Here is a 57,671-nt window from a genome sequence, read left to right as displayed (position 1 = left end):
CGGCTGGGCGATGGCCAGCAGATCGTCGGCTCCGATGCCGGCAACAGCCGCGTCGCCGTAGGCGACAGAATCGGGCTCGCCTTCGACGGCCAGAAATCGCATCTGTTCAACGAGACCGGCCGCGCCTGGCACGCGAGGGAGGCCTGAGATGGTTGACCGGCTGGCGATGTCCCCGACCGCGACGCTTGCTGTCGGCGTCAGAGCCGCTACCGCCGACATCTATGCGCCGCAATGGCGAAACTTCATTTTCGTTGCGCCATTCTTGTTCTTCTTCACCACGCTGCTGCTCTTCCCGCTGCTCTGGGGGATGTGGCTGAGTTTCCACAAGGCCGACACGTTTTCGTCCGGAAATTTTGTCGGTCTCGGCAATTACGCCAGGCTGTATCACGACAAGGTCTTCTTGCAATCGATCTGGAACACCTTCTACTTCGTGCTTCTGACGGTGCCGACCCTGGCGCTGATCGGCCTTTTCCTGGCGCTTTGCCTCAACCGCCGCACGCGCACTGCCGCGGTTTTGCGGACGCTGTTCTTTTCCTCGTCGGTGCTGTCGGTCACCATCGTCACGCTGATCTGGCGCATCGTCTTCATTCCGAATGTCGGGCTGCTGTCAACGATCTACGGATGGTTCGGCACAACCGCACCGGCCTTCATTTCCGACCCCAGCCTTGCGATGATCGGCATCGCCATTGCCACCATCTGGTGGTGCATCGGCCTGCCGATGATGCTCTTTCTCTCGGCGCTCCAGCAGATTCCACAGGATATTTACGAGGCGGCAGCGCTGGACAATGCCAATCGCTGGCAGACGCTACGCTCGATCACGCTGCCGTCGATCAAGCGGACCTTCATCCTGGTGATCATCATCCAGATCGTGCTGCAATTCCAGCTGTTCGGCCAAGCCTGGCTGATGACGCGCGGCGGTCCGAACAACCTGACCAAGCCGATCGTGCTCTACATCTACGATACCGCATTCCGTCGCTGGGATCTCGGCCTGGGCGCCGCGGCATCGGAAATCCTGTTCATCCTCATCCTGGTCGCGGCCATGGCCCAGTACCTGGTGACGCGCAGCAGGGGAGACCAGGCATGAGCGCCACGGCTTCCATCAAGGGCCGGGCATTTGGCGACCATTTGTTATTGGCCCTGGTCATCCTGCTTTCGATCGTCATGATCGCGCCGGTTCTGTGGGTCATCGGCCTGTCGCTTAAGGACAATACGGAGCTGATGGCCGATCCGAATTCGGTGTTTCACGCGCCCTATACGCTGAAGAACTACATCAACACCGTCGGCACCTCGTCGGTGTTCATCTGGGTGCGCAACAGCATCATCGTCTCGGGCGGATTGACGCTCGGCACGTTGATCCTGTCGTCGCTCGCCGGCTACGGCTTTGCACGGCTGAATTTCCCCGGCCGAGACGTGCTGTTCGTGATCGTGCTGTTCGGCCTGGCGGTTCCGGAACAGGCGGTGCTTGTCGCCCGCCACCAGATCTTCAGCATGCTGAAGTTCCACAACAACTATCAAGGGCTCATTCTGCCGGGCCTTTCGGCTCCGTTCGGCGTCTTCCTGATGACCCAGTATTTCAAGGCCATCCCGAAGGAGCTGGACGAAGCCGCCATGCTCGATAACGCCAGCCGGCTCAGGATTTTCTGGAAGGTGCTTCTGCCGCTCACGCTGCCTGCGCAGGCGACGCTCGGCATCTTCACCTTTCTCGGCGCGTGGAACGACTACTTCTGGCCGCTGATTTCGGCGACGAGGAAGGACATGTTCACGCTGACGGTCGGCATGGCCTCGACCCAGACCAATTTCGCCCAGTCCGAAGGCATCGGCTTCCTGATGGCGCAGGCGGTGTTCGCCGGTGCCCCGATCCTGATCGTCTACCTGTTCTTCCAGAAATACATCGTCACGGCGGTCTCCGGCGCTGCGGTGAGATAACGAAGATAGCCTGACGGCCGGGGGAATGCGCAGCGATTGAAGCACGAAAGCCAATCCAGGGTGGAGCGGCGGAAACTCAGTAGGAGGAACTGATATGAAACTGAAGAAAATACTGTTTGCCGCAGTCTCTGTGGGCGCAATGCTGCTCGCAGCTCCAAGCTTCGCGGCCACGGAACTGAGCGTGCAGCGCTTTTTCGGCGCCTGCGATGCTGATTTCGGCACCAACACCGATGCCACCAAGGCCGTTGGCGAATGCGGCATCATCACCTCGCTGATCAACAAGTTCAACGCCGACAATCCCGATGTCCACGTCAACGTCACCACCGTGGAATGGCCCGGCTATGATCAGCTGACCGCCCAGTTCGCTTCAGGCGACGCTCCGGACATCGCCACGATCCATGAATCCGTACTGTCGGATTATCAGTCGAAGGGCCTGTTGATGCCGCTCGACGATCTCTTGAAGTCGGTCGGCGTGACACCCGACGCTTTCACCGACGCGGCACGCAATGGCGCCACCAAAGACGGCAAGATCTATGGTCTGCCGATCGACAGCTGGACGATGCTCTATCACGTCAACATGGATCTTTTCAAACAAGCCGGCCTCGTCAATGCCGACGGCACGCCGATTTTTCCAAAGTCGCCCGAGGAACTGCTCGCCCAGGCCGAACAGTTCAAGCAGAAGACGGGCAAGCCTTATTTCGTCCAGAACCTGGCCAATGAGACTGCACTCTACACACGCAACCTCTACACCTATCTTTTCCAGCAGGATTCCGATTTCTTTGCCGATCCGAAGCATGTGAAATTGAATACGCCGGAAGCCAAGAAGGTCGTCGAGATGTACAAGGCGATCTTCGAGAAGGGCTACACCACCAAGGATCTCGACTATGGCGGCTCGATCAACGCCTTCCTTGCCGGCGAGGGTGGCGTCCATCTCAACGGTACGTGGGTGGTCGGCGATTACAACGCCCAGTCCGAGACCAAGGGGACGGCGCTCAACAAGGGCGGATATGCGGTCTATCCGTATCCGCAGCTGTTTGGCGGCGCCCATGCGCAATATGCCGACGGCCACACCTGGGCCGTTTCGCAGAAAGACCGCACGCCTGAACAGATCGCGGCTATCGGTAAATTCCTGAAATTCTTCGCCGACAACGACTTCGAATGGTCGCGCACCGGCCACTTGCCAGCCTACAAGGCCGTCATCACCTCGGACGCCTTCAAGGCACTGCCGCATCGCAACACAATCTCTGCGGTCGCTGATCTCGGCAAGCCGCTGCCGTCCGCCGTACAGCGTCAGTTTGCGATCCAGGACATTATTGGCGAAGAGATGAGTGCAGCAATCAGTGGCCAGAAGGACGTCGACACCGCCCTTGCCGACATGGAAAGCCGCGTCAACGAATTGCTCGCCAACATTTGACCACGGGTTTCGAAAGGCCCTCCCAAGGCCCCCCGCGGCTGGAAACGGCCGCGGGGTTTTGGTGAGGGAGTGGTTACTGTCCTCGACTTGCGAGAACTTGCCGGTGGCGACCGGCTCAAGCACACCAACCACGGCGCCGCAATTTCGGCAGCAGCCGACGCAAGCCCTGACTGGAGGGTTTCGTTAGAACGCCGCGGCCATGGGCATTGCGACTTTGTTAGGGATCTGGATGTCGATCTCCAATCTCGACGTCGTTTCGCCGTGATCCATGCTTACCTGCAGGAAATCCTGGTCGACCTGAACATGCCGGGCGATCACCGCCATGATCTCCTCGCGCAACACGGAGACGAGATCGGGCTGGTTGCGGCTTCGACGCTCGTAAGCCAACAGCAGTTGCAAGCGCTCGCGCGCCACGGGCGCGCTGCCGCGGCGCTTGAAGATATCGAGCAGGTTCATGCTGCCCTCCTTCCCAACAGCCGGTCGAGGAGGCCCCTCCGTTCGAAAGGCAGAATGACCGGCAGGTCCTCGCCCTCGAGTCTTCTTGCCGCGTCGATATAGGCGCGTGCGGCGGGGTTGGTGTTTTCGCTGAGCGTAACCGGCGCGCCCACATTGGATGCGCGCAGCACGTCCTGGCTCTCGGGAATTATTCCCAGCAGAGGCGTGGACAGGATCTCGAGAACGTCATCAATGCTGAGCATCTCGCCGCGGGCAGCGCGGGCAGCGTCGTAGCGCGTGACGAGGACGTGTTTGGCAATCGATTCACCTTGCTCGGCTTTCATCGTCCTGGAGTCGAGCAGGCCGATGATGCGATCGGAATCGCGGACCGAGCTCACTTCCGGGTTGGTAACGATTACCGCCTCGTCGGCAAAGCGCATGGCAAGTTGCGCGCCCCGCTCTATGCCGGCCGGGCTGTCGCAGAAGACGTAGTCGAAAACCGATCGCAGCTTGTCGATGACATCGGCGACTCCTTCCTCGGTGAGAGCATCCTTATCGCGCGTTTGCGAGGCCGGCAGCAGGAACAGCGTTTCGAGCCGCTTGTCACGGATCAGCGCCTGCGAGAGCTTGGCGGTTCCCTGAATGACGTTGACGATATCGAAAACAACGCGCCGCTCGGCGCCCATGATCAGATCGAGGTTGCGCAGCCCGACATCGAAGTCGACGAGGGCCACCCGCTTGCCGGTTTTCGCGACCGCGGCGCCGAGAGCGGCCGTCGAGGTCGTCTTGCCGACACCCCCTTTGCCGGATGTGACAACCACTACCTTGCCCATATTTGTGCCTCCAATGTTGTTAGTTGAGCGGTGCGACGCAAAGCGCGCCGTCCTCGAGAAAGGCCTGTACCGGCCTTCCTCGCGAGGAGGCGTCCATCTCCTCGGCGGTGCGGTACCAGCCGTCTACCGCCAGAAGTTCGGCTTCATTTTTCCGGCAAAAGATGCGAGCTGCGGAATTTCCCGTGGCGCCGGCGAACGCACGTCCACGCAACGTGCCGTAGACGTGGATCGATCCTCCGGCGATGATCTCGGATCCGGAACTGACGGAGCCGACAATGACCACGTCGCCATCGGGGTGAAAGATCGACTGGCCGGAGCGGATCGGTGCCTTGATCATCAATGAGTTCGGCGCCTGCGGCTCTTTCGTCTTGGCCTCAGCGGCGGCCTTCGGGTTCGGCTGCGCGTAAAGCGTATCAGCGGTGGCCTCCTTGGTGCCAATGAGGAGCGGCGGCAGATCGGCATCAAGAGCAACATTGCCATCGGCCTCGATCGCGTAAATGCGAATCCCGCGCTCCGCGAGTTGTGAGACCAGATCCCGCATCTCGCCCACCTCGGGCTTGAACATAGTCAGATCGAGCACAACCGGGCGGCCGGCAAAGAAGCCGGGAGAGTTTTCGGTCCAGTGATCGAGGCTTTGCAGCCATTCCCCTAGCGGGGCCTCAGGGGTGAGGGTGAAGGCTACAAACGAGCGCGCTCGAAAGCGTATGGACTTGTTTTGGATGGGAGCGACGCAGGTCACAGAGGCGAGTCCTTACTGATTGGTTAAGGCTAGCCCGGCATGGTTAACGAAAAGTTAATGGCGGCTGCCCGAGGCGTTGGCGGAGGCATTCTTTTTGCCTCCGATCGTCCCGCCGGCGCCCTGCTTCCGGTGCAAGACGAGGTCCTCCTCGGGGCTGCCTGGAGGCGCCTCCAGTTCACGAAGTCGGCCGACCGGTATAAGATTGCCGTGGACGCCGGGCTTATTAAGGAGTTATCGGTTTGACAAGCGTTGCCAGGGGGTCTGTCGCAGATCGCGGTCGCGCTACCTATGACCTTGGCGCGACCGCCATCTTTGCTTCCAAATCAGACCCGCGCTTTCACTATTGCCTGTATGTGCCTCCCGCGGTTGGAGAAGGGGCCAAAGTCGACCTGATGGTCGCTGTCCATGGCACCGGCCGCACCTCTTTTCTTGGATTCCGCGACGCGTTTTCCGAGTTCGGACGCTGGAACGGCTGCGCCGTGTTGTGTCCGCTGTTTCCGATCGGCGTTCTCGGGGACGATGCCCGCAGTGGGTACAAATATATGCTCGAGGGCAACATACGCTACGATCAGGTGCTGCTCGCCATGATTGAGGAGGTCAGCGCCAAATACAGTCAGGATTGGAGCCGCTTTGCCATGTTCGGATTTTCCGGCGGCGGGCATTTCACGCATCGTTTTGCTATCCTGCATCCCGACAGGCTCTGGGCGGCCTCAATCGGCGCGCCAGGCTCGGTGACCTTGCTCGATCCGACGCATGACTGGTGGGTGGGCATTCGCGATCTGCCGGAGAAGTTCGGCATCACCTTCGATGCCGCAGCGCTGGCAAAAGTGCCTTTCCAGATGATCATCGGCGACGCTGACCTGGAGACTTGGGAAATCACTCATGTCCAAGGCAGCACCCATTGGATGCCAGGCGCCAACGATGCCGGGCGAACACGGCCGGAACGCCTCAGGGCATTGTGTCGATCGTTCGAGGAGGCGGGTGCGCGCGTGCGTTTCGATTTGCTGCCAGGCGTATCTCATGAACGGGACGCGGTTCTCGATTCCGTCAAGGACTTCCTCGCCCAGCAACTCAAGGAACGACGGGACGCCTCACCATGAATCGTTGCGCTTCAGCTTGTGAAGAGATTACGGCAATCAAAACCCGACCGCGTCGATCGCATCCAACAGCGATCTGCTGGCCGTGCGCGACAACTAGAGCAACGCTTCGTAGCGATCGCCGATCTTGTCGACTGTGAAATCCACCGCCCTGTTTTTCAGCACGGCAGCAGGGATGGGGTGATCCAGCATTTCGGCCATCGCCTTCGCCAGGGCTGCGGCGTCACCGACCGGCACCAAGGTGCCGAAGCGGCCGTCACCGAGTATTTCGCGCGGGCCATGCGGGGCATCGGTGGAGATTACGGGGACACCTGCAGCCATGGCCTCGACCAACACGTTGCCAAAGCCTTCGCTGGTCGATGACAGAACGAACAGATCGGCTGCGGCATAGCAAGCTGCGGGGTCGTTGACGTAGCCGGCAAAGAGCACGCGCGCGCCGATGCCGGTCTCTTCGGCATAGGCGTGCAATTCGGCAGCCAGAGGACCTTCGCCGAAGATGACGAGCCGGGCAGGGCGGCCGGCGCGCAGGGCAGCGAAGGCCCGCAGCAAAGTCCGGTGGTCCTTGACCGGCACCAGGCGTCCGGCGGTGGCGATGACCGGGCCATCGCCCATCGCCGCCAACGCTGCCTGCCAGGCATAGGAATTCCTCTGCGGTGCTTCAGCCGGCGGCAGCGGGTTGTTGATGACGACGACCTTGGATTTGGGGAAGCCGCGGGCGATGATGTCACGGCCGACACCCGCCGAAACGGCGATGGCTTTGGTTGCACGCGCGCCAACCAGCGCGGAAAACCCGATCGCCAGTCTCGCGCCGAGGCCGCTGGCAGGCAGCGAGGCGGCGGCGTGGAAACTTGGAAAGAATTTTGCCCGGCTTCTGGCCAACATGAGTGACAGCGCCATCACCAGATTGGCGAATTCCGGGGCACTATAGACCGCATCAGGATCAAGGCGGCGGAACAAATTTGCGCTTCGCACGATGCCTTTCAGCGTCGCCGACTTGGCGTAACCCTCGCCGCGCAAGAGAAGGCCGAAGTCGATCAGATGCACGGCAGCGGAGCGCAGCGCGGCGTTGGGGCCTTGCGCGTTCCAGGTAAAAAGCGTGACCTCGTGGCCACGCGACGCCAGTTCATTTGCCATCAGGACGAAGACACGTTCGGCGCCGCCGCCCCTCAGGCTGGCGATGTGGAAAACGATGCGCTTCACCATGCCTTGCGTCAGGCTCGGCCGGCGGCAAGGCCTGATCGGTTCGGCGGCCGCCGCATGTCGCAGATGATGCCCATGCCGATGGCCAGCAGCATGCCCAGGGCAAAGCCTGCGAACGCTCCTGCGCCTGCCACCAGGGCAGTGCGCGGGGGCCATGAGCGCGCGGGCGGGGGCACCGCGGTCGAAATCACCTGTACGTTTGTCGTGTCGATCTGCTCGCGCTCGCTGATTTGGCGTGCACGTGACAGGAAACTCTCATAGACGGCTCTCTTCGAGGCGGCATCGCGTTCAAGTTCACGCAGGGCGACTTCGGACTCGCTGTCGGTGAAAACATTGCTCTTCAGATCGTTCATCCTGGCGTTGAGAGAAGCCAACGAGGCCCTGGCCTTGTCCAGGCTGGCCTTTGCCGTGCCGACGGTGCGGGAGAACTCGGCCCGGAGTTGCGAGTTGACGGTCTCGAGTTCCGTCCTGAGTCTGACAATCGTCGGGTGACGCGGGCCGAAGGTCATCGATTGTGAGTCGATCTGCTGCCGCAGGCTATTTGACCTGTCGCGCAGCGCTGCGAGCGCTTCCGAAACCGTGGGGTCGGGATTGGCCCCATTGATGCCGGAGGCAACCAGGGCGTCGTAGCTTGCCTGCGCGGCGATGACGCGCGATTGCGCATCGACGATTTCGCCATTGAGCTGCGTCATTGTCTGCGAACTGACAAGCTGGCCATTGCTGGAGGACAGATTGTGGCTACGCCTATAGCTCTCGACCTTCTCTTCGGCAGCCTGCACGTCGCTCTTGAGTTGGCCAAGCCGGCTGTCAAGGGCTGCCGCGGCACGGCTGGCGCCGGCAGCTTCTGCCTTGGCCAGTTCTTCCTGGAAGTTTTTGACTAGGGCCTGCGAGATCAGGATCGCCTTGGCGGTGGTTTCCGCAGATACCGAGAGGGTTGTGACGAACGATGTTGGGTCCGCGATGGCGTCTACCCGGTCCGCCAGGTTCTTCAAGGCGATAAGCCTCGGGTCGGGCTTCGCCACAGCGCCAGACGAGGATGTGCTCTGGTCCGGATCGAAGAATTCTGGATCGTGAGTCAGATTCAGTTCGTCCACCACACGGGAAAGCACGTTGCCCGAGGTCAGGATGCGCTGCTTGCTGCGCGTGCTGAGCAGCTGGCTATCGACCTGGCCCGGTTGCGAGTAGAGGTCGTTTTCCACAACCTGCAAATTGGAAGGGTTGATGAGGACCTCGGTCGTGACGGTGTAACGCTGCTTGCTCAGCAATGCATAGGCGCCGCCGACAATGCCGCCGATTACCGCCAGCATGAGCGCCAGGGCCAGGCCGGCCCGCAGCCAGACGAACAGGCGTCGAAAATCGAGCTCGAGGAAATCGCCGATCTTGTCCAGGGTCACCGTGGCGACAGGCTCCGGAGGTTGCGGCGTCACCGGTGCGGAGCTTAGCGCCGCGACTGGGCCATGCTGTTGCAGCAATGCCCTGCGCCGTGCATTGGCGATACGCTCGAATGCACTGTTGTTGGAAGCCATCGCGGAGATAGGGGGGGTGCCGGAACCGGCAGACATGGTGACAACCCTTGTTAAATCATTACGCTTGGCCTGCTCTACAGAAACATCGTTAACATCTTATTTTCCAAGTTGGCCCATTTTGCCGTTCACACGGTCCGCTTGGCGGATACTGAAGGGATTCGTTGCCCAGAATGCCGTTCGAATATCGCCACTGGGATGGGCCATGAGCTATCCCGCTGCCGCATCGGAACGATTGTTGTCCACCCAGGCGCGCCGTCAGAACGCGCTGTCGCTGCTGTTTTTCCTGTGCGCGGCGTTCGCGTTCCTGCTTCGCTTTACGGTATCACCGCAGGTGATGAACATGGTCGTCGACTATACGGCCCAGGGAGGCTCGTTCTACGAGAAGCTGCATTTCGGCACCTATGCGATCTTCCTGCTGCTTGCTGTCGTTCTTTTCAGCCGACCGTTTCTGCTGCAGGGCGACGAAATTGGAATATTCAAGGCGTTGGTCCGCTATTCGGTGCTGATGTTCGCGCTGGTGCCTTATCTGTTCGCTACCGGCCGCGCGGGCTCCTCCGGGTTCATCATCGATACCTATCTGGTGGCCGGCGCCGCAGGCCTGTTGATGCTGGCATTAAACGCGGAGTCGCGGCGGGCGCTGGGCGACGTCGTGCTTGGCATGGCTATCCTCAGCGCCGTGATCGGCACGATCGAGGCCGTGACTCAACATCGATTTCTGCCGTACGGTATCAACGAACTGCAGTTCAGGCCGATCGGCCTGGCAGCCCACCCGCTGTCACTGGGCGCGCTCTGCGCCACAGTCATCGGATTCGTACCGCTGACGCGCTGGCGCATATGGGTGCGGGTGGTGGCGATCTTCGTATTGGTCGTCGGTTGTGCTGCATCGGGCGCTCGCGCCGCACTGCTGCTCGCTGCCGGAGAAATCCTCATTCTACTGCTGTTCGTGCCTTGGCCGGGCCTGTCGCTCAAGTATGAGCGGCAGGCCAAATTTGTCGTGCTGATGTTCACCGTGACGGGTGGCGCGGTGCTCGTAGCGATGCTGTTTGCGGGCGGTCTGCTGAACCGGTTCAGCAACACCATCTTCGACCAAAACTTTATGGCCCGGGTGACGATCTACCAGGTGTTCGGACTTGTCAGCTGGAAAGACATCCTGTTCGGCATGAACGGCGACGAACTCCTGAAGATCGTCAACGAGAAGCTGCATCTCCCCTTCATCGAGAGCGCGCCGGTGGTCATCATCATGCTCTTCGGCCTGCCCATAGCAGTGCTCTTTACAGTGTTGATATTCTGGTTCATTTTTCGGCTGCTGCGCGGGGCGCCGCTGCCTGCCTGGATAGGCACCATGACTTTCTTGCTTGCCGCGCTGTCGAACAACGCGCTCTCTTCAAAGTCGCCGGAGATTGCGATTATGGTGGTGTTGCTGCTTGCCTTCAGAAAGCAGCCCTATCGGGGCCAGTTCGAAAGCATTCCTTCGGCCGCTGCGTCCCACCCAAACCCGGCTGGATCTCGTTAAGCCCGACCTCAGATCCGGTCAGCCGGCGCTGTCCACGACCTCGACACGTCCCGCGCGGTTGAGCGTGTGAATGCCCGCGCGGGCCCATGCCGGCCCCGGATCGATTGGGCGGGGCAGTTCGAAACGGATATCGAAATCATCAAGCCGATCCAGTCGCATTAACCCCAGGCCGCCACCATAGGCTCTTGAGCCGTTTTGCACCGGCAGCAGCAGCGAGCCCTCCTGGCGGATAAAGGCGCCGCCTGGCCGAGTGGCGGAGTGGTCGACCGCGACGGGATTGAGCGCGTGCCCAGCCCACGGCCCACGCAATGCCGGGGCGGAATAGACCGCCATCGTGTCAGACGCGCTACCGTGACCGAACCGCTCAGTCCCCAACAGCCAGAAGCGGCCGTCGGATTCGAGCAGCGTGGCGTCGTTGAAATCCCTGTTCGTCATCAGCACCGTATCGCGTACCCAGCGATCCGGAAACTGCACGGCACGGTAGAGCACCAGTTCGCGTGCCGTAGCGCTTTCCGGGATCATGAAAATCTCGCCGGAGCGAGCGAACACCTGCGGATATGACAGGTGGTGTGCTTCCTCCAGCACCACCTTCGGCACGCCGAAAGTGCCGTCGGTGCCGAGTTCGGCTACCGAAATCACGCCGCGGCCCGTGGCATAGGGAAATTCCTCGACAAACAGAAAATGGCGGCCGTCGCGCTCGAGAACGAACGGATCGGCGTAGAAGCGCTGCCCGTCATCGGCAAGCACGGTGAACGGCTTACCGTCGAGTCGTCCGGTCTCGGCGACGCCTGGACCGTCGATCAGCCGGTAAGCAACCTGCCAATAGAAGGGGCGCCGACCACGTCGCAGTTTTTGCACCGCGCGGTCGACCATTCCCCTGCCGAAAAAGGGCAGATAGTGCCTGATAAATCCGCCTTTCTGCAGGGGCGGCGCCGGGCTCTCAATAATCGGCGCAAGTTTGCCCGCGGAAAAGCCGGCGACACATTGGGCGATCAGGGAGATGGCGCCGGCGAGCAGGTCGTTGCTGGTCCGGGAGAGCCATAGCCGATCGCTGATCATCGGCCGCGCCCTGGCGACGGCAACGCCGTCGAGGCGCGAGGTGAGTTCGGGCAACCGCCCGCTCGCCAGCATCTCGGTCATGCCCGCGGCAAAGCTGCTGTGGCCGCAAAATTCGAGCGTCAGGACAGGCGTGCCCCGTCGTGCGGCGGTAGCGGTAAGATCGACTACAAGATCGACTGGGCCGGTGTCGCCGGATGGCAACGGCTCGGAACGGCTTGCCAGTGAGGGGCCGAAGCGCCGGCCCTCGAGCGCCAGCACATTATCCATTCCGCGCGCATTGGGTTCAGGCGTCGGCGCGCGGCTACTCGAAACCGCATGTCCAGCCGCACTCAACCGCGCCAGAAGCTCATTTTCCCAGCGCCGGGATGCGTCGGCGTGGCCGATGATTAAAATATTAGTCAATCCAATATATTCTTTTTCAAGACTACTACCGTAGACTACTTGTCAGCCCAACCTTTCACAAGAGTTAAGCCGGGAGAACGCGGCCTTGGTTGTTAATCATATATTAAGAATTGAGATCACGAAGGCGCTTCTCGACGCTATTATAGCTCGTGCGGGCAATAGTCGGCATATCCCGAAGGCTGCAGGCGACCAGGATCAGCGATGAACGTCCTTTCACGTCCAAAACTGCCATCGAGGCAGAAACTGCTGATCGTGTTCGGCACGAGGCCGGAGGCACTCAAATGCTTTCCAGTGGCGCGTGCCGCCCTTGCTCATCCAGGCTTCATCACCGAAATATGCATAACCGCCCAGCATCGCGAAATGGTCGACCAGGTTGTCGAGCTGACCGGCCTGCCTGTGCATCACGATCTCAACATCATGCAACCCGGCCAGTCGCTGTTCGACGTGACCTCGCGCGTGCTCCTGGGAATGGCCGAGGTGCTGGACAAGGCCAAGCCCGATATCGTCATGGTGCAGGGCGACACCACCACGGCGATGGCCGCGGCTCTGGCTGCCTTCTACAAGCGTATCCCGGTCGCTCATGTCGAAGCAGGATTGCGAAGCCACAACATCAGCTCGCCGTTTCCTGAAGAACTGAACCGCAAGATTGCCGGCGACATCGCCACCTGGCATTTTGCGCCGACCGTTCAGGCGCGCGACAACCTCATCGCCGAAGGAAAAGCCGAAAGCACCATCTTTGTGACCGGTAACACGGTGATCGATACACTGTTGCATTTTTCAAGCGCGATCGATGCCGACAGGCTGATGAACGCGAAGCTCGCTGCCCGCTTCCCTTTCCTCGACCCTTCCAAGAAGATGATCCTCGTCACCGGCCATCGCCGCGAGAATTTCGACGGCGGCATCCAGCGCATCTGTACCGCGTTGAAGGGATTGGCGGCGCGCGGAGACGTGCAGATCGTCTACCCTGTCCATCCAAACCCCAATGTGCGCTCAGTGGTCAACGCAGAGCTGGAAGGCGTGCCGAACATCCACCTGGTCGAGCCGCAGGACTATCTGCCGTTCCTGTACCTGCAGAAGCAGAGCTATCTGGTGCTTACCGATAGCGGTGGCGTGCAGGAAGAAGCGCCTTCACTCGGCAAGCCGGTGCTGGTAATGCGCGAAAATACCGAGCGACCCGAGGGGATCGTGGCCGGCACCGCCCGTCTTGTCGGCACCGATGTCGAGAAAATCCTGTTCAACGCCAATCGCCTGCTCGACGATCAGGCTGCCTATCGCGGCATGGCGGAACGACACAACCCATATGGCGATGGCCGGGCCAGTAACCGGATTGTTGAGGAACTGCTGCATCATGGCTGAAATCAAAACCGTTTCCGTAATCGGCATGGGCTATATCGGCCTGCCGACCTGCGCCATTTTCGCCAGCCGCGGGCTCAATGTCATTGGCGTCGATGTCAACGGAGCGGTGGTCGAGAAGGTCAACCGCGGCGAAATCCACATCGTCGAGCCGGACCTTGACGGTCTGATCCAGAAGGTCGTGGCGAACGGCAAGCTCATGGCCTACAGCACGCCGCAGCCGGCGGACGCCTATATCATCGCCGTGCCGACCCCGATGACCCACGACCATAAGCCGGACGTCACCTACGTGCTCGCGGCGGCACGAAGCATCGCCCCAGTGCTGAAGCGGGGAGACCTTGTGGTATTGGAGTCGACATCGCCGGTCGGAACCACGCGGATCATGACCGGGCTGCTTGCCGAATTGCGGCCCGATCTCAAATTTCCTGTCCAGCATGGCGAAGACGCCGATGTGCTGGTCGCCTATTCGCCGGAGCGCGTGCTGCCGGGAAAGGTGCTGACCGAGCTGATCAACAATGATCGCTCGATCGGTGGATTGTCCCGCAAATCGTCGGAACGGACCGCGGCACTCTATTCGACCTTCGTCACCGGCGACCTGTTCATGACAACGGCCGAAAGTGCTGAGCTGGTGAAACTGACGGAGAACGCATTCCGCGACGTCAACATCGCCTTTGCCAACGAGCTTGCCGCAGTGTGTCAGGATCTGTCGCTCAATGTATGGGAAGTGATCGATCTCGCCAATCGGCACCCTCGCGTGAACATCCTCCAGCCGAGCCCGGGCGTTGGCGGTCACTGCATTGCGGTCGATCCATATTTTATCATCGATGCCGCACCCAACAGCACGCGGCTGATGGCTTCGGCACGCCGGATCAATTCCGAGCGGCCCATGTCGGTGGTCAGGGATATCGAGGCCTTGCTCGATCCCTCCCGCAAACAGACGATCGCCTGTCTTGGCCTCAGCTTCAAAGCCAACATCGACGATTTGCGCGAGAGCCCGGCCGTCGAAGTGGTGAAGCTTCTGTCCGATATCCCCAATGTGAAGATCATTGCGGCTGAACCCAACACAAATGCGCTGCCGCACGAGCTCGAGGGCAGGGGCATCGTGTTCACCGATGCACTTTCGGCCATCGACAAATCCGATATCGTCGTCCTCCTGGTCGACCATCGGCAATTCAATCTGGTCGACCCCGAAGCGCTCAAGGACAAGAAGCTCGTCGATACGAGGGGCCTGTGGACGTGGCGCAAGGCGCGCAAGCCGGACGCCCGCATCGAAGGCAAGAAACCAGAGATCGCACAAGTGCCGCTTGCAAGGGAGCAGGCCGCATGAACGCGCACGCCCCGGCATGGGCGCAGCATTCCCTGTTGGCGTCACGGCGCCGGGAGTTCCTTGGCGCACCTATCCATGCGCTGACCATGGCAGAGACGCTGGCCATCGCCGAAGAGGCGATGACCCTGCGGCGGCCGCTGCACCATGTGGTCGTGAATGTCGCCAAGCTGGTGACCATGCGCCAGAATGCCGAACTGCGCGACGACGTGGCCGGGGCGGACGTCGTCAATGTCGATGGCATTGGCGTGCTTTGGGGTGCGCGTTTGTGCGGCGTCGCGCTGCCCGAGCGCGTGGCGGGCGTCGACATCATGATCAATCTGCTGAGCCTCTGCGCGATGCGTGGATTCAGGCCGTATCTGCTGGGGGCCGAACAGCACGTTCTCGATGCGGTCGTAGCGAGACTTGCCAATGACCATCCGAGCCTCAGCATAGCGGGGACGCGCAACGGCTATTTCAAGCCGGAGGACGAGGCCGGGATCGTCGCGGCGATCAACGCCTCGGATGCCGACTGCCTGTTGGTGGCCATGCCGACACCGCGCAAGGAACGCTTTCTCAAACGCTACCGCGATGAACTCGCCCCAAGCTTCGTGATGGGCGTGGGCGGCAGTTTCGACGTCTATGGCGGCAAGGTTGCCCGTGCGCCGAGGCTGATACAAGCGGCCGGCCTGGAGTGGCTGTTCCGCGTCGTCCAGGAGCCGCGACGCTTGTGGCGCCGCTACTACGATACCAACACTGCCTATGCCGGGCTGCTCTGTCGGGAGTTGTGGGAGCGTCGCTGGCGCCGAAACGCCGGTTTATAGATTCGCGTTCCCTCACAAAACAGGCGTCGGCCCTGAACTTCGCCTTACGCGATCCGCAGCCGCGCCCGCAGCTGGGCGACGAATTGCGTCGCTGCTACAGGATGGAACAACGAGGTCAACCCGAAGAAGACCGCAGCGCCGGCGGTGCCGCCGGCGACAAGCGAGAAGATCGCCGGCACGTCGCCGGCCACCATGCTGGCAAGCTTGGCGGCCACCCCCGTGCTGAGCGAGATGATTACCGAGACACCGATGTCGCGCCACGGCACCGGCACCGGCGTGAGCCGCTCGCTGATGACAATGCAGGTTATGGAGCCCACCATCGAGCCGCCCGCCAATGCCAAAGCGGCGCCGATCTCGGCCATCGGGGGGATCAACAGCAGGGACAATGCGATTGTTGCCACCGAGCCGAAGAGGTTGGCGATGATCAGCAGCCACGGCCGCTTGTGCGCGTGCACCACGACGCCATAGACGAAGCTGGTGAGGTTGGCGCACAGCACGCTGAAGGCAATGATCGGAAACAGCAGGCCGAAGCGGCCGTGATATTGCGAGGGCAGCATGAGCTCAGTGATATCGCCGCTGAGCGCAACCAGCATCGCTGCAATAGGCAGACAAAGCCGCATCATCAAGGCCATCAACTGCGACAGCAACCGACCCGATGCCGCGGGCCCGTCCTCGTCGAAGCGGCTGACCACCTCGGGAAAGGCGCCCATGTTGATGGCGTTGGCGACCATATCGATCGGTTGGCGGGCTAACGCATAGGCTGCGGCGAAGATCGCCACGGCGCTGGCATCGTAATAGAACTTGAGGAACAGACGCTCCGCGCTGTTGAGCCCGAACCCAACCAGCGCCATGATGATCAGCGGCACACCGAGCGCAAAGAAGTCTCTGTGGGTGAAACGCGGCGGACCGGTAACGACGCGTCGGGATGCCATGATCCCCGCCACGATGCCGGCAATCAAGGCGCCGAGGCTCGAACCGAGCGACACCGTCAGAAAGCTGTCCTGAAAGACAAGGATAGCGCCGATCGGTAACGCGAGTTGCAGCAGGGCACGCAGGGCTTCTAGCATCGAATAGACCGAATGGCGCTGCTGCATCTGCAGCACCGTCAAGGCGAAGCGGCTGATGGACCCGGCGACCAGATAGCCGCAGACCGCGATCGCGAACTCGACCCAGCGTTCAGGCACGATCACCGCCGACGCGCCTACCGATATGACCAGCGCCAGGGCCGTGGTCGCAAGCAACACCTGCCCCGCCAGCATCAGGCTGCCGCGGCTGACCTCGCCCTTGCCGCCAAGCCTGAGCAAGGCGATGCGCAGCCAGTTGGTGACGGCAATGTCGGTCATTTCACCGACGGTCACCACCAGGGTGAGCAGGCCATACTCGGTCTGGTCGATTAAACGCGTGACGACGACCAGCAGGAGCAGCGCCGAAATTCGCGTCAGCAGGATCGCCGGAGCATAAATGAGCGTGGAACGGAGCAGCAAGGGCGTGTCCCTGGAAAACTCACCTTCGACTAGCCGCCGACTGGCGGAAAATCCAGCGCGATGACGGCGAAGGGTGAACAGATTCAGTTTGAACTAAAAGATTTGCCGTAAACCTTATTGGGAACGTTTGCTTTGCAGTTACCCGGTCTGTGTTATTTAGGGTACCATCATGTTGCAGCGCCTCATATCCGATCGAAAAATACATGTCCTGGTCGCGACGCCGTCGGGCGTTTCGGGGCAGGGCGGCATCGACCGCATCATGGGGGCGCTGAAGCAGGAGTTCGAACGGCAAGAAATCGCCGACATCGATGTGTGCTTCCTTGCCAGCCGTGGCCCGGGGCATGTCGGACTTTCGATCTTCTATATGCTCGGCTTTTGCTTACGGATGCTTAAAGCGCGTGTGGCTGGACGTGCAGATGTCATTCACATCAACATCTCAGTTTCCGGCAGCACCTACCGCAAGATGGTGATCGCCGCCTGGGCACGGCTGCTGTCGATACCCTATGTCCTGCATTTGCACGGGGCGCAGTATCAGACATTCTGGAAAGCCGACCGCGGTTTCATAAGCCGCCGTATCAAAGCTTTGTTCGAGCATGCCGATCGGGTGATCGTTTTGGGTCGGCTTTGGCGCGATTTCGTCGCCAGCCGGGCGCCGGGCGCAGCCGGCAATATCGTGATCGTGCCCAATGCGACCGAAGTCCCGTCGCTGGCGCATGTCGGCGGCGGCGACCATGTGCATATCCTGTTCCTCGGCCGCATCGGCGACCGCAAGGGCGTACCGCAATTGCTCGAGGCACTGCACTGCATGAGCCCTGTCAAGAATTGGCGCGCCACGATTGCCGGCGATGGCGAGGTCGAGGCGGCGCGGACAAAGTCAGCCGCGCTGGGGATTGCAGACCGGATCGCCTTTCCAGGCTGGGTGGGACCTGACGATGTCGCATCGCTGATCTCTTCGGCCGATATTCTGGTTCTTCCCTCCTTCGCCGAAAATCTGCCGATGTCGGTGATCGAAGGCATGGCAGCCGGTTTGGCGGTGGTGGCGACCCCGGTTGGCGCGGTCGAAGACATAATCACCGACGGGCAATCCGGGCTGCTGGTGCCGCCAGGCGATGTTACAGCGTTGACCGACGCGTTGAGCTGCCTCGTGGAGGACCCGGCACTGAGGGCAAGGCTTGGTGCCAGTGCCATGGCCGTGCATCGGGAACGGCTTGAGCTCGCCCCGTTTGTCGGCGCAATCTGCGATGTCTGGCGGTCGGCCGCGTCAAGCCGTCAACCGGTCAAGCGTTGAGGCCGATGATCGCGGCGGCGCTTCGAGCCTGAATTCGCGGTGGAATATCTCCAAATTCAACAGCGCCCATATCAGCTTTTCGTGGTCGGCGGCGCCCGTGGTGTGTTCGGAGACGATTTGATCAAGCTGTTTCGGACTCAGATAGCTGCGAATGACGGAGTGAGGCGAGCAAAGATGGTCATGCACGTAGTTCCTCATCGATCCGCGAAACCACTCGGCGACCGGTACCTTGAACCCCACCTTGCGGCGGCTGAGAATTTCCTCCGGGAGGATATTGGCCATGCTGTCGCGCAGGATCTGCTTGCTGTGCAACCAACCCAGCCTGTAGCGATCGGGCAATTTGCTGACGAACGAAACCAGGTCGCGATCGAGGAACGGCATTCTTCCTTCAATTGAACCCGCCATCATCATGTGGTCGCCTCGTTCCAGGAGATTGTCAGGCAGCCACGACGTCTGATCAAAAAACAGCACGCGGCGAAGATGGGAGGCCGCAGCGCTTGACGAGAACGGAAAGTCGTTGTGCTCATAACGGCGACTTGCGGACGCACCGATCAGGCAAGCGCGCTGCTGCGCGGAAACGGCTCCAAACCAGGAGACCATCCGGGCGGCAAAGTCCCTTTCGCCCGCGGTGCGGGCAAACGTATCGACCTTGGCCGACGCGCCCGGCATCGCGCGTACCACAGGGGAAAGGACGTTATCGTGCAGCGAGGCTGGGACAAGCGACTGGTAGATCCCGGCCAGTGATTCCGCGCGATGCTTGGGATAGCCGCCGAGAATCTCGTCGGCTCCTTCGCCGGTGAGCACCATCTTGACCTCTTGCGAGGCTCGCTCCGACATCAGGTAAATTGGAATATCGCTGCTTTGCGAAACAGGTGCCCCGCGTTGGCGAACCATCGCCGGCAGGTGATCCATCAGATCGCCTGGCTGGATTACAAGTTCGCAATGATCGGTCTTGAAATGATCGGCAACGCGTCGGGCGAATGCAAATTCGCTATAGGCTGCGTCGTCGAACCCGACAGAAAACGTGCGAATGGGCGTGGCGCTGTGCCTAGCCATCAGCGCGACGATAGCCGAGGAGTCGAGCCCTCCGGAGAGAAAGGCCCCAAAAGGTGCATCGCTGCGCATCCTAATCTCGACGGAATGGTCGAGCAGTTCCAGAAATCGCCGCTTTGCGGTTTTTCCGTCGATCCGCTCGGTCAGGGCCGCCTGGTCCGGAGGCGTATAGTAGCGCGTTTCCTTGACTACCCCTTGCGACCAGACAGCATAGCTTCCGGGATTGAGTTTGCGGATCTGTTTGAAAAGCGTGCGCGGTCCCGGCACATAACGCCAGTTCAGATACTCGTGCACGGCATCCAGATCGAGTTCCTGAGCATCTTGCTGCGATGACAGCAATGCGTTGATCTCCGAGGCAAACAGCAGCAATTTTTCGCTTTGCATGAGGTAAAGCGGCTTTTCCCCGAAGGGATCCCGGGCGAGGATCAATTCCTGCCTCTGAGCATCCCAGAGTGCAAAGGCGAACATGCCGCTCAGCCGGTCGAACATTGACAAGCGCCACTGATCGTAGGCTCGGAGCAGCACCTCGGTATCGGAGCGTGTTCGAAAATGATGGCCAAGGCCGATCAGTTCCTGGCGTAGCTCGATGTAGTTATATATCTCGCCGTTGAAAATTATTTTGAGACGACCGTCCTCAATCTGCATCGGCTGATTCGACTCGGGCGCTAGGTCAATGATCGCCAGGCGGCGATGGACCAATGCCAATTGTTGCTCGCCGGTATTCAGGTCCAATATCTCGGTGCCTTCGGCATCGGGACCGCGATGCCGCAATGCGTTTGACATTCTGGCGGCCCGCTCTTGTGGATTTTTAGCCCTTCGACCGATCCATCCGGCAATTCCACACATTGTTTCCCCCTAGGCGCGCATTCCTCACTCCAGTACAACAAATGTGTTAAACACTTCGTGCCGACACAACCCAACCGGGAGAAAGCTGCCACGGGCCATCCTCGATGGAGCCTGGCGGTCAGGGGTTGCCACCGGTTGTTCGCTGGTGAGGGCGAGTGATGGCACCTATGGCAGGCCCAATGCCTGCAGCATCTCCGGGTCGGGAACCGGGGGACCATCGGGCGGGATGAGGCTCATCCCATAGGGATTGGTGAACTCCCAGACAGACCATGGGATCGCGAAGCGTTCGGCCTCTTGGCGCACTGCCTTGAGATAGCGCGAACGGTCGGCCTCAAAGGCCCCCATGCGCCCGTCCGCGGACATGAGGATAGCGCCGAATTCGCCCATGAAGAGCCGCCGGCTGGGGATGCCATGGCCTTCAGCCCAGTCGACAGCCTGGCGAAAGCTCGCGTCCAGTTGGCTCTGGCCCCAGTTCTGCTCGAAATACCTCGCGATTGCTTGGCGCGCGGTGGCCATGTTCATGACCTGCTCGACCCTGCTCAAGCCGGCAGCCTCCATCCGCGCTCTAAGGGTTTCGGTCACCACTTCGGGTGTACTGCTGTCGGCCGGCCAGGGAAGTCCCGAAGCAAAGCTGATTGTGTCATCGGGCCGCTGGTGGGTGAAGCTGTGCGGCTCATACATATGGAAGCTGTAATAGAGGTTTGGGTCATCAAAGCCGGGGCTGAGGTTGACCAATCCGGCAATGCTGCCGCCGCAGGCGCCGGTTGCAACGATGGTAAGTTCACTGCTGACCGCTCGAATGTCGTGGACGGTCCCTGCCATGATCCGCTGCCAGTCATCGCTGCCGCTCGCATCGCAAGGGTAGTATGCGGGCTCGTTGTAAGGTTCGAGGGCGACTTTGTCGGTGCCTATCTTGACCAGCATGGCGGCGACCGCCACAACCATTTGACGATAGCGGGCAACGCCCTCGCTGTCGGCGCCGCCATAGATCATCTCCATGCTGTAGTCGGGAACCTGAGTGACGCCATGCAGGTCGAAAACCACCTTGAGGCCGGTCGACGTGATCCGCTCGACGGCGGCGGCAAGTATGTCCAGCGCCTGTTGCCGCTTGGCGCCCTCGCTGGCAAGCAGCGGGCCGGGATCGACGCTCAGCCGGACGAAGTCGAAGCCCATCGATCGGATGTGGGCAAACACCTCCCCGGACGGCCAGTCGGCGAGCGGCCTGCTTCCCGCAAGCCACTCCTTTTCGCTGCGATAGGGCGGCCAAACGTAGGTTCCGTCTTTTTCCACCGGCGACCAGTTGAGCCACTGATGCACGCCAATGCCGCGCTTGAGAGGGATGGGCGCTGCGTCGGCCGCCACAAGCAAGGCGAGCACCCAGGCAACAACACACGCCGCTTTCCGCATCGCTCTCTCCGTATGGTCGCCGGAGATATTAACCGCAACGAACAGGAAAGAAGATTGCCGGCCCGCAGCTTTTCGACGGCATGGTATACAAGGACCGAAACGTTGACGGGGCGTGCATGAGAATCGGCTGGTACATCAACCGATTGCGCAGCATGGGACCGGCCGAGGTGCTGCACAGGCTGGGCGAGCAACGTCGAAGGATCGCGTCGCGCCGCCGCGATGATGGGTGGGAGCGCTATCCATCGCCGCGGTTGCACCCAGTGCTGCCCGGATTTCGCTATGCTGCGTTGGCGGCGACCGACGCCCAACGGCAAGCCATAGCAGCGGCCGCGCAAGAGATGCTTCAGGGCCGGTTTTCTGCACTCGGGCGGACATGGCCAAAGCGTGAGCCCGAACTGTTGTTTCCTGCCGAGCTTTGGCGTCTTGATCCGGTGACCGGCAGGCTTTGGCCTGGCCCCGAGGCTCATACTTTCGACATCGATTTTCGCCATGGCGGCGACCTTGGCGATATAAAATATGTCTGGGAGATCAACCGGCTGCAGCAATTGCCGCCACTGGCTGCACACCTGCTCCTCGGCGAGGACAATCGATCCCGGAGTGCCATCGAGGCGGCAATCGGCAGTTGGCACTCCGCCAATCCACCGTTCCGAGGCATCGGCTGGGCGTCCGGCATCGAAGTAGCGCTGCGGGCCATCAGCCTGATCGTCACCCTGGACCTCGTCGGCGACCAGCTTGACCCAGCGACGCTGCGGAAAGCTGGTGAGATACTCGCGGCAAGCGCCTATTGGCTGCCGCGGTTTCCGTCGCGATATTCCTCCGCCAACAACCATCTCGTCGCAGAGTTGGCCGGCGAATATCTGGCCGGCCTGGCGCTCGGGGCCGGATCCGAAATCGCCCGCGGCGCCCTCCTGAATGAGACGCACAAGCAGATACTTGCCGATGGCGCAGGTGCCGAGCAAACACCGACCTATGCAGCCTTCAGCGCCGAACTCATCTTGCTGTGCGCCGCCGCGGCACGCCAGGCGGGAACGCCGTTTCCCTCGGCTGTCGAAGCGCGTCTGGGCGCCTTCGCTAATTTCGTCGGCTGGCTGCCACAGAAAGCCGCCCGCTTCGGCGACGACGATGAGGGCCACGTGCTGAAGCTGGGGGATGAGCCGAACTATATCCGATCCGTCGCGTCCGCCATCCAAGGCTTACTGGGGACGCCGGGCAACGCGCCGGAGCCCGACGACTTTCGTTCGCTTTTCTTTGGTGCGCCGTCGGGTCCGGCGCCCGCGGTGCAGGGCTTGCAGACATTCCCGCAAGGCGGGCTCTCAGTCTGGCGCGGAGCAATGAATGGCCGCAATGTCGAACTGACGTTCGACCATGGACCGCTCGGATATCTCTCGATAGCGGCGCACGGCCATGCCGACGCGCTGTCGCTCACCCTGTGCATCGACGGTGAGCCGGTGCTGGTCGATCCAGGCACCTGGCTCTACGGTTCGGGAGGCGCATGGCGCGACTGGTTCCGCTCCACACCAGCGCACAACACGCTGAACATCGAGGGCAAGAGCCAAAGTACCATCGCTGGAAATTTCAACTGGTCGCACAAGGCAGTCGCAGCGCTGGTGGAGAGCGAGCCGGGACCGCACTGGAGGCTGAGCGCCCGGCATGATGGCTATAGAAGCCGCTTCGGCGTCGTGCATCAGCGCACTTTGGCGCGCCAGGTCGATGGCATCCTCATCACCGACCAACTGCTCGGCGGCGGGCGTCAGTCCGAGATCGTCTTCCAGCTGGCCGTCGGCCTCCATGCCGACCGGCACGAAGATACGGTCACGGTATTGCGCGGCGGCGAGGCGCTGTTGGCCATCCGCTTTCCTGACGCTGCGCTCGACGTCGGCGCCGGCGGTGACATGCCGGGGCAAGGCGGTTGGGTTTCACTGCGCTTTGGCACCAGGCAGCAGGCCGAACGCCTCGCCTGGCACGGTGAAGTGGGCGAAGCCGGAATCCATATCCATCTTGCCCCAATTCACCCGCCACAACGGCAAAAACCGGCGCCAACGTAGAGTTGCCGGGCGAGTTCCAGCCGTATTCGACATTAATTACGTTTGGACATTTAGCGGTTTCGTTACCGTTGATCTGCTAGTCTCGCACCATCCAGCCTGCTTTGCCCGCTGCGTCTGCAACAGCCACTGGTTGCAGGCGGCGTGGCGAGTTTGGCGGGAGTTTTGTGCTTTGCTATTCGCCAGATCGCCTTCGTACGACCCCAGACTGCCTTCTTACGACCAGGAGCCGCTGCAACGATGTTTTCCGAATTTGTCAGAGCGATTGTGGAAAAGCTTTCGAACGTCAATCTGACCACGCTCGGCCTGCTTCTCCTCACCGCACTGGGCAGCGCGGTGATCGCCTACTGGCGAACTGCCGAACATAAGTCCCTCAGGGATTTTTTCGACTTCGCCTTTCCCCAGGAAGTCATCCTGCACCCGTCGGCGCGAGCTGACGCCCTGTTCTGGATCACGAAACGGGCGATGATGCCTTTCCTGCTTATTCCTGCCGGCGTCACCTTCGTCGTCGCGGTGGGCTATGGCACACGCGAGGCAATTGGCTGGCTCCTTAACATCCACGCGCCGCTTCTCGGCGGCCCGGCGGGACCAGTGACGATCGTCATCTTCACCGCAACCATGCTGGTCGCCTATGATATCTCATACTACCTCTACCACGTCGCCCAGCACCGTTTCCCGTTCCTGTGGGAATTGCACAAGGTACATCATTCGGCCGAGGTGATGGTGGGGATCACCAAGGACCGGGTTCATCCGCTGGACGATCTGATGAACCGCATGTGGGATGGCGTCATTCCGGGCATCTGCTTCGGTATCTGGAGCCTGATCGCACTCGACCCGGTAGAGGTCGCTATCTTCGGCATCAACGTCTACATCATCCGTAACATCCTGATGATGGACTTTGTTCGTCATACGCATCTCAAGATCTCGTTCGGCCCGTTGAACAACATCATCCTGTGTCCGCACTGGCACCAGGTGCATCACAGCATCGACCCTCGTCATTATGACAAGAATTTCGGCCTGCTTTTTTCGTTCTGGGATCGTCTGTTCGGAACGCAATTTGTCCCGGAACCGGATGAAGACCTGAAATTTGGCCTGATCGATCGCGATGTGCGCGATTATCAGTCGCTCTTTGGGCTCTACATCCTGCCGCTCAAGAAGATGGCAAGGCATGTCATGCGACTGTTTCACAGGCGGCCCAATGTAGTCGCGCAGCCACAGGACAGTTCTCCTTCATGAACACTGTTGTTTCCATCGACGTCCTAGGCGCGGAGCGCCTGGAAATCGTCCGTTCGGCGGATCGTCTGGCTGCGGTCGAAGCCGCTTGGATGGACCTTTGGCATCGTACCGACGGGCTGATCTTTCAAAGCCATGCCTGGATTTCGGCATGGTGGAGTACCGTACAACGCCGTGGCCAGCGCGCGTTGCGGATCGGCCTGGTCTGGAAGGGCGAGAAACTCGTTGCTGTCGTTCCGCTGGCGATCGGCAGGCGCAGGGGGCTGCGGTTTCTCGAATGGGCGGCCGGCAGCTATACCGACTATGGGGATATTCTCGTTGCCCCGGAATGCTCGTTGTCGGCGCTGCAGGAGCTATGGACCCAACTCTGCGATGCAGGTGGCTTCGATCTTGCCTTGATCAGTCGTCTCTCGCCGGATGCGGCGGCCCGCAAAATTTTCACGCCGGGAGCTTTCGGCGGCATCAGGCTTCGTCACTTTCACCGAACGGAAGTCAGCTATCGCGTTGCCGGACAATGGGAAAGCGGAGCGGCATGGTTCGCGGACCAGTCGAAAAAGACGCGCCAGAACTATCGGCGCGGCATCAAAGCGCTGGAAGAAACCGGAGAGGTGAGATTTCGCCTGCTTGCCCCCGACGAGCCGCTGCAACCGGTACTGGAGCGCCTCGCGGCCTTGAAGCGGAAATGGCTGACCGAGCGCATGCGTGAGTCAGACCTGTTCGAAGAGGGCGTGCCGGTACTCGCCGCGCTCGTCGATGCGTTGGCGCGCGCCGGCGTGCTGCATATCTTCGTCCTCGAATGCAATGGCGTGATGGTCGCGGTGTCGATCAACTTCGTCCAGCACGACGTAATGATGGCCTTCGTGACGACATTCGATCCGGATTTCGCCCGGGCGTCGCCGGGTGTGATCCTGTTGATGGATTACGTGCAGTGGTCGATCGATCACGGCTTGAGCATGGTCGATTTCCTCTGTGGAGCAGAGTCGTTCAAACACAAATTCTCGACGCAGGCGGTTACGTTGGAATCCGTCATCGGGACGCGCACGGCACAGGGTGCGCTTGCATCTCTTGCCGATCGTGTCCTCCAGACCGTCAGGCAAATGCGCGAGCGGTCATCGGCACCACCAAAGGGACGCGATACGCCCCCTCCGGCCGAAGCAGCCCTGGACTAGAACAGTTCTTCACGGAAACGCCGAACAGCTCCATCCTTTTTGACGCAATTGCGGACGAAAACCGTTCACACTTTTTCTCGAATTGCTCTAGCGGCCCGCTGGCAAAAAAAGCTCAAATGAAGCGCGGTATCGGTCCGTTTTGCGGCGTGGTGCGGTCGCCGAGGTCGAGGAAGATTTCGTCGATGTAGCACCATCCCCAGCCTTCCGGCGGATCGTAGCCTTCGATGACAGGATGGCCGGTTGCCCGAAAATGCTTGGTGGCATGACGGTTGGGCGAGTCGTCGCAGCAGCCAACGTGACCGCATGTGCGGCAGAGCCGCAGATGCACCCACTGCGAACCGCTCTTCAGGCATTCCTCGCAGCCGAGCGCGCTCGGCGTCACGTCGCGAATGTCCCCGGCGTGCCTGCATTCGTCTGCCATCATATGCTCCTGACCAGTTGTGGCGCCACGGCTAGGCTGCCGTTTCGCCCGAGATATGCATGCAGCGCCGCAACCACCTGGGCGCCTTCGCCGACGGCAGCGGCGACGCGCTTGATCGAGCCGGAGCGCACGTCGCCGATGGCGAACACGCCGCCGCGGTTCGTCTCCAGAGCACCACGTTCCTGGCCAATGTCAGGCCCGGTGCGAACGAAGCCCTTCGCGTCCAACGCCACGCCGCATTGCGCCAGCCAGTCGGTGTTCGGATCGGCGCCGATGAACAGGAAGAGGTGGCGGATCGGACGTGTTGTCTCGGTGTCGCGGTTGCGCCAGCGCACTTTGCCAAGATTGCCGTCGGCGCCTTCCAGCGCCGTGATCTGCGTCTCAGCCAGCACTTCGATGTTCGGCTGTGCCCTGACGCGCTCCACCAGATAGCGCGACATGCTCGCATCCAGGCTGCTGCCGCGCGCCAGCAGCCATACCTTCTTCACATGCGCCGCCAAATAGACAGCAGCCTGTCCAGCCGAATTGCCGGCGCCGACCAGGGCTACCTCTTGCCCGGCGCAAAGCCGCGCTTCGATCGGCGAAGCCCAGTAATGCACGGAGGTTCCCTCGAATTGCGCCAGGTTTGCCATGTCGAGGCGGCGATAGCGCGCTCCGCTGGCGATCACCACCGACCGTGCCCGCACGGTCTCCCCGCCGCCGACGGCGAGCGTGTAGTGGGCACCGGACCTGTCGCTTGCGCTGCCCAGCAGCTTCGCCTCGTCCGGTATCACCATCTCGACGCCGAATTTCTGCGCCTGGTTGTAAGCGCGCGCCATCAGCGCCATTCCCGAAATGCCGGTCGGAAAACCGAGGTAGTTCTCGATGCGCGAGGAGGCACCCGCCTGTCCGCCGAAGGCACGGCAATCGAGCACGATCGTCGACAACCCTTCGGAAGCCGCGTAGACGGCCGCGGCGAGGCCGGCCGGTCCGGCGCCGACAATGGCCACGTCGTACAGCTTGCCGGCGTCGATCGGCCTCACCAGGCCGATGCAGCGGGCAAGCTCGTTCTCTCCGGGGTTGAGCAGCAGCTTGCCGTTTGGACAAAGCACGATCGGCAAATGGTGGATATCGACATGGAAGCGTTCGATCAGGGTCCTGGCGCAGGGATCGGCAGCCGAATCGAGAACGCGATGCGGCTGACCGCTGCGAGCCAGAAAACCTTGCAGCCGCAATACGTCGCCGCTGTCGACCGGTCCGACAATGATCGGGCCGGCTGTGCCGCTCTCGAGCAGGCCGACACGGCGCAGGATCAGCGCCCGCATGATGCGCTCGCCGAGGTTTGCTTCCTGCACCATCAGGTCCCTCAGCCTTTGCGAGGGGATGACGAGCGCCTCGACCGGCTCGATCGCCTCCACATCCACCAGTGAGGGCCGGGCTGAAAGCTGCGCCAACTCGCCGACGAAATTGCCTGCACCGTGCGTGACGATTGTTTCGCGCCGGCCGAAGCTGCCGCCCTGAAGGATATCCACCTTGCCGGACAGGACAACGATCAGACCGGGCGCCAGCTCGCCGGCTGTGACGATCTGTTCGCCTGCGGCATAGGACACGGATTCGCCGAAACGGCCGATGCGGTCCAGGTCCGCCTCAGCCAGCACTGGAAACATCTGATCGCGACGGGCAATGGAGATCGGATTGGCGGGTTGAGACATGGTTCGAACCTATCGCCGGTTTCCGACAGTTTGAAGCGGTTTTTTGCGGCTTGCGGCCGGTAGGAACCTAGCCCGCCTGTCGGTAAACGCTGTGCCCTTCGCTTCACAGTTAACTGACGGGGGCCGTGCGACGGTGTCGTCGTGACGTGCCTCACAATCCGTTGCATCTCCTTGATTTGTTTGATTTGCGCATCCCGGCAAACCCGGCGCATGCTGCTTCAACCGGCATCTGCCTAAGCCGGCCAGGCCCGGCGGGCCGTCCTGTGTCAAACTCTCGGCCGCCGGGCTTCTGGACAGCAGAAAACGACCTGTGTCCGAGCGCTCCGCAAACTCGCCTGCGGCCTGTTGTTCGGCGAGTGCTCAGGCAGCTACCTGAAGCACAATCTTGCCGCGCGTGTGCTGCTTCTCGAGCTGTTCCTCGGCCCTGGCGACTTCCTCAAGAGGATAGATTGCCTGCACGAATGGCCTGACCTTCCCGGCGTCGATGAGGCGGCTGATCTCGGCAAGCTGCGCCGCGTTAGGCTTGGTCAAATAGGAAACGCCGCGAGCCCAATGCAGGCGGGCCTTCTCCGCCGACGGTTCGGAAAGCGTTGAGACGAGCGTCCCGCCGGGTTTGAGCACGTCCCACGAGCGGTCCTGTGTTTCACCCGCTACCAGGTCGAAGACGAGGTCGACGTCCTCGACAACCTCCTCGAAGCGCTGGTTCTTGTAGTCGACCGCCTGGTCGGCGCCAAGCGCGCGGATGAAATCGAAATCCTGCGCGGACACGGTCGTCGCGACAAACGCGTCCGCGTCCTTTGCGAACTGCACCGCCAGATGACCGACGCCGCCGGCGCCGCCATGGATAAGGACCCGCTGCCCGGATTTGAGGCCGCCGTGATCGAAAAGGCCTTGCCACGCGGTAAGGCCCGCAAGTGGCACCGCGGCGGCTTCGGCGTGGCTTAAGCGTTGCGGCTTCGCCGCCGCCTCCGTTGCCTTGACGACGACATATTCGGCGTTGCCGCCGCGGTCGTTGCCGAGCATGGCATATAGCGGATCGCCCTTCTTCAGCGTATGGGCTCGCGTGCCGCACAGTTCCACCACGCCGGACACGTCGCGGCCGAGCGTGACGGGCAGATCCGCGCCCGAGGAGCCCTCGCGAACCTTGTAGTCGACGGGATTGACGCTTGCCGCGTAGACCTTGAGCGTGACCTCGTCGTCATGCGGCTGAGGCAACGGAACCGCGTCCAGCGAAAGAACCTCCGGTCCACCAAATTCGTGGATACGGACGGCCTTCATAGTAATCATGGCTCGCTCCTCGTCGGGTTGAGTCCAATTCGCCTCTGAACTGTTTCGCCGGCAGACCCGGCGTCTATCAAGCCGGCGGTTCGGTCGTGGCAAAGGCCGGCCGGTGGCGCGCCGTCAGTGTATCGTTTGCGAATGCTCGCCGCCGGGTTGCGAGATGCCGCTCAGCGCTTCACCTGCTGTCGCGGTCTCGCTGTTGGTGGCGAGGTCACCCAGCGAAACGATGCCGACCAGGCGCTTGTCACGGTTTAGCACTGGCAAGCGGCGCACTTTCAGGTCAGCCATGTTGCGCAGAACATCCTCCGCGTCTTCGTCTTCGAAGCAATACCTGACCTCGGTGCTCATCACTTCCCGTACCTTGGCGTCAGGTGTCTTGCCTTGGGCGACGCCGCGGATTGCGATGTCGCGATCGGTTACCATGCCGACAAGCCGATCGTTCTCGCCCACCGGCATCGCGCCGGCGTCGAGGCGACCCATCATTTCTGCCGCATCGCGCAGGGTTTGCTGCGGACTGGCGATGTCGACGTCCTTTGTCATGCAGTTGCCAACTTTCATTTTAACCTCCGTTGGTTGCAGGGCCCGCCGCCGAATTTCGTGATGGAAGGGTGAATGAGCGCCAGCGCAAAACGTTCCATGGCAAGACCCGTTTCGAGCGCTCCGCCAAATCACCCTTGCCATCCTCCACTCCGACCGCCTTCAGGCGGTCGGCCCGGGAAAGGTCGGCTCCGAAGGAATTTCGGAAGGCGTGCCAGGAGGAACTCCAAGTGGCTCCTGGTCCGGCGTCGGAATTGGATCCGGCGAGGGCGGGGGTACGCCTGGAGGTTCTCCCGGCGGAGTCTCCGGCGGGGCAGGCGGCCGGGCCGGCTCCGGATTGGGATTGTCCGGCAGTGGATTCGGGTTGTTCGGATCGGGGTTGTTCATCGATCACTCCCCTGACATCTGTGGCCTGATCTCCGCCAGAGCGGAGTGCGGCAGCGGCGAGCGGGCTCTCTTGTCCTAAACCGAGGGGAAGCAAAAGCGTTCCCTCACCTGGTGCCAAGCGGGGCCAATCTATCGGGCGGTTCCCAGGCTGGCATACATTCCGTTGGTGCGGAATTGCGTCGGGTTGATGCCGTAGAGGCGGCGGAAGACCTTGGAAAAATAATTGGCATCCTCGAAGCCGCACATGATGGCGACCTCCTTGACCGGCAGGAAATCGGCCTTCGTCAGCAACTTCGCCGCGCGCTGCAGTCGCTGCTGCAGCACGAATTCGGCGGGCGGAAGTCCCTCGCTCTCGGCGAAGCAGCGCGAGAAATGCGCGCGGCTCAGGCCGCTGATCTCGGCGAGATCGGCAACGCGGAGCGGCCTGTCGAGATTGGCCCTGATGTGGTCGATGACCGGCTGCATGGCGCTCTTGTCGTCGGTGACGGCATGCGAGCCGAAGACATCGTCGTAGAGCGCCATGGCGGCTTCATAGGCGACGGCCGAGGCGGCTCCCGGCGAGACCGCGCCGGTGATCAGGCGCACACTGCAATCCGCGAGATGATCGATCGTCGAGGGCTGCAGCCGCAGCACCGGACCGACGGCGGCAAGGATCGACTTGTGGATGCGCAGTGCCTCCTCGCCGTTCATCGATATCCAGAAGAACTCCCAGCGTTCGCCCTTAGCCAGCCAGTAACGGTGGTTGTGCGGCACGAGAACCAGCAAAGTGTCGCCCTTTTGCAGGCGGTAGTTCCGGTTCTCGTAGCGCAATCGGCCGGTGCCGCTGATCGTATGCTGGAGCACGGTAAACGGCGTCTGGCCGCGCTTGCGCCCATCCCAGTCGTAGACCTCGTTCTCGCGTACTTCATAGCCGGTGCTTGTCGGCATTGTGTGTAGACGCTGGCGCCCGCGCGGCAGCGATACCGTCCTGCCCGCCGGCCCGATGTCGATCAAGTTCCGCAGCACAAAATTACCCCTAAAAGCATAATCCTTCTCTGGTCGCGTGCCGAATAAGGCGCATAATCCCTCGAGAAAAGCAAAAGAAACTGCGGTCAACGAGCGGATGGGAGGAAGTGCCGGATTCCAGCCTGCATAATGTGGCAGGCGGGCCAGGCCTCTTTTCGCCGCCTTTGCCCTAGCGTTCGATCAGGTCGAGGTGAAGCTGATGAGTTTCAAGATCGCTATCATCGGTGCGGGAAGCGTCGGGTTCACCAAGAAGCTCTTCACCGACATTTTGTGCGTTCCTGAATTCAGGGATGTCGAATTCGCATTGACCGATCTCAGCGAACGCAACCTCCAGATGATCAAGTCGATCCTCGACAGGGTCGTCGAATTCAACAAGCTGCCGACCAAGGTTACGGCAACGACCGACCGCCGTGCCGCCCTCGAGGGTGCCCGCTACATTATCAGCTGCGTTCGCGTCGGCGGTCTCGAAGCCTATGCGGACGACATCCGCATTCCCTTGAAGTATGGCATCGACCAGTGCGTCGGCGACACGATCTGCGCCGGCGGCATCCTCTATGGCCAGCGCAACATTCCGGTAATCCTCGATTTCTGCAAGGATATCCTCGAAGTCGCCGAGCCCGGGGCGAAATTCCTGAACTACGCCAATCCGATGGCCATGAACACCTGGGCGGCGATCGAATATGGCAAGGTCGATACCGTCGGCCTTTGCCACGGCGTCCAGCATGGCGCCGACCAGATCGCCGAAGTGCTCGGCGCCAAGTCGCGCACCGAGCTCGACTACATCTGCTCCGGCATCAATCATCAGACCTGGTTTATCGACCTGCGTCTCAACGGCCGCAAGATCGGTAAGGACGAACTGGTTGCCGCCTTCGAGGCGCATCCGGTCTATTCGCAGCAGGAAAAGCTGCGCATCGATGTCCTGAAGCGCTTCGGCGTCTATTCGACCGAAAGCAACGGCCATCTTTCCGAATACCTGCCCTGGTATCGCAAGCGGCCGGACGAAATCACCCGCTGGATCGACATGTCCGACTGGATCCACGGCGAGACCGGCGGCTACCTTCGTTATTCGACCGAAACACGCAACTGGTTCGAAACGGAGTTCCCGCAATTTCTGGAATCCGCCGCCAGGCCGATAGACCCCGCCAAGCGCTCCAACGAGCATGCCAGCCACATTCTCGAGGCGCTGGAGACGAACCGCGTTTATCGCGGCCATTTCAACGTCAAGAACAACGGCATCGTCACCAACCTGCCGCAGGACGCCATCATCGAGTCGCCCGGCTTCGTCGATCGCTTCGGCATCAACATGGCTGCAGGCATCACCCTGCCGGAGGCCTGCGCCGCCACTTGCACTTCCTCGATCAACGTCCAGCGCATGTCGGTTCATGCGGCGATCTCCGGCGATATCGATCTGCTGAAGCTCGCCGTCCTGCACGATCCGCTGGTCGGCGCGGTTTCGACGCCGGAAGAGGTTTGGCAAATGGTGGACGAAATGGTCGTCGCCCAGGCCCGCTGGCTGCCTCAATATGCCGATGCGGTGCCGGCCGCGAAGGAGCGGCTTTCGAAATCCAGGATCAAGACCCGTGAATGGGCCGGAGCGGCACGGCGCGACGTCCGTTCGATCGAGGAACTACGTGCGGAAAAAACGGCTCTCAAGCAGGCCGTCTGAATTTCGCCAGGACGGATCGCGGCAAGCTTTCGGGAGGAATTTTCGGCACCGAACCCGGAAGTACATTCGTTCGAGGAGAAATGGAGCGGCGTCAACGCGCTCCTGAACAACAGGGAGGAGAGACGATGAGGAATTTCCGAAACATTGGCATTCTCGCCGGGCTGGCGCTTAGCGTCTCGGCCTCGGCCCTGAACGCGTATGCATCCGAGCCGACCGTGCCGCCGGTGCCCGCGCAATTTCCGGCCGAGGGAAAGATCAAGTACGTCGCGCGCGACTCCATCTTGGAGTTCAAGGCACTTCCGGAATACCACGAACCCGATTGGGTCACCGACAAATACGTCAAGGCAGGCAAGCTGCCGCCGGTCAAGGACCGGTTACCGAAGGAGCCGCTGGTCTTCAAGACCGGCAATATGCCGGACGGCGTCGGTGTCTACGGTGATACGATGCGTCATGTCATCGGCGGCCGGCCGGAGGGCTGGAACTATGGCGCCGGCCAGACGCAGGGCTGGGGCGGCATCGACATCGGCCTTTCCGAATGCCTGACGCGCACCGCGCCGCTGTTCCAGGTCGAGGCCAAGGACACGGAGCCGCTGCCGAACCTCGCCAGGAGCTGGGACTGGTCCAAGGACGGCCACACGCTGACGATGCATCTGGTCGAGGGCGCGAAATGGTCGGACGGCGTTCCGTTCAACGCCGACGATGTGATGTTCTACTGGGACGACGAGGTGATCGACCCTAATGTGTCGCCGCTGAACGGTGCCACGCAGGAGACCTTCGGCGTCGGCACGACGCTGAAGAAAATCGACGACTACACCGTCGAGTGGACGTTCAAGGACGCCTTTCCGAAACAATACCTTTACGCCATGGCTTACGGCACCTTCTGTCCGGGCCCGTCGCATATCCTCAAGCCGCAGCATCCGAAATATTCGAAGAACACCTACGAGCAGTTCAAGAACGCCTTCCCGCCGGAATATATGAACATGCCGGTGATGGGTGCCTGGGTGCCGGTGGCATACCGCCCCGACGACATCATCGTCATGCGTCGCAATCCGTACTATTGGAAGGTCGACGAGAAGGGCAACCAGCTGCCGTATCTCAATGAACTGCACTACAAATTGTCGACCTGGGCCGACCGCGACGTTCAGGCGGTCTCCGGGGCGGGAGACTTCTCCAATCTGGAGCAGCCGGAGAACTTCGTCGCCTCGCTGAAGCGCGCAGCGCAAAAGGACGCGCCGGCACGGCTTGCCTTCGGCCCGCGGCTGATCGGCTATAATCTTCGCATGAATTTCTCAGCCAATGGCTGGGGCAACCCCGACGAGCGCGGACAGGCGATACGCGAGCTGAACCGCAACGAGGATTTCCGCAAGGGCGTCACCATGGCGCTCGACCGCAAGGCGCTCGGCGACTCGCTGGTCAAGGGTCCGTTCACTGCCATCTATCCCGGCGGCTTCTCCTCGGGCACGAGCTTCTACGACCGGAAGTCGACGGTCTACTACCCCTTCGATCTCGAAGGCGCCAAGGCGGAACTCGCCAAGGCAGGCCTAAAGGACACGGACGGCGACGGCTTCGTCAATTTTCCTGCCGGCACCGCCGGCGGCAAGAATGTCGAGATCGTGATGCTCGTCAACAACGATTACACCACCGACAAGAGCCTCGCGGAGGGCGTCGTCGGTCAGATGGAGAAATTAGGTATTCGCGTTGTCCTGAACGGGTTGAACGGTACCCAGCGCGATCAGGCCAATTACTCCGGGCGCTTCGACTGGCTGATAAGGCGCAACGAAACGGAACTCACCTCGGTCGTGCAGAACACCGAGCAACTGGCGCCGGTCGGCCCACGCACCAGCTGGAACCACCGCGCTCCGGAAAACGGCCAGGTAGATCTGATGCCGTTCGAGAAGGACCTTGTCGATATCGTCAACAAGTTCGTCTCGGCGCAGGACAATGACCAGAGGGCCAGCCTGATGAAGCAGTTCCAGAAGATCTCGACGGAACATGTCTATACCGTCGGGCTCACCGAATATCCCGGCGCGCTGATCATCAACAAACGTTTCTCCAATATCCCGCAGGGAACGCCAATCTTCATGTTCAACTGGGCCGAGGACTCGATCGTCCGCGAGCGAGTCTGGGTGGCCGCCGACAAGCAGCAGAAATATGAGCTGTTTCCCGAACAGCTTCCCGGAAAGCCCGGGGACAAGGGTCCGACGAACTGAGTTTCCTCCCCTGACTTGAAAATTCCCGGCCGCGCTGCTGGCGCGGCCGGGACAAAGCCAGCGGTGAGGGATAACTGAGAATCTGAGCGAGGAGCAAACGGTCGATGCTGCGATTTCTGCTTATGCGCATAGCATCCGCAATACCGGTTCTCGCCATTTTGAGCGTGGTTACCTTCGCGATCATCCAGGCACCGCCGGGTAACTATGCCGACTATATCCGCTTGCAGCTCATCAACCAGGGTGGAGCCTCCTTTGCCGAGGCCGATGCTCAGGCGAAGGCTTACAGCGTGGAGCACGGCCTCGATAAGCCGGTTCCGCTCCAATACCTGAACTGGATCGGCGGCATCATCACCCGCGGCGATTTCGGCCACAGCCTGTATTACAACAAGCCCGTCGCCGACGTGGTAGGCGAGCGGCTGCCGCGCACGCTGCTGCTTGCGCTTGTCTGCCACCTCTTGGCTTCGGTGCTGGGCATCGGCTTTGGTATCTGGGCGGCGACCAGGCAGTACAGCTGGATCGACAGTACGCTGTCAGCGATTTCCTTCCTCGGAATGACGGTACCGCGCTTCCTGATGGCGCTGATCATCGTCTATCTGCTGGTCTTCCAGTTTAACGTCTCCGAGATCGGCAGCTTCTTTTCGCCGCAATTTGGCGGGGCGCCGTGGTCCTGGGCAAAGTTCGTCGATCTCGTCCGGCATGTCTGGCCGGTTGTCGCCATCGCGACCTTCGGCGGGCTCGCCTACAACATGCGGGTGATGCGCGGCAATCTGCTCGACACGCTGAACGCGCAATATGTCGAGACCGCTCGCGCCAAGGGCCTCAGCGGCGGTGCGGTCGTCATGCGCCATGCAGTGCCCAATGCGCTGCATCCGCTGGTCATGTATCAGGGCGTGGTGCTGCCCTATATGCTGACCGGCGAGATCGAGACGGCGATCATCTTTGCCCTGCCGACCGTTGGCCCGGCGATCGTTGGCTCGATGGCGGTTGGCGACGTCTATGTCACGGCGACCTTCATGATGGTGCTGTCGGCGACGCTGATCGTTGGCAACATCATCGCCGACATGCTGCTCGTTATGCTCGACCCGCGTGTGCGCCAATATGCAGGGTCCTGAGATGCTTGCCTTCGAGCCCTCGCTGCCGCCGCTTGCCGAGGAATCGGCCAAGATCAAGCCGCGCGGCAATGAGAGCTACATCGCGCTCGTCTGGCGCCGCCTGAAACGGTCCTGGACCGGCATGGCCGGGCTCATCCTGGTCGCATTTCTGGTGCTGCTGGCGGTGTTTGCCGACTTCTTCGCACCGATGGATCCCAAGGTGACCGATGTCGGCTTTGCCCCGCCGCAGATGATGAGCTTCCATGACAAGGATGGCAACTTTGTCTTCCAGCCGCGCGTCTATGCCCTGGCGGATTCGGAAGACCTCGACCCGGTTACCTTCCAACCCGTCGTCGGGCCGGACTACGACCATCCGCGGTTGCTCGGCTTCTTCGTCAAGGGCGCGGAGTACAAACTGCTCGGCCTGCTTCCCGCGAACCGGCACTTCTTCGGCTCGACCGACGGCCAGCCGGTGCATTTCCTTGGCACCGACAAATTCGGCCGCGATGTGCTGGCTCGTGCAATCTATGGTTCGCGCATCTCGTTGATGATCGCATTGACCGTGGTCTTCATCGTCACCGTGATCGGTACGACAGTCGGCATGGTGTCGGGCTATTTCGGCGGCACATTCGATGTCTGGGTCCAGCGCTTCGTCGAACTGGTGCTCGCATTTCCGCAATTGCCGCTTTATCTGGCGCTGACGTCGCTTGTTCCGGTGACGGCGCCGACGAATGTCTTCCTGGCCTTCGTCATCGTCGTCATGTCGGCGCTCGGCTGGGCGCAGATGTCGCGCGAGGTGCGCGGCAAGACCCTGGCACTGGCGCGGATCGACTACGTTCGTGCGGCGATGGCGGTCGGCGCCACAGATGGCCGCATCATCATGCAGCACATTTTCCCAAACGTGATGAGCCACGTCATCGTTGCCGTCACGTTGGCGATCCCCAGCGTCGTCCTGCTCGAATCCTTCCTCGGTTTTCTCGGCTTCGCGGTGAAACCGCCGCTGATCTCCTGGGGCCTGATGCTGCAGGACACCGCGACCTATTCGGTCATCGGCACCTATCCCTGGATCCTCTCGCCGGTCGGCTTCGTGCTTATCACCGTCTTCGCGTTCAACGCGCTTGGCGATGGATTGCGCGATGCGGTCGATCCGTATTGAGCGTGACATGATGCAACACGCGCTCGTCAAATCCTTCGCACCGCCTGTCCGGCTCGACCATGACGGCCGTTCGGAAAAACCGGTCATCGATGCCCGCAACATCGCCGTCGATTTCAAGGTCGAACACGGCATGGTCGAAGCCGTCAAGGACATCTCCTTCCAGCTCTATCGCGGCGAGACGATCGCCATTGTCGGCGAGTCGGGATCGGGCAAGTCGGTGACGGCGCGCACCGTCATGGGACTGTTGTCGAAACGCGCGGTCGTGTCGCCGAAATCGACCGTCGAATACAACGGGGCGAAAATCCTGAAATATTCCGAGCGTGCGCGGCGCAAACTGCGCGGCGACCGCATCTCGATGATCTTTCAGGAGCCGATGAGTTCGCTCAACCCGATCTACACGATCGGCAGCCAGATCGTCGAAGCGATACGGGTGCATCGCAAGATGAGCCGCAGGCGGGCCGAAGCAAGAGCGCTCGAACTGCTGCAGCAGGTGCAGATTCCTGAACCCCAGGCGCGGCTGAAGCAATATCCGCACCAGCTTTCCGGCGGCCAGCGCCAGCGTGTGATGATCGCCATGGCGCTGGCCAACGATCCCGATGTGCTGATCGCCGATGAGCCGACGACGGCGCTCGACGTCACGGTTCAGGCGCAGATCCTCAATCTCATCCGAAACCTGCAGAAGAAACTGCGCATGGCGGTGATCCTGATCACGCACGACCTGACCGTGGTGCGGCAGTTCTCCGACTATGTCTACGTCATGCAGCATGGGGAGATGCGCGAACACAATGTGACGGAGAGGCTGTTCGCCAATCCGCAGCATCCGTACACCTGTCACCTGCTTGCCTCCGAGCCGCGCGGCCAGGCAAATCCGTTGCCGGAAGGCGCCGACGTCATTCTTGAAGCCAAGGATGTGCGCGTCTCCTTCATGCTGCGGCATGGCACCTTCATGAGGCCGGACCTGCGCGAACTCGTCGCCGTCGACAGCCTCAGCCTGACCCTTCGGCGGCACGAGACGCTGGGTCTCGTGGGCGAATCCGGATCGGGCAAGACCACCTTCGGCGAGGCGTTGCTCAGGCTCAACACCACGGACAGCGGCGAGATCTATTTCGATGGCCAGCCGATCCATGGCTGTTCACGTTCGCAGATGCGGCCGTTGCGGTCGCGCATGCAGGTCGTCTTCCAGGATCCGTTCTCGTCGCTCAACCCACGCATGACGATCGGCCAGATCATCGAGGAAGGGCTGGTCGTCAACCGAATCGGCGCCACCAGGAACGATCGGATCGAGCGGGTGCGCGAGGCGCTGATCAGCGCCGGCATGCCCGGCGATATCCTGTCGCGCTTCCCGCACGAGTTTTCCGGCGGCCAGCGCCAGCGTATTGCGATTGCCCGCGCCGTCGCGCTCGAACCGGAATTCATCGTACTCGACGAGCCGACATCGGCGCTGGATCTCTCGGTCCAGGCGCAGATCATCGAATTGCTGCGCAAGCTGCAGCGCGAACGGGGCCTGAGCTACATCTTCATCTCGCACGACCTCAAGGTCGTTCGGGCGCTGTGCCACCGCGTCATCGTCATGCAGCACGGCAAGATCGTCGAAGAGGGGCCGGTCGACGAAGTCCTGTCCCATCCCAAAACCGCTTACACCGAACGGCTGGTCAAGGCCGCTTTCGAGGTAGCCTGATTGCTTAAGCCGGAGGTCGTTGTGGCAAGAAATCCCAAGGTCGCTTTCATCGGAGCTGGCTCGACGGTGTTCATGAGGAACATCGTCGGCGACATATTGCAGCGTCCGGCCTTATCCGGCGCGACGATCGCGCTGATGGACATCAATCCGCAACGGCTCGAGGAAAGCGCAATCGTGGTTGGCAAGCTGATCTCGACGCTCGGCGTGAAGGCCAAAGCCGAAACCTATTCGGACCAGCGCAAGGCGCTGGCGGGCGCCGACTTCGTCGTCGTCGCCTTCCAGATCGGCGGCTACGAGCCCTGCACCATCACCGACTTCGAAGTTCCGAAGAAATACGGTCTGCGCCAGACCATCGCCGATACGCTCGGTGTCGGCGGCATCATGCGCGGCTTGAGAACCGTGCCGCATCTCTGGAAGATCTGCGAGGACATGCTCGCAATCTGCCCGCAGGCGATCATGCTGCAATATGTCAACCCGATGGCGATAAACACCTGGGCGATCGCAGAGAAATACCCTGAAATCAAGCAGGTGGGCCTCTGCCACTCGGTGCAAGGCACGGCGATGGAACTGGCGCATGACCTCGACATTCCCTACGAGGAGATTCGCTACCGCTCGGCCGGCATCAATCACATGGCCTTCTACCTGAAGTTCGAGCATCGCCAGCCGGATGGCTCCTATCGCAACCTCTACCCGGATCTGCTGCGCGCCTACAGCGAAGGGCGGGCGCCGAAGCCGGGATGGAACCCGCGCTGCCCGAACAGAGTGCGCTATGAGATGCTGAAACGCCTCGGCTACTTCGTCACCGAGAGCTCCGAACATTTCGCGGAATACACGCCCTATTTCATCAAGGACGGGCGCGACGACCTGATCGAGAAATTCGGTATCCCGCTCGACGAATACCCGAAGCGCTGCATCGAGCAGATCGAACGCTGGAAGGGACAAGCGGAAGCCTATCGCTCGGCTGACAAGATCGAAGTGGAGCAGTCGAAGGAATATGCGTCCTCGATCATGAACTCGGTCTGGACCGGCGAGCCGTCGGTGATCTACGGCAACGTCCGCAACAATGGCTGCATCACGTCATTGCCATATAATTGCGCGGCCGAGGTGCCATGCCTCGTCGACGCCTCCGGCATTCAACCCACGTTCATTGGTGACCTGCCGGTGCAGCTCACCGCGCTGATCCGCACCAATATCAACGTCCAGGAGCTGACGGTCCAGGCGCTGATGACCGAGAATCGCGAGCACATCTATCACGCGGCGATGATGGACCCGCATACGGCGGCTGAGCTCGACCTCGACCAGATATGGTCGCTGGTCGATGATTTGCTGGTTGCGCATGGCGATTGGCTGCCGGCCTGGGCGCGTGGAGCGCGCAGCGTTCGGGCGGCCTGAGTATCGGATACAGCTCGCGAGCAACCGTCGGCTGATAGGAAGTCATCGACGGCGCGCGGTTCTGGTGACGCGAGGCTAGTAGTCAGCGATACGCGTTCAGTTCATGCGAACTTCCGGTTCGGCAAGCAGTGGAATCTCCAGGCCACGCCGCAAGCCGGTCGCCACGACCGACACCCTAAATTTTCCGGCGAGTGCCTTGTCGAAGATGGCGCCGACGATGATGTCGGCATCGTTGTCGACCTCCTCGCGGATGCGGGTTGCGGCCTCGTCGACTTCGAACAGCGTCATGTCCATGCCGCCCGATATCGAGACAAGGACGCCTTTGGCGCCCATCATCGAAGCTTCGTCGAGCAGCGGGTTGGCGATTGCCGCTTCCGCCGCCTTCTTGGCACGGCCTTCTCCGGCGGCCTCGCCGGTCCCCATCATGGCGCGGCCCATGTCGCGCATCACCGACTTTACATCCGCGAAGTCGAGATTGATCAGGCCTTCCTTGACGATCAGATCGGTGATGCAGCCGACACCCGCATAAAGAACCCGGTCGGCCATGGCGAAGGCGTCGGCGAACGTGGTTCTGGCGTCGGCGATCCTGAACAGGTTCTGGTTGGGAATGACGATGACGGTATCGGCGCTTTCGCGCAGGCGCTCGATGCCCTCATCGGCAGCGTACATGCGGCGCCTGCCTTCGAAGACAAATGGCTTGGTAACGACGGCGACGGTCAGTATCCCGGCTGCCCGTGCTGCCTGCGCTATGACAGGCGCGGCACCGGTGCCGGTTCCGCCTCCCATGCCGGCGGTCACGAAGCACATATGCGTTCCAGCAAGGTGATCCATGATCTCGTCGATGGATTCCACGGCCGCGGCACGGCCGACCTCGGGCAGGGACCCGGCGCCGAGACCTTCGGTGATATGAGCGCCCAACTGGATCAGCCTCGTTGCCTTTGACATGGCAAGGGCCTGGGCATCGGTGTTGGCGACGATGAATTCCGCGCCCTGCAGGCCTTCGGCGATCATGTTGTTGACGGCGTTGCCGCCGCCGCCGCCGACCCCGACGACGGTGATCTTGGGCCTCATCTCCGAGATTACCGGCCTCGTCGCGGTGTTCATTGCCGTTCTCCCTGGATACGCCGAGTGGTCGCTGGAAGCTTGTTCCGGGCGCACTGCGAAAACTTTGAACCGGGCAGTGCGAATCAGGACAGCCCAGAATGCAGGGAATCAGAGCGCGGAGCGGGCTGCAAGTGCGCGATGTGCCTCATAGGCGACTTGCGCCTGAAAGTTCACGCAATGCGCCTTGATACAGTGCAGATCGTTGCGCGGCCGCCGCACGCTACCGGTTCGGCGCGAGGCACTGCGCGACATGGTCGGCAATCGCCAGGCAGGAGGTCAGGCCGGGGCTTTCGATGCCGAACAGGTTGACCAGGCCATCCACGCCGTGCACCGCCACGTCCTGAATGACGAAGTCGGCATTGGCCTCACCGGGACCGGACAGTTTTGGCCGGATGCCGCTGTAAGCGGGCTGCAGGCTGTCATCGGCCAGCTCCGGCCAGTATTTGCGGATCTCGCTGTAGAAGCGCTCGCCACGAGCCGGGTCGACGCGATAGTCGAGTTGATCGGTCCATTCGACGTCCGGCCCGAAGCGGGTGACGCCGTCGAGATCGAGCGTCAGATGAACACCGAGCCCGCCGGGTTCGGGTACCGGATAGACCAATCTTGAGAACGGCGCCCGGCCGATCACCGAAAAATAATTGCCCTTGGCATAATGGAGCTTTGGCACGAATTGCTGATTGAGCCCTTCTAGCGAACCTGCAAGTGCTGCGGCGCCAAGCCCGGCGGCATTGACGAAACGCGGAGTGGCGATTTCGAAGCGCTCGCCGCCGGCAGCGTCCACCGTCTCGAGCACGACGCGGCCCGCTTCGATGCGGCCGGAGGCGATGCGCGTGTTGAGACTAAGTGCCGCCCCGTGCGCTTCGGCATCAGCCAACAAGGCGAGCATCAGGGCATGGCTGTCGATGATCCCGGTGGCGGGCGACAGTAACGCTGCCGTACACCTAAGGCTGGGCTCCAGCGCATGCGCCTCGGCTTCGCGCAACGGCATCAGGTCGCCGGCGCCGCAAGCGCGTGCATTGGCCCGGATTGAGGCGAGCACCGGCTCCTGTTCGGCATTTGTGGCAACGATGAGCTTGCCGCAGCGCGCGTGCGGGATCGCCCGCTCCTCGCAATAGCGATAGAGTCTTTCCCGGCCGGCCACGCAGAACCGGGCCTTCAGCGATCCAACCGGATAGTGGAGGCCGGCATGGATGACCTCGGAATTGCGCGAGCTTGTCCCGGTGCCGATGGCGTTCTCGGCTTCCAGGACCAGCGTATCGATGCCGCGCTGCGCCATCTCTCGCGCGATCGCCAGGCCAACAACGCCGGCGCCGGCGACAATGCAGTCGACATGGTCCACGGTTAGGTCAAGCCGAAGTTCTGCATGCGTCCACCCATCCGCTGGCCCTGTCGAAAGCGCTTGACACTATACCGTTCGAGAAAGATGCATCAAAGGCATAACGCACGGGGACCTTCTGAGCCGGACCGGCGGCAGGACTGTTTCGCGTGCAGCACAGGAGCCGTCATGGACGCACGACCGAATTCACCCGAAGCCCGCGACATAAGCTTTCACATGCATGGCTATACGAATGCGCGCAAGCATCAGGAGTCGGGGCCGCTCGTCATCGAGAAGGGCGACGGCATCTATGTCGAGGACCTTGCCGGCAACCGCTATATCGAGGCGATGGCGGGGCTCTGGAGCGTCGCGGTCGGTTTTTCGGAGAAGCGGCTGGTCGATGCGGCAGTACGGCAAATGTCGAAGCTGCCTTACTATCACGATTTCGGCTCCAAATCGCATTCGCCGCTGATCGATCTCGCCGAGAGACTGGTGCAGATGGCGCCGGTGCCGATGAGCAAGGCGTATTTCACCAATTCCGGTTCCGAGGCCAACGATACGGCCATGAAGATGATCTGGTACCGGTCGAATGCGCTCGACCAGCCGGCGCGCAAGAAGATCATCAGCCGCAAGAAGGGCTATCACGGCGTCACCATCGCCTCGGCAAGCCTGACCGGACTGCCCAACAACCACACTTCCTTTGACCTGCCGATTGCCAATGTGCTGCACACCTCGACGCCGCACCATTGGCGCGAGGCGCTGTCGGGTGAAAGCGAAGAGCAGTTTTCGACGCGGCTCGCCGACGACCTGGAAAAGCTGATCCTGGCCGAAGGACCGGAAACCATCGCCGCCTTTTTCGGCGAACCGATCATGGGCGCCGGCGGCGTCATCGTTCCGCCGGCCGGCTACTGGGAGAAGATACAGGCGGTGCTGTCGAGATACGACATCCTGCTCATCGCCGACGAGGTGATCTGCGGCTTTGGCCGAACAGGTGAGATGTTCGGCTCGCAGACCCTCGGCATCAGGCCCGACATCATGGTGTTGTCGAAACAGATCTCTTCGTCCTACCTGCCGATCTCAGCCCTGCTGATCAACGACAAGGTATTCGAGCCGCTCGCCGACGAAAGCAACCGTATCGGCACCTTCGGCCACGGTTTCACCGGCGGCGGCCATCCGGTTGCGGCAGCGGTCGCGCTCGAGAACCTGAAGCTGATCGAGGAGCGCGACCTTGTCGGCAACGCGCGCGCCGTCGGGGCGCACATGCAGAAGCGGCTGCGCGATCTCGCTTCGCACCCGCTTGTCGGCGAGGTGCGCGGCATCGGCCTGATTTCGGCGGTCGAACTGGTCGGCGACAAGGCGAACAAGGCGCCGTGGGGCACGGTTGGTGCCTTGGGCGGACTCGTCAACGGCTTCATGCAGCGGAACGGCGTCATCTCGCGCAATATGGGCGATGCGCTGGCTTTCTGCCCGCCGCTGATCATCACCGAGCCGCAGGTCGACCAGGTGATCGACGCGTTTGAACGGTCGCTCGAGGCCGCCGCCAAGCAGGTCCGATCGCAGAGCTGATCGTGCTATTTAGCGACGCCGACCGCATCCGGCACAACGACCAGCTTGCCGACGAAATCCTTGGCGATGAAATCGGCCTGGGCGCGATGGAAATCGGAGAGCTTGTAGACGCCGCCGACCAGCGGGCGGATCTTCTTCTCCTCGATGTAGCGCACGATGCGGCGGAAATCCGCGCGTGTGCCCTGGCTCGAGCCATGCAGTTGCAGCTGTTTCAGATACATGGTGCGCAGATCGAGCTGCACGACCGGGCCGGCAATTGCGCCGGCCGTCGTATAGCGGCCTTCCGGCCTGAGGATGCGCAGCAGGTCGTTGAAGATCGCGCCGCCGACGAGGTCGGCCACCACGTCGATCGGCCGGCCGCCGGTCGCCTCGTTGACGGCGGCCGGCAGATCGGCAACGCCGCGGGTGATCACCGCCTCGGCGCCGATGTCACGCACGGCCTGTTCCTTGCCCTTGCCGGCAACGGCATAGGGAATGGCGCCGCGCGCCCGCGCCAGCTGCACGATGCCGGAGCCGACGCCGCCTGAGGCGCCGGTGACCAGCACCCGCTCGCCGGCTTTCAATGCGGCGCGTTCCAGCATCTGTTCACCGGTGAGATAGGCGCAGCAGAAGGTGGCGAGTTCGACGTCGCTCAGATCGGTACTGACGACGTGCGCGTTCTCGGCCGGCACTGTCTGGTACTCGGCATAGCCGCCGTCGCGGCCGTGGCCCATATAGTCGATGTCGGCGAGTGAATCGTCGTCGCGATTGTAGATGGAGAAATCGACCATCACCCGCTCGCCGATGCGGGCCGGCGACACGCCGTCGCCGACGGCAACGATGTTGCCGACCGTGTCGGTGCCCTGGATGCGCGGGAAGGTCAGTGTGTTGCCTTGACGACGCCAGGTCGAGACGGCGGCTGCATCCTCCTCAGTGCCATAGGCGCCCTGGCGCACCCAGACATCGGTGTTGTTCATGCCGCAAGCGGTGACCTTGACCAGCACCTCGCCCGGAGCGGGCGAGGGCACTTTGACGTCGGTGCGGTAGACGAGCTTTTCCGGTCCGCCGTGCCCGATCAGCTGCACGGCGGCCATGGTGGCGGGGAGGGTCTTGGTCATGGCATTCATGTCGGTTCTTCAGATGTTGGCAAACACGCTCTTCACCGCGTCGGCCGTCTTGGAGACGACGATGTCGGCCTCTTGCCGTGTCAGGCAGAGCGGCGGCGCGAAACCGAGAATGTCGCCCTGCGGCATGGCGCGGCCGATGACGCCGCTTGCCGCAAGGGTGGTCGCGACCTGCGGTCCGATCTTTTGCGAGGCGTCGAAGAACACGCGGTCGTCCCGGTCGGCGACGAACTCGATCGCCGCCAGCATACCGTCGCCGCGCACCTCGCCGACGTTTTTGTGGCCGCCGACGGCCTTCGTCAGCTCGGCGCGGAAATAGGCGCCGGTCTCGCCGGCGTTCCGCACCAGGTCCATCTCGTCGATCAGTTCCAGATTGGCGACACCGGCGGCAACGCAGATCGGATGCGCCGAATAGGTCCAGCCATGGCCGAGCGAGCCGAGCTTGTCGGAGCCTTGGACGAGCACCTGCCACACCTTGTCGGAGACGATGACGCCGGAGAGCGGCGCATAGGCCGAGGTCAGGCCCTTGGCGATGGTGATCAGGTCGGGCTTGATGCCGTAATGGTCGGAGCCGAACATGGTACCAAGCCGGCCAAAGCCGGTGACGACCTCGTCGGCGACCAGCAGCACGTCGTATTTCTTCAGCACCGCCTGGATCTTCTCCCAGTAGCCGGCCGGCGGCGGCACGATGCCGCCGGTGCCGAGGATCGGCTCGCCGATGAAGGCGGCGACCGTTTCCGGCCCTTCGGCGAGGATCATCTCCTCGAGCTTGTCGGCGCAGTATTGCGAAAACTGCTCCTCGCTCAGCGAGCGGTCGGCGCGGCGGAAATAGTAGGGCGCCTCGGTGTGCAGGACCGGCGCACGCGGCAGGTCGAAGGCGTTGTGGAACAGGTCGAGGCCGGTCAGCGATCCGGTCATGATGCCGGAGCCGTGATAACCGCGCCAGCGCGAGATGATCTTCTTCTTCTCGGACCGGCCGAGCACGTTGTTGTAGTACCAGATCAGCTTGATGTTGGTTTCATTCGCGTCTGAACCGGAGAGCCCGAAATAGACCCTCGACATGCCTTGCGGCGCGCGGTCGATGATCATCTTGGACAGCGTGATCGACGCCTCGGTGCCGTGCCCGACATAGGCATGGTAATAAGCGAGATTCTTGGCCTGCGCGGCGATGGCGTCGGCGATCTTCTGGCGGCCATAACCGACATTGACGCAGTAGAGCCCGGCGAAGGCATCGATGCTTTTGCGCCCGTTGTTGTCCCAGATGGTGACGCCTTCGCCGCCGGCGATCACACGGGTTGGGCTCTCGCCACGCGCGTGGGTGCCCATATGGGTCGAGGGATGGAAGAAGTGATCGCGGTCCCAGGCGGCGAGTTCGTTTGACCGGTCGAGCATTTTTCTACTCCTGAAGGAAATTGTCGGTGCGGCTCACGCCACGTCGAGGCAGAGATATTTGAGATCGGTAAAGGCTTCGAGCCCATGACGCGAGCCCTCGCGGCCGATGCCGGACTGCTTGACGCCGCCGAAAGGGATCGGCGCGCCGGTGATCTTGACGCGGTTGATGGCGACCATGCCATAGTCGAGCGCCCGGCCCATGCGCAATTGCCTACCGCCGTTTTCGGTGACGACATAGGCGACGAGGCCGTACTCGGTGGCATTGGCGCGGGCGACGACTTCCTCTTCGCTGTCGAAGGGCGTCACGGCAGCAACCGGACCGAAGGTTTCCTCGCGCATGATCAGGGCGCCGTCTCTCACGTCGGCAAGCAGGGTCGGCTGGTAGAACAGCGGCCCGGCGGAATGGCGCTTGCCGCCGGTCAGGCAGCGCGCGCCTTTGGCGAGCGCATCGGCCACCTGCTCCTCGACCTTCTTGACGGCGCGTTCGTGCATCAAGGGTCCGATTTCGGTGTCGTCAGCCAGGCCATTGCCGGTCCGCAATGCCTCGACGCGTTTGGCGAAAGCAGCGCAGAACCGATCGTAGAGCGGACGCTGGACATAGATGCGGTTGGCGGCGAGGCAGTCCTGGCCGGAGGTCGCGAATTTCGCGTCGACCGCAATGGCGACAGCCTTGTCGAGATCGGCGTCGGCGAAGACGATCAGCGGCGCATGACCGCCGAGTTCCATCACCAGACGCTTCATCGTCGGCGCACTCTGTGCGGCGATCAGCCTGCCGATCTCGGTCGAGCCGGTGAAGCTCATGGCGCGAACGCGCCGGTCTTCGCACATCCGCCCAACGATAGTCGAAGCCCTGCCGGTGAGGACGTTGAAAACGCCAGCCGGCAGGCCGGCGCGTTCGCCAAGCTCGGCCAGCGCCAGTGCCGACAGCGGCGTTTCCGAGGAAGGATGCGCGACGATGGTGCAACCGGCGGCAATGGCGGCAGCCGCCTTGCGGGTCAGCATGGCCGCTGGAAAATTCCACGGCGTGACGACGCCGACGACGCCGAGCGGCTCGCGCCGCACCATCATCTCGGTATCAGGCAGATGGCTGGTGACGCTTTCGGCGTTGAGACGTTTGGCCTCCTCGGCATACCATTCGACAAAAGAGGCGGCATAGTCGATCTCGCCGAGCGATTCCTTCAGCGGCTTGCCTTGTTCGAGCGTCATCAGCAGAGCCAGGTCATTTTTGGCGGCGACGATCAGATCGAACCATTTTCGCAAGATTTTCGACCTTTCCTGCGGCAGCAATGCGCGCCAAGCAGGAAAGGCGCGCGATGCCGCATCGATCGCCAATGTCGTCTGCCGGGCATCGAGCGCGGCAACAAAAGCGACGGTCGATCCGGTGGCCGGATCGGTCACCTCGAAACTCTCCGCGGTCTCGCTCGCCGTCCAGTGGCCAGCGACATAGGCGAGTTCGCGCAGCAGCCGTCGGTCGGCGAGGCGATCGAGTGCTTCATGGCGCTGCGAGCGGGCAAAATGTGCGGACATCATCGGGCTCCCGGTTCGGGTGATGCCGCAAGACTATCTCTGCCGCGTAAACAGAGAGGCTGTTTGCGTGCCCGCACGTAGGGAGATTGTCTCTATTGCCCTGCCCAGCCAGACGATCTCTCCGGCATCAGGAAGATGCCGGCAACAGATCCGCCACTGGCAGCACACTCTCCTCCTTTACCGTCTTGGTGACGATGTAGGTGAAATAGCGATCGATGCCGATCTCGCGTTCGAGCAGGGTGTCGACCAGCCGCTGATAGGCGTCGATGTCGCGCGCCATCACCTTCAGCAGGTAATCGACGCCGCCGCCGACAGACCAGCAGGCGACGATCTCGGGGATGTCGCGGATGACGCGCTCGAAACGGTCGAAATCGGCCTGGCGGTGGCTAGCCAGCGTCACCTCCATCAGCACGGTAGCGACCGGCGAGATGGCGCGCATGGCGATCCTGGCATGGTAGCCCGAGACGATGCCGGCCTTTTCCAGCTTGCGCAGCCGCATCCAGCACGGCGTCGGCGACAGGCCGACTTTCTCGGCCAGCGCCAGCTTGGTGATGCGCCCGTCGCGCTGGATGGCGTCGAGGATCTTGAGATCGATCGGATCGAGTTTCGCTGCAGCCATGATCACCCACTTCCAGTGCCCGACACCATGACGGCGCATTATTTCGATTGTCAATTGCACTGATTTCGATCTCTAATAAGTCATGACATTTTGGCGACCAGATCCCGCTCTTATCCGGCGGCCGGCGTATCAATCGCTCGCCGACCAGTTCGCGCGGGCCATCCATGACGGGCGTCTGGCCACTGGCGCGCGCCTGCCGACGCACCGGCAACTGGCCGACGATCTGAAACTTTCCGTGCAGACAGTCAGCCGCGCCTACGAGGAATTGATCCGCCGCGGGCTGGTTTCCGGCGAGGTCGGCCGCGGCAGCTTCGTGCAGACGCAGCGCCGCGAGCCGGAGCCGCCCTATCTGCCGGAGCGGCTGGGCGAGGTCATCGACCTCTCCATCCTGAAGCCGGTCTGCGAACCGATGCATCTGGAGCGGCTGAGGCAGGCACTGGGCTGGCTCGCGGAAAACCTGCCGTCGAGCTCGGCGCTGTCGTTCAGGCCGAACATGGTGTTCCCGCGCCACCGCGCGGTGGGTGTCGAGTGGCTACGGCTCTGCGGCCTCGACGCGTCGCCGCAGAACATCAGCCTGACCAACGGCGCCACCGCCGGTATGACGGTAGCGCTGATGAGCGTGGCGCCGCCCGGTTCGACCGTTGCCACGGAAGCGATCGGCCATCACACGCTGATCCCGTTGGCGCGCTATCTCGGCTTCAATCTCGAGGGTCTGCCCATCGACGACAATGGGCTGATGCCGGAAGCGCTCGACGCGGCCTGCCGGCTGTCCGACATCCGCGCCGTGTTCGTGCAGCCCTCGGTGATCAACCCCACGGCAACGCTGATGAATGCCGCCCGGCGCGAGCAGATCGCGGCGGTCGCGCGCAGGCACGACATCGCCATCATCGAGAACGATGTGCTCGGCCCGCTGGTCGAGGACCGGCCGCCGCCGGTCGCGGCGTTTGCCCCCGAGCGCACGCTCTATGTCACCTCCTTCACCAAGATCGTGGTGCCCGGCCTGCGCATCGGCTATCTCGCGGCACCCGATCGTTATGTCGCCGCGGTTGCCAACCGCCACCTGGTCTCGAACTGGATGGCGACTCCGATGGTGGCCGAGATCGCCAGCAAATGGGTGACCGACGGCACCGCGATGGAACTCGTTCGATGGCAGCGCCTGGCTTTGCGGCGGCGTCTGGACATCGCCGCCGAGGTGCTTGCCGGAGTGGATTATCGCGCTCATCGCGACGGGCTTCACGTCTGGCTGCGGCTGCCCGAGGATCGCGGCGAGGAAAGCTTTGTGTCCCAGGCGCGCCTGCAGGGCGTGGCGATTGCACCCGGCACGTCGTTTCGCATTTCGCAAATGCCTTGGCATCCAGCTGTCCGGATTTCGCTGGGCTCGACCACGGAGGGGGAACTGCGTGCCGGTCTCGGCGTTGTCACAAAGCTTCTGCTCGGCGATCCCGAGCATCTCCTGCTTGCCATCTAGGCAACAAATGACGAGGAATTGTGCGGAGTTCGAAATATTGTCATGATATTATTTTCCTGATTGACATGATTTGCCGCGATCCGCATCGTTAAAGGCATAGCTTCTCCAGCACGGGAAATTCATTGTCGGCGCCCATCATCAAGATCAACGGCATTTCGAAAAGCTTCGGCACCTTTAAGGTGCTGGACGGCCTCTCGATGCAAGTCATGCCCGGCGAGAAGCTGGCGCTGATCGGCCCATCGGGTTCGGGCAAGACGACGATCCTGCGCATCCTGATGACGCTTGAGCGCATCGACAGCGGCCACATCCAGGTCGATGGCGAACAGCTGTACCACATGGAGCGTAACGGCCGGCTGCTGACGGCCGATGAACGGCATTTGGCAAAGATGCGCCAGAAGATCGGCATGGTCTTCCAACTGTTCAATCTGTTTCCGCACAAATGCGTCATCGACAATGTGACGCTGGCACCGATGCTGACCAAAGGCGTGCCGCGGGGCGCCGCCGAAAAGCGGGCGATGGAACTGCTAGACATGGTCGGCATGGTCGACAAGGCTGAAGCGATGCCGGCGCAGCTTTCCGGCGGACAGAAGCAGCGCGTCGCGATTGCCCGGGCGCTGGCGCTGTCGCCGAAGATCATGCTGTTCGACGAGGTCACCTCGGCGCTCGACCCGGAGCTCGTCGACGAGGTGCTCAACGTTATGCGCAAGCTCGCCGCCGAGACCGACATGACCATGCTGCTGGTCACCCACGAGATGGGTTTCGCCCATGACTTCGCCGACCGGGTGCTGTTCTTCGATCGCGGCAGAATAGTCGAGGAAGGCAAGCCCGACGAGATTTTCCGCCATCCCAAACAGGAGCGTACGCAAGGTTTCCTGAAGAAGATCATTGCGGCCGGACATCGGGTCTGACTGCCATGCGAGGCGGCGACGCCTCAAGCAAGCCAAGAAGACAGACAAACAAGGAGTTGGGAACAATGAAGAAATTTGCCATTTTGGCCGGCGTCGCCGGTATTGCGCTGGCGGCGGTGCTGGCCGCCTCGACGGCCGGCTCGGCCGATGACAGCAAGCTCGAAGAGCTCAAGGCGCAAGGCTTTGCCCGCGTCGCCATCGCCAACGAGCCGCCCTATACGGCGGTCGCTGCCGACGGCAAGGTTTCGGGTGCGGCGCCTGACGTTGCCCGTGAAATCTTCAAACGTCTTGGCGTGAACGATATCGTCGCCTCGATCTCGGAATATGGCGCCATGATCCCCGGCTTGCAGGCCGGCCGTTTCGACGTCGTCACCGCCGGCCTGTTCATGAAGCCGGAACGTTGTGCTGCGGTCGCCTATTCGGAACCGGTGCTGTGCGACGCCGAGGCGATGTTGGTGAAGAAGGGCAACCCGAAGGGCTTCAAGAGCTACGAGGACGTCGCCAAGGACACCAGCGCGACGATCGGCGCACCGGGTGGCGGCACCGAGGAAAAGCTGGCGCTCACGGCAGGTGTGCCGCGCGAGCGCGTCATCGTCGTGCCGGACGGCCAGAGCGGCCTGAAGATGCTGCAGGACGGCCGTATCGATGCTTATTCACTGCCCGTGCTGTCGATCAACGACCTGGTCAAGAAAGCCAATGATCCGAACCTCGAAGTTATCGCGCCGGTGGTCGGTGCGCCGGTCTATTGCGACGGCGCGGCCTTCAAGAAGGGCGACGAAGCGCTGCGCGACGCCTATGATGTCGAGCTGGCGAAACTGAAGAAGTCCGGCGAGTTCGCCAAGATCATCGAGCCTTACGGCTTCTCGGCGGCGGCGGCAATGTCGACGAGCCGCGACAAGCTCTGCTCGGCGAAATAGGCGGGTCCTCCTTCTCCCCGTTCACGGAGAGAAGGAGGCCCGAAGGGCCGGATGAGGGGCAGCACAAAGTTCTGCCAAGAGGGCTCTGCCCCTCATCTGCCGCCCGGCATCTTTTTTCCCGTGAACGGGGAGAAGGAGGCTGAAGCCAACGTCTCGCTGGACATTCAACGCGGAAACTCTCGACCCAATGACCCAATGGTCCGGCTATTTCGGCCTGATATTGCAAGGAGCACTCGTCACCATCGAGTTGACGCTGATGGGGTCGGTGCTGGCCTTGGTCATGGCCTTTCTTGCCGGGCTGGGGCGGCTGTCGCGGTTCTTCGTGCTGCGCGCGCTGGCCACCGCCTATATCGAGTTCTTCCGCGGCACCTCGATCTTCGTGCAGCTGTTCTGGGCCTATTTCGTGCTGCCTTTCGCCGGCATTTCGCTGACGCCGCTGCAGGCCGGCGTGCTGGCGCTGGGCCTCAATGTCGGCGCTTATGCGGCGGAAGTCGTGCGCGGCGCCATCAAGTCGATCGGCCGCGAACAATATGAGGCCTGCACCGCGCTCAATCTCGGCCGCTGGCAAGCCATGCGCCATATCATCCTGCCGCAAGCGCTTCTGGTGATGCTGCCGACCTTCGGCAACAACGCCATCGAGCTGCTCAAGGCCACAGCCGTCGTTTCGCTGATCTCGCTTGCAGACCTGACCTTCCAGGCGCAGGTGGTGCGCTCGCAGACCGGCAATACACTGGTGCCGTTCAGCACCATCCTCGTCATCTATTTCGTCCTGGCGCTCCTCATCTCCTGGGGCGTGCGGTCGCTGGAACGCCGCATGGCTCGTGGCCTCGACGGGGTGCGCGTATGATCGATCGGGCCTGCTAATGGAATGGGATTGGGATTTTGTCCGGCAGATCCTGCCGACGCTGATCGAGGGGGTGAAGATCACCATCCTGGCGACGCTGCTCGGCTCGGTGCTGGCGGCCGTCGTCGGGCTGGGCATTGCGTTGGCGCGCCGTTCGCCGAACCGGGCCCTGTCGCGCACCGTCGGTTTCGTTGCCGAGTTCATCCGTGGCACGCCGCTGTTGGTGCAGCTCTATTTCATCTTCTACGTGCTGCCGGATTTCGGCGTCCTGTTGCCGCCATTGGTGGCGGGCGTCATCGGTCTCGGACTGCATTACGGCACTTACACGGCCGAGGTCTACCGCGCCGGCATCGACAATGTGCCGCGCGGCCAATGGGAAGCGGCCAAGGCCTGCAATCTGAATGCCACACAGACCTGGACGCACATTATCATTCCGCAGGCGATCCCGCCGATGATCCCGGCGCTTGCCAATTATTTCATCGCCATGTTCAAAGAGACGCCGCTGCTGTCGGCGATCACCGTGCTGGAACTGATGAACCAGGCCAAGAGCGTCGCCAACACCTATTATCGGTATATCGAACCGATCACCTTGGTCGGCGCCTTCTTCCTCGCCATCAGCCTGTTCTCGGTGGTGCTGCTGCGCTGGCTGGAACACCGTTATGGGCGGATCGAACGATGAACGCTGCACCCGATATCCGCCTGCGCTCGATCCGTCCGCCGCTCGAAGCACGTCCGCTGGAAAAGCGGGTCGGCCTGATCATCCTTGCCACCGACCATACCAGCGAACCGGATTTTCACCGCATGGTGGCAAGCGACCGCATCGGCGTCTATGTCGCGCGTATTCCCTACGCCAACCCGACGACGCCGGACAATTTGCGCAAGATGCAGCCGTCACTGACGGCGGCCGCGGCCCTGATCCTGCCTGACGAGCCGCTCGACGCGATCTGCTATTCCTGCACCTCAGCTTCCGTCGTGATCGGCGATGCCGAAATCGAGGCGGCGGTGCAGGCCGCCAAGCCCGGCGTGCCGGTGGTCACGCCGCCGATGGCCGGCGTGCGCGGCCTGAAGGCGCTGGGCGCCAGGACGGTCAGCATCCTCACCCCTTACACGGTCGAGACCAGCCGGCCGATGGCGACCTATTTCAGCGAGCATGGATTCGAAATCGCCAGCTTCACTTGCCTCGGCTTCGAGGATGATCGCGAGATGGCGCGGATTGCGCCGAAATCCTTGGTCGATCTGGCCCGTGATGCGATGGCCCCGCAGGCCGACGCGCTGTTCGTGTCCTGCACGGCGCTGCGGTCGGCGGCGGCAGTTGTCGGCATAGAAGAGGCGATCGGCCGCCCCGTCGTCACCAGCAACCAGGCGACGGCCTGGAATTGCCTGCGCCTTTGCGACGACGACGAGCCGTGCCCTGAATTCGGCCGTCTGATGACGCAGCCGCTGAACTGATTGATGAGCCATGACCGCTTCCCAGATAAGCCTCCCCGATATCCGCGCCGCGCGCGAGCGCATCGCAGACAAGATCGAGCGTACGCCGACCGTTCCTTCCCGGAGTCTTTCCCAGCACTTGGACGCTCCTGTTTATCTCAAGCTCGAACATCGGCAGACCACCGGCGCCTTCAAGCTGCGCGGTGCCTCGAACGCTATCGCTTCGCTGACAGAAGAGGAGAAGGCGCGCGGCGTCGTCGCCGCCTCGACCGGCAATCACGGCCGGGCGCTTGCCTATGCCGCACAACTGCAAGGCATCCATGCGACGATCTGCATGTCGCGGCTGGTGCCGCAGAACAAGCTCGACGAGATCCGCCGGCTCGGCGCCGAGATCCGCATCGTCGGCAACAGCCAGGACGATGCGCAGCGGGAGGTCGAACGGCTGGTCGCGGAAGACGGGCTGATCATGCTGCCGCCCTTCGACCATCCTGCCATCGTCGCCGGGCAAGGCACCCTCGGGCTGGAGATTATCGAACAGGTTCCTGATGCCGCCCTGGTGCTGGTGCCGCTGTCCGGCGGTGGACTGGCGGCGGGCGTTGCCGCTGCCGTTAAGGGCGTCAGCCCGGCAACGAAGGTCGTCGGCGTCTCGATGGCGCGCGGTGCGGCGATGAAGGCGAGCCTCGATGCCGGGCACCCGGTGCTGGTCGAGGAACTGCCGACGCTGGCGGACTCGCTCGGCGGCGGCATCGGCCTCGACAACCGACTGACCTTTTCCATGTGCCGCGACCTGCTCGACGATGTGATCCTGCTAAGCGAGGACGAGATCGCCACCGGCATCCGCCATGCCTATGAACAGGAGCGCGAGATCGTCGAAGGCGCCGGCGCAGTCGGCATCGCAGCCGTGCTTGCCGGCAAGGTCAGGGCGAGCGGCCCGACGGTGCTCGTGCTGTCCGGCCGCAACATCGATATGACACTGCACCGCAAGATCATCTGCGGCGAAGCAATTGCGGAGAGCGCAGCATGAGCCGGATGACGATCCTCACCGAAGCCGAATTGCGCAAGATCGTGAAGCTGGATCTTGATGCCGTCGCCTGCGTCGAGAACGCGTTTCGGGCGCTCGCTACCTTGCCGGTGGCGATGCCGCCAATCCTGCGCCTGGACATTCCAGAGCATCGCGGCGAGGTCGACGTCAAGACCGCCTATGTGCCGGGCATCGACGGTTTTGCGATCAAGATCAGCCCAGGTTTCTTCGACAATCCGAAGCTCGGCCTGCCCAGCGTCAACGGCATGATGGTGCTGCTGTCGTCCAAAACCGGATTGGTCGAGGCGCTGCTGCTCGACAATGGCTATCTCACCGACATCCGCACCGCCGCCGCCGGCGCGGTCGCCGCCAAACATCTGTCGCGGGCGGACTCCTCCGTTGCCGCGATCTTCGGCGCCGGTGTTCAGGCCGGACTGCAGCTCGAGGCGCTGATGCTGGTGCGGCCAATCACGGAAGCCCGCATTTGGGCAAGGGATGCCGCCAAGGCCGAAGCTGCGGCAGACGCATTGTCCGAAAGACTGGGCATCGCCGTTCACGCCGAGCCCGACGCGGCAAAGGCTGCGGCCGATGCCGACGTCATCGTCACCACGACGCCGTCGACCGAGCCGCTGATCAAGCCCGGCTTCGTCTCCGCCGGCCAGCATATCACTGCCATGGGCTCGGATGCCGAGCACAAGAACGAGATCGCGCCGGCGATCCTGCGCATGGCCGATCTCTACGTCGCTGACAGCGCCAAGCAGACGCGGCGCCTGGGCGAACTGCACCATGCTATCGCGGCGGGCGTGATGGCGGCCGATGCCGAAATCACCGAGCTTGGCCACATCATCGCCGGCGAAAGGCATGGGCGGCGCTCGGGCAGCGACATCACCATTGCCGATCTGACGGGCACAGGCGTGCAGGACACGGCAATCGCCACGCTCGCCCGCGACCGGGCGCGTGCGGCCAAGACCGGTACGATTTTCGAAAGCTGATGCTGGCCGCAAGGCCCAACAAACGAGGACCAAGAACAATGCAGCCAAATTTGAAATTCTCGCGCGGCGAATATGCGGAGCGCCTCGCCAAGACGCGGAAGGCGATGGAGGCCAAGGGCGTCGATCTGCTGATTGTCAGCGATCCGTCCAACATGGCCTGGCTGACCGGCTATGACGGCTGGTCGTTCTATGTGCACCAGGCCGTCATCGTGCCGCCGTCGGGCGAGCCGGTGTGGTACGGGCGCGGCCAGGACGCCAACGGCGCCAAGCGCACCGCCTATCTCGCGCACGACAATATCGTCGGCTATGCCGACAACTACGTGCAGTCGACCGAGCGCCATCCGATGGATTTTCTGTCCGGCGTGCTCTCCGATCGCGGCTGGGGGAAGCTCAGCATCGGTGTCGAGATGGATAATTACTGGTTCTCCGCCGCTGCCTTCGCATCGCTGCAGAAGCACTTGCCCAATGCCCGCTTCGTCGATGCCACGGCGCTGGTCAACTGGCAGCGTGCGGTGAAGAGCCCGACCGAAATCGATTACATGCGCAAAGCCGCCCGCATCGTCGAAGCGATGCACCAGCGCATCGTCGACAAGATCGAAGTCGGCATGCGCAAATGCGACCTGGTCGCCGAGATCTACGATGCCGGCACGCGCGGCGTCGACGGCATCGGCGGCGACTATCCGGCGATCGTGCCGCTGTTGCCGTCGGGGGCGGGGCCGGCCGGCGCCCCGGGGGCCACGGCGCGCCGGCCGGCGGACTCTGGCGGGGGCCGCGCGCTGGCGGGGGCGGGGATGGAAACTCGGGCA

General features: G+C 62.1%; 49 protein-coding genes (1 of these 49 running past the window's edge). 29 read left to right on the top strand and 20 right to left on the bottom strand.

The features are described 5' to 3' along the window. The 4 genes from NKJ35_RS26930 to NKJ35_RS26915 all read left to right on the top strand — a co-directional run. A protein-coding gene (locus tag NKJ35_RS26930) for an ABC transporter ATP-binding protein (protein WP_352650451.1) crosses the window boundary here: on the top strand, positions 1-147 show its 3' end. It extends 945 nt beyond the left edge of the window; 147 of the gene's 1,092 nt are visible here — the last part of the coding sequence; the start codon falls outside the window, past its left edge; the stop codon is at positions 145-147. Positions 148-166: 19 nt separating this feature from the next. Beyond that, positions 167-1,084 carry a carbohydrate ABC transporter permease gene (locus NKJ35_RS26925; protein WP_352650459.1) on the top strand — a complete coding sequence of 306 codons (918 nt, stop codon included), beginning with the start codon at positions 167-169 and terminating at the stop codon, positions 1,082-1,084. Beyond that, positions 1,081-1,926, top strand: a complete 846-nt coding sequence (locus tag NKJ35_RS26920) for a carbohydrate ABC transporter permease (protein ID WP_352650449.1) — start codon at positions 1,081-1,083, stop codon at positions 1,924-1,926. Before NKJ35_RS26925 ends, NKJ35_RS26920 begins: the two co-directional genes overlap by 4 nt. Before the next feature lie 94 nt (positions 1,927-2,020). Further along, positions 2,021-3,340: an ABC transporter substrate-binding protein gene (locus tag NKJ35_RS26915; protein ID WP_352650447.1), complete on the top strand. Its 1,320-nt coding sequence runs from the start codon at positions 2,021-2,023 to the stop codon at positions 3,338-3,340. A gap of 183 nt (positions 3,341-3,523) precedes the next feature. On the opposite strand, the gene minE is transcribed toward NKJ35_RS26915, so the two are convergent. The 3 genes from minE to minC are packed head-to-tail and all read right to left on the bottom strand — an operon-like array spanning position 3,524 to position 5,347. Beyond that, positions 3,524-3,796, bottom strand: a complete 273-nt coding sequence (gene minE / locus NKJ35_RS26910) for a cell division topological specificity factor MinE (RefSeq protein ID WP_023677151.1) — start codon at positions 3,794-3,796, stop codon at positions 3,524-3,526. Beyond that, entirely contained in the window at positions 3,793-4,608 is an 816-nt protein-coding gene (gene minD, locus NKJ35_RS26905) for a septum site-determining protein MinD (protein ID WP_254819515.1), read from the bottom strand. Before minD ends, minE begins: the two co-directional genes overlap by 4 nt. 19 nt (positions 4,609-4,627) lie before the next feature. Next, positions 4,628-5,347, bottom strand: a complete 720-nt coding sequence (gene minC / locus NKJ35_RS26900; protein ID WP_352650445.1) for a septum site-determining protein MinC — start codon at positions 5,345-5,347, stop codon at positions 4,628-4,630. A gap of 239 nt (positions 5,348-5,586) precedes the next feature. On the opposite strand from minC, the gene NKJ35_RS26895 reads away from it, so the two are divergent. Further along, complete coding sequence (locus NKJ35_RS26895; protein ID WP_352650444.1) at positions 5,587-6,447, top strand: alpha/beta hydrolase; 861 nt, start codon at positions 5,587-5,589, stop codon at positions 6,445-6,447. Positions 6,448-6,540: 93 nt separating this feature from the next. Here the strand turns inward: NKJ35_RS26895 and NKJ35_RS26890 are convergent, their stop codons facing one another. Further along, positions 6,541-7,647, bottom strand: coding sequence for a glycosyltransferase (locus NKJ35_RS26890; protein ID WP_352650442.1), 1,107 nt, complete (start codon positions 7,645-7,647; stop codon positions 6,541-6,543). 8 nt (positions 7,648-7,655) lie between these two features. Then, entirely contained in the window at positions 7,656-9,206 is a 1,551-nt protein-coding gene (locus tag NKJ35_RS26885; RefSeq protein WP_352650440.1) for a GumC family protein, read from the bottom strand. Between the two features lie 166 nt (positions 9,207-9,372). Here NKJ35_RS26885 and NKJ35_RS26880 point away from each other — a divergent pair, with 166 nt between their 5' ends. After that, a complete protein-coding gene (locus NKJ35_RS26880; RefSeq protein WP_352650439.1) occupies positions 9,373-10,683 on the top strand; it encodes a VpsF family polysaccharide biosynthesis protein in 1,311 nt (436 codons plus the stop codon). A gap of 18 nt (positions 10,684-10,701) precedes the next feature. Here the strand turns inward: NKJ35_RS26880 and NKJ35_RS26875 are convergent, their stop codons facing one another. After that, entirely contained in the window at positions 10,702-12,009 is a 1,308-nt protein-coding gene (locus NKJ35_RS26875; protein WP_352650437.1) for a glucosamine inositolphosphorylceramide transferase family protein, read from the bottom strand. Positions 12,010-12,345: 336 nt separating this feature from the next. On the opposite strand from NKJ35_RS26875, the gene wecB reads away from it, so the two are divergent. Genes wecB through NKJ35_RS26860 form a run of 3 tightly spaced genes read left to right on the top strand, consistent with a single transcriptional unit; the run spans position 12,346 to position 15,624 of the window. Then, on the top strand, positions 12,346-13,500 hold the full coding sequence (gene wecB / locus NKJ35_RS26870) for a non-hydrolyzing UDP-N-acetylglucosamine 2-epimerase (protein ID WP_352650436.1): 1,155 nt from the start codon (positions 12,346-12,348) through the stop codon (positions 13,498-13,500). Next, the gene (gene wecC, locus NKJ35_RS26865) at positions 13,493-14,824 is read left to right on the top strand and encodes a UDP-N-acetyl-D-mannosamine dehydrogenase (RefSeq protein WP_352507205.1); all 1,332 of its coding nucleotides are present in this window, start codon (positions 13,493-13,495) and stop codon (positions 14,822-14,824) included. Before wecB ends, wecC begins: the two co-directional genes overlap by 8 nt. After that, positions 14,821-15,624, top strand: coding sequence for a WecB/TagA/CpsF family glycosyltransferase (locus tag NKJ35_RS26860; RefSeq protein WP_352650434.1), 804 nt, complete (start codon positions 14,821-14,823; stop codon positions 15,622-15,624). The genes wecC and NKJ35_RS26860 overlap by 4 nt, the downstream gene beginning before the upstream one ends. Positions 15,625-15,668: 44 nt before the next feature. On the opposite strand, the gene NKJ35_RS26855 is transcribed toward NKJ35_RS26860, so the two are convergent. Then, on the bottom strand, positions 15,669-17,108 hold the full coding sequence (locus NKJ35_RS26855) for a lipopolysaccharide biosynthesis protein (RefSeq protein WP_352650432.1): 1,440 nt from the start codon (positions 17,106-17,108) through the stop codon (positions 15,669-15,671). Positions 17,109-17,277: 169 nt separating this feature from the next. Here NKJ35_RS26855 and NKJ35_RS26850 point away from each other — a divergent pair, with 169 nt between their 5' ends. Next, on the top strand, positions 17,278-18,396 hold the full coding sequence (locus NKJ35_RS26850; RefSeq protein WP_352650431.1) for a glycosyltransferase family 4 protein: 1,119 nt from the start codon (positions 17,278-17,280) through the stop codon (positions 18,394-18,396). Here the strand turns inward: NKJ35_RS26850 and asnB are convergent. After that, entirely contained in the window at positions 18,370-20,295 is a 1,926-nt protein-coding gene (gene asnB, locus NKJ35_RS26845) for an asparagine synthase (glutamine-hydrolyzing) (protein WP_352650429.1), read from the bottom strand. The genes NKJ35_RS26850 and asnB overlap by 27 nt on opposite strands. Positions 20,296-20,460: 165 nt before the next feature. Further along, complete coding sequence (locus NKJ35_RS26840) at positions 20,461-21,702, bottom strand: glycoside hydrolase family 5 protein (protein WP_352650427.1); 1,242 nt, start codon at positions 21,700-21,702, stop codon at positions 20,461-20,463. 116 nt (positions 21,703-21,818) lie between these two features. Between NKJ35_RS26840 and NKJ35_RS26835 the strand changes: the two genes are divergently transcribed. The 3 genes from NKJ35_RS26835 (at position 21,819) to NKJ35_RS26825 (ending at position 26,146) form a co-directional block, all read left to right on the top strand. Then, positions 21,819-23,747 carry a heparinase II/III family protein gene (locus NKJ35_RS26835; protein ID WP_352650425.1) on the top strand — a complete coding sequence of 643 codons (1,929 nt, stop codon included), beginning with the start codon at positions 21,819-21,821 and terminating at the stop codon, positions 23,745-23,747. Between the two features lie 237 nt (positions 23,748-23,984). Continuing rightward, complete coding sequence (locus NKJ35_RS26830) at positions 23,985-24,980, top strand: sterol desaturase family protein (protein ID WP_352650424.1); 996 nt, start codon at positions 23,985-23,987, stop codon at positions 24,978-24,980. Between the two features lie 332 nt (positions 24,981-25,312). Then, the gene (locus NKJ35_RS26825; protein ID WP_352650422.1) at positions 25,313-26,146 is read left to right on the top strand and encodes a GNAT family N-acetyltransferase; all 834 of its coding nucleotides are present in this window, start codon (positions 25,313-25,315) and stop codon (positions 26,144-26,146) included. Between the two features lie 112 nt (positions 26,147-26,258). Here the strand turns inward: NKJ35_RS26825 and NKJ35_RS26820 are convergent, their stop codons facing one another. From NKJ35_RS26820 to NKJ35_RS26800, 5 genes are all read right to left on the bottom strand, one after another. Beyond that, positions 26,259-26,570 carry a UBP-type zinc finger domain-containing protein gene (locus tag NKJ35_RS26820; RefSeq protein WP_036238601.1) on the bottom strand — a complete coding sequence of 104 codons (312 nt, stop codon included), beginning with the start codon at positions 26,568-26,570 and terminating at the stop codon, positions 26,259-26,261. Beyond that, positions 26,567-28,258: an FAD-dependent oxidoreductase gene (locus tag NKJ35_RS26815; protein WP_352650420.1), complete on the bottom strand. Its 1,692-nt coding sequence runs from the start codon at positions 28,256-28,258 to the stop codon at positions 26,567-26,569. Before NKJ35_RS26815 ends, NKJ35_RS26820 begins: the two co-directional genes overlap by 4 nt. A gap of 360 nt (positions 28,259-28,618) precedes the next feature. Beyond that, positions 28,619-29,545: an NADP-dependent oxidoreductase gene (locus NKJ35_RS26810; RefSeq protein ID WP_352650418.1), complete on the bottom strand. Its 927-nt coding sequence runs from the start codon at positions 29,543-29,545 to the stop codon at positions 28,619-28,621. A gap of 114 nt (positions 29,546-29,659) precedes the next feature. After that, the gene (locus NKJ35_RS26805; RefSeq protein WP_352650457.1) at positions 29,660-30,097 is read right to left on the bottom strand and encodes a CBS domain-containing protein; all 438 of its coding nucleotides are present in this window, start codon (positions 30,095-30,097) and stop codon (positions 29,660-29,662) included. A gap of 495 nt (positions 30,098-30,592) precedes the next feature. Then, complete coding sequence (locus NKJ35_RS26800) at positions 30,593-31,390, bottom strand: AraC family transcriptional regulator (protein ID WP_352475745.1); 798 nt, start codon at positions 31,388-31,390, stop codon at positions 30,593-30,595. Between the two features lie 277 nt (positions 31,391-31,667). Between NKJ35_RS26800 and NKJ35_RS26795 the strand changes: the two genes are divergently transcribed. The 6 genes from NKJ35_RS26795 to NKJ35_RS26770 all read left to right on the top strand — a co-directional run bounded on the left by NKJ35_RS26795 (position 31,668) and on the right by NKJ35_RS26770 (position 40,661). Beyond that, on the top strand, positions 31,668-33,134 hold the full coding sequence (locus NKJ35_RS26795) for an alpha-glucosidase/alpha-galactosidase (RefSeq protein WP_352650416.1): 1,467 nt from the start codon (positions 31,668-31,670) through the stop codon (positions 33,132-33,134). A gap of 125 nt (positions 33,135-33,259) precedes the next feature. Beyond that, complete coding sequence (locus NKJ35_RS26790) at positions 33,260-35,344, top strand: ABC transporter substrate-binding protein (RefSeq protein ID WP_254819492.1); 2,085 nt, start codon at positions 33,260-33,262, stop codon at positions 35,342-35,344. Positions 35,345-35,448: 104 nt separating this feature from the next. Further along, complete coding sequence (locus NKJ35_RS26785) at positions 35,449-36,456, top strand: ABC transporter permease (RefSeq protein WP_352650414.1); 1,008 nt, start codon at positions 35,449-35,451, stop codon at positions 36,454-36,456. A 1-nt stretch (position 36,457) separates the two neighbouring features. Continuing rightward, complete coding sequence (locus NKJ35_RS26780) at positions 36,458-37,591, top strand: ABC transporter permease (RefSeq protein WP_254819490.1); 1,134 nt, start codon at positions 36,458-36,460, stop codon at positions 37,589-37,591. A 10-nt stretch (positions 37,592-37,601) separates the two neighbouring features. Beyond that, the gene (locus NKJ35_RS26775) at positions 37,602-39,269 is read left to right on the top strand and encodes an ABC transporter ATP-binding protein (protein WP_352650455.1); all 1,668 of its coding nucleotides are present in this window, start codon (positions 37,602-37,604) and stop codon (positions 39,267-39,269) included. Positions 39,270-39,290: 21 nt separating this feature from the next. Beyond that, positions 39,291-40,661: an alpha-glucosidase/alpha-galactosidase gene (locus tag NKJ35_RS26770; RefSeq protein WP_352650412.1), complete on the top strand. Its 1,371-nt coding sequence runs from the start codon at positions 39,291-39,293 to the stop codon at positions 40,659-40,661. A gap of 96 nt (positions 40,662-40,757) precedes the next feature. Here the strand turns inward: NKJ35_RS26770 and ftsZ are convergent, their stop codons facing one another. After that, positions 40,758-41,765, bottom strand: a complete 1,008-nt coding sequence (gene ftsZ / locus NKJ35_RS26765; protein ID WP_023677189.1) for a cell division protein FtsZ — start codon at positions 41,763-41,765, stop codon at positions 40,758-40,760. A gap of 220 nt (positions 41,766-41,985) precedes the next feature. Beyond that, positions 41,986-43,104, bottom strand: a complete 1,119-nt coding sequence (locus tag NKJ35_RS26760) for an NAD(P)/FAD-dependent oxidoreductase (RefSeq protein WP_352650410.1) — start codon at positions 43,102-43,104, stop codon at positions 41,986-41,988. 165 nt (positions 43,105-43,269) lie between these two features. Here NKJ35_RS26760 and NKJ35_RS26755 point away from each other — a divergent pair, with 165 nt between their 5' ends. Next, positions 43,270-44,646 carry an aspartate aminotransferase family protein gene (locus NKJ35_RS26755; RefSeq protein ID WP_352650408.1) on the top strand — a complete coding sequence of 459 codons (1,377 nt, stop codon included), beginning with the start codon at positions 43,270-43,272 and terminating at the stop codon, positions 44,644-44,646. Between the two features lie 5 nt (positions 44,647-44,651). Here the strand turns inward: NKJ35_RS26755 and NKJ35_RS26750 are convergent, their stop codons facing one another. The 4 genes from NKJ35_RS26750 to NKJ35_RS26735 all read right to left on the bottom strand — a co-directional run bounded on the left by NKJ35_RS26750 (position 44,652) and on the right by NKJ35_RS26735 (position 49,287). Then, positions 44,652-45,752: an alcohol dehydrogenase family protein gene (locus tag NKJ35_RS26750; RefSeq protein WP_352650406.1), complete on the bottom strand. Its 1,101-nt coding sequence runs from the start codon at positions 45,750-45,752 to the stop codon at positions 44,652-44,654. 9 nt (positions 45,753-45,761) lie between these two features. Next, a complete protein-coding gene (locus NKJ35_RS26745; RefSeq protein WP_352650404.1) occupies positions 45,762-47,141 on the bottom strand; it encodes an aspartate aminotransferase family protein in 1,380 nt (459 codons plus the stop codon). 33 nt (positions 47,142-47,174) lie between these two features. Further along, positions 47,175-48,668: an NAD-dependent succinate-semialdehyde dehydrogenase gene (locus NKJ35_RS26740; RefSeq protein WP_352650402.1), complete on the bottom strand. Its 1,494-nt coding sequence runs from the start codon at positions 48,666-48,668 to the stop codon at positions 47,175-47,177. Positions 48,669-48,795: 127 nt separating this feature from the next. Then, positions 48,796-49,287 carry an Lrp/AsnC family transcriptional regulator gene (locus tag NKJ35_RS26735; RefSeq protein WP_352473224.1) on the bottom strand — a complete coding sequence of 164 codons (492 nt, stop codon included), beginning with the start codon at positions 49,285-49,287 and terminating at the stop codon, positions 48,796-48,798. Between the two features lie 82 nt (positions 49,288-49,369). Here NKJ35_RS26735 and ehuR point away from each other — a divergent pair, with 82 nt between their 5' ends. From ehuR to NKJ35_RS26690, 9 genes are all read left to right on the top strand, one after another. Continuing rightward, positions 49,370-50,755, top strand: a complete 1,386-nt coding sequence (gene ehuR / locus NKJ35_RS26730; protein WP_352650400.1) for a MocR-like ectoine utilization transcription factor EhuR — start codon at positions 49,370-49,372, stop codon at positions 50,753-50,755. Between the two features lie 122 nt (positions 50,756-50,877). After that, positions 50,878-51,663 carry an ectoine/hydroxyectoine ABC transporter ATP-binding protein EhuA gene (gene ehuA, locus NKJ35_RS26725; protein WP_352650398.1) on the top strand — a complete coding sequence of 262 codons (786 nt, stop codon included), beginning with the start codon at positions 50,878-50,880 and terminating at the stop codon, positions 51,661-51,663. Between the two features lie 65 nt (positions 51,664-51,728). Then, a complete protein-coding gene (gene ehuB / locus NKJ35_RS26720; RefSeq protein WP_254819482.1) occupies positions 51,729-52,580 on the top strand; it encodes an ectoine/hydroxyectoine ABC transporter substrate-binding protein EhuB in 852 nt (283 codons plus the stop codon). Positions 52,581-52,767: 187 nt separating this feature from the next. Continuing rightward, on the top strand, positions 52,768-53,427 hold the full coding sequence (gene ehuC / locus NKJ35_RS26715) for an ectoine/hydroxyectoine ABC transporter permease subunit EhuC (protein WP_254819481.1): 660 nt from the start codon (positions 52,768-52,770) through the stop codon (positions 53,425-53,427). 16 nt (positions 53,428-53,443) lie between these two features. Further along, on the top strand, positions 53,444-54,103 hold the full coding sequence (gene ehuD / locus NKJ35_RS26710) for an ectoine/hydroxyectoine ABC transporter permease subunit EhuD (protein WP_254819480.1): 660 nt from the start codon (positions 53,444-53,446) through the stop codon (positions 54,101-54,103). Then, entirely contained in the window at positions 54,100-54,873 is a 774-nt protein-coding gene (eutA, locus tag NKJ35_RS26705) for an ectoine utilization protein EutA (protein ID WP_352475673.1), read from the top strand. Before ehuD ends, eutA begins: the two co-directional genes overlap by 4 nt. A gap of 10 nt (positions 54,874-54,883) precedes the next feature. Continuing rightward, a complete protein-coding gene (gene eutB / locus NKJ35_RS26700; protein ID WP_352650395.1) occupies positions 54,884-55,876 on the top strand; it encodes a hydroxyectoine utilization dehydratase EutB in 993 nt (330 codons plus the stop codon). Beyond that, positions 55,873-56,865: a cyclodeaminase gene (locus tag NKJ35_RS26695; protein ID WP_352650393.1), complete on the top strand. Its 993-nt coding sequence runs from the start codon at positions 55,873-55,875 to the stop codon at positions 56,863-56,865. The genes eutB and NKJ35_RS26695 overlap by 4 nt, the downstream gene beginning before the upstream one ends. A gap of 38 nt (positions 56,866-56,903) precedes the next feature. Further along, a partial coding sequence (locus NKJ35_RS26690; protein ID WP_352650391.1) for an aminopeptidase P family N-terminal domain-containing protein occupies positions 56,904-57,671 on the top strand: 768 nt, incomplete at its 3' end.

Source organism: Mesorhizobium sp. M0136 (assembly GCF_040322515.1).
Taxonomy (GTDB): domain Bacteria; phylum Pseudomonadota; class Alphaproteobacteria; order Rhizobiales; family Rhizobiaceae; genus Mesorhizobium.
This window is presented reverse-complemented; position numbering and strand designations above follow the sequence as displayed.

Coding starts and splice junctions, on each gene's coding strand:
- NKJ35_RS26925 (WP_352650459.1), top strand. CDS start 167: ATGTCCCCGACCGCGACGCTTGCTGTCGGCGTCAGAGCCGCTACCGCC.
- NKJ35_RS26920 (WP_352650449.1), top strand. CDS start 1,081: ATGAGCGCCACGGCTTCCATCAAGGGCCGGGCATTTGGCGACCATTTG.
- NKJ35_RS26915 (WP_352650447.1), top strand. CDS start 2,021: ATGAAACTGAAGAAAATACTGTTTGCCGCAGTCTCTGTGGGCGCAATG.
- minE (WP_023677151.1), bottom strand. CDS start 3,796: ATGAACCTGCTCGATATCTTCAAGCGCCGCGGCAGCGCGCCCGTGGCG.
- minD (WP_254819515.1), bottom strand. CDS start 4,608: ATGGGCAAGGTAGTGGTTGTCACATCCGGCAAAGGGGGTGTCGGCAAG.
- NKJ35_RS26890 (WP_352650442.1), bottom strand. CDS start 7,647: ATGGTGAAGCGCATCGTTTTCCACATCGCCAGCCTGAGGGGCGGCGGC.
- NKJ35_RS26885 (WP_352650440.1), bottom strand. CDS start 9,206: ATGTCTGCCGGTTCCGGCACCCCCCCTATCTCCGCGATGGCTTCCAAC.
- NKJ35_RS26880 (WP_352650439.1), top strand. CDS start 9,373: ATGAGCTATCCCGCTGCCGCATCGGAACGATTGTTGTCCACCCAGGCG.
- NKJ35_RS26875 (WP_352650437.1), bottom strand. CDS start 12,009: ATGGATAATGTGCTGGCGCTCGAGGGCCGGCGCTTCGGCCCCTCACTG.
- wecB (WP_352650436.1), top strand. CDS start 12,346: ATGAACGTCCTTTCACGTCCAAAACTGCCATCGAGGCAGAAACTGCTG.
- wecC (WP_352507205.1), top strand. CDS start 13,493: ATGGCTGAAATCAAAACCGTTTCCGTAATCGGCATGGGCTATATCGGC.
- NKJ35_RS26860 (WP_352650434.1), top strand. CDS start 14,821: ATGAACGCGCACGCCCCGGCATGGGCGCAGCATTCCCTGTTGGCGTCA.
- NKJ35_RS26850 (WP_352650431.1), top strand. CDS start 17,278: ATGTTGCAGCGCCTCATATCCGATCGAAAAATACATGTCCTGGTCGCG.
- asnB (WP_352650429.1), bottom strand. CDS start 20,295: ATGTGTGGAATTGCCGGATGGATCGGTCGAAGGGCTAAAAATCCACAA.
- NKJ35_RS26840 (WP_352650427.1), bottom strand. CDS start 21,702: ATGCGGAAAGCGGCGTGTGTTGTTGCCTGGGTGCTCGCCTTGCTTGTG.
- NKJ35_RS26835 (WP_352650425.1), top strand. CDS start 21,819: ATGAGAATCGGCTGGTACATCAACCGATTGCGCAGCATGGGACCGGCC.
- NKJ35_RS26830 (WP_352650424.1), top strand. CDS start 23,985: ATGTTTTCCGAATTTGTCAGAGCGATTGTGGAAAAGCTTTCGAACGTC.
- NKJ35_RS26820 (WP_036238601.1), bottom strand. CDS start 26,570: ATGATGGCAGACGAATGCAGGCACGCCGGGGACATTCGCGACGTGACG.
- NKJ35_RS26815 (WP_352650420.1), bottom strand. CDS start 28,258: ATGTCTCAACCCGCCAATCCGATCTCCATTGCCCGTCGCGATCAGATG.
- NKJ35_RS26810 (WP_352650418.1), bottom strand. CDS start 29,545: ATGATTACTATGAAGGCCGTCCGTATCCACGAATTTGGTGGACCGGAG.
- NKJ35_RS26805 (WP_352650457.1), bottom strand. CDS start 30,097: ATGAAAGTTGGCAACTGCATGACAAAGGACGTCGACATCGCCAGTCCG.
- NKJ35_RS26800 (WP_352475745.1), bottom strand. CDS start 31,390: ATGCCGACAAGCACCGGCTATGAAGTACGCGAGAACGAGGTCTACGAC.
- NKJ35_RS26795 (WP_352650416.1), top strand. CDS start 31,668: ATGAGTTTCAAGATCGCTATCATCGGTGCGGGAAGCGTCGGGTTCACC.
- NKJ35_RS26790 (WP_254819492.1), top strand. CDS start 33,260: ATGAGGAATTTCCGAAACATTGGCATTCTCGCCGGGCTGGCGCTTAGC.
- NKJ35_RS26785 (WP_352650414.1), top strand. CDS start 35,449: ATGCTGCGATTTCTGCTTATGCGCATAGCATCCGCAATACCGGTTCTC.
- NKJ35_RS26780 (WP_254819490.1), top strand. CDS start 36,458: ATGCTTGCCTTCGAGCCCTCGCTGCCGCCGCTTGCCGAGGAATCGGCC.
- NKJ35_RS26775 (WP_352650455.1), top strand. CDS start 37,602: ATGCAACACGCGCTCGTCAAATCCTTCGCACCGCCTGTCCGGCTCGAC.
- ftsZ (WP_023677189.1), bottom strand. CDS start 41,765: ATGAACACCGCGACGAGGCCGGTAATCTCGGAGATGAGGCCCAAGATC.
- NKJ35_RS26755 (WP_352650408.1), top strand. CDS start 43,270: ATGGACGCACGACCGAATTCACCCGAAGCCCGCGACATAAGCTTTCAC.
- NKJ35_RS26750 (WP_352650406.1), bottom strand. CDS start 45,752: ATGAATGCCATGACCAAGACCCTCCCCGCCACCATGGCCGCCGTGCAG.
- NKJ35_RS26745 (WP_352650404.1), bottom strand. CDS start 47,141: ATGCTCGACCGGTCAAACGAACTCGCCGCCTGGGACCGCGATCACTTC.
- NKJ35_RS26740 (WP_352650402.1), bottom strand. CDS start 48,668: ATGTCCGCACATTTTGCCCGCTCGCAGCGCCATGAAGCACTCGATCGC.
- NKJ35_RS26735 (WP_352473224.1), bottom strand. CDS start 49,287: ATGGCTGCAGCGAAACTCGATCCGATCGATCTCAAGATCCTCGACGCC.
- ehuR (WP_352650400.1), top strand. CDS start 49,370: ATGACATTTTGGCGACCAGATCCCGCTCTTATCCGGCGGCCGGCGTAT.
- ehuB (WP_254819482.1), top strand. CDS start 51,729: ATGAAGAAATTTGCCATTTTGGCCGGCGTCGCCGGTATTGCGCTGGCG.
- ehuC (WP_254819481.1), top strand. CDS start 52,768: ATGACCCAATGGTCCGGCTATTTCGGCCTGATATTGCAAGGAGCACTC.
- ehuD (WP_254819480.1), top strand. CDS start 53,444: ATGGAATGGGATTGGGATTTTGTCCGGCAGATCCTGCCGACGCTGATC.
- eutA (WP_352475673.1), top strand. CDS start 54,100: ATGAACGCTGCACCCGATATCCGCCTGCGCTCGATCCGTCCGCCGCTC.
- eutB (WP_352650395.1), top strand. CDS start 54,884: ATGACCGCTTCCCAGATAAGCCTCCCCGATATCCGCGCCGCGCGCGAG.
- NKJ35_RS26695 (WP_352650393.1), top strand. CDS start 55,873: ATGAGCCGGATGACGATCCTCACCGAAGCCGAATTGCGCAAGATCGTG.